We start from the raw sequence: 55,917 nt of genomic DNA on the forward strand, positions 1-55,917 counted from the left end.
GCCCGCCTACTGGACGTAATCGGGCGTTCCGACAACGCCGCGAGGCGCGGTACCAGGCGTCGCGAGCCAGGCGATACTTTCGAAACACGCCCTAGGATGCCGATCGGCGGACCCCCGCTCGGGGTCAGCCGGTGGCGGGGTCCGTCGAGGGCATGACGCGGCCGACCGAGACGACCAGCTGTCGGCGGGTCAGGAGGCGACCGGCGAGGGCCATCAGCCGGTTGAGGCCACCGGGTATGACGCTGGGCGGCGGGTTGCGGCGGTCGAGGGTGCGCAGCGCCGTGCGGACGACCGCTCCGGCGCTCTGGACGCGGGTGCCGCCGCTCACCCCGTCCGTGCCGAGGACGTCGAAGAACTCGGTGCGGGTCGCTCCGGGGCACAGCGCCAGCACGCGCAGCCCGGTGCCCCGGGATTCGTGCCAGAGGGCCTCGGTGAAGCTCAGGACGAAGGCCTTGCTCGCGCCGTACACCGCCATCCCCGGTACGGGCTGGTAGGCGGCCGTGCTCGCGACGTTGACGAGCACGCCCTTGCCGTGGGCGCGCAGCCGGTCGACGAAGGCCCCGCTGATGCCGACCACCGCCGCGACGTTGACCGCGATCTCCCGGCGCAGCCGCTCCGGGTCCCCGCGGTGGAGGGGGCCGAAGGTGCCGAAGCCGGCGTTGTTGATCACGCTGGTGATCGTGAGCCCGCGCCGGTCCAGCTCCTGCGCGAGCAGCTCTCCGGCCCGGTCCACGCCGAGGTCCATGGGGACGGGGACGACCGTGACGCCGTGCGCCGCCGACAGCTCCGCCGCCAGCCGCTCCAGGCGGTCCTCCCGGCGGGCGACCAGCACGAGGTCGGAGCCGCGCTCGGCGAGGCGGCGGGCGAACTCCTCCCCCAGGCCCGAACTCGCCCCGGTGATCAGCGTCGTCTGGCCCCGGTAGTCGACCGCGTTCATGGCGCTCCTCCTGGATGCGTGGTGGCGCTCACCGTACGGGGCGGGGTGCGGCGCCCGACGGCCGGGCCGCCCCGGGGGGGGGGGGGGGAGCGCCCGTGCGTGCGGCGGACTCACCCGACTGCCCCGCCCGGCGCGCGGCCGGCGCCCGCGCGCCCCACAGTGGACGGCACGCACCGCCCCGCTCCGACGCGAAGGAGGCCGCATGGACGAGACCTGCGAGGAAACGGGCGGGGCCCGGATCAAGGGGTTCGTCCAGTCCTTCAACCGCGACCGCGGCTACGGGTTCCTCGTCCCCTACGGGGCCCCGGACGCCGTGTACGTCGAGCGCGCGGACATCGAGTGCGGCGCCCGGACCCTGTCCGAGGAGCAACAGGTCAGCTTCACCGTGGAGTTCGCCGCCGGGCGCTTCGTGGCCAAGCACGTCCGGCCCTGAGCCCGCGGCGCCGGAGCGGGCTACGGACGCCGCAGCGCGTCCGCGATGGTCAGGAAGACCAGCAGGTTGGGCACCTTGGGTGCCTGGGGGGCCGCCCACGCCTTGGTCAGGCCGGTCCGCCAGACGCAGACCATGCCGCCGCGGGCGGCGACCTCGCTGACCTCCGCCCAGGGCAACGTCTCGCGGGACTCGTGCGTGACGCCGGTGCGGGACAGCGCGAGCGGACCGAAGCGGACCGTCCCGCCCTCGCTCACCTTCTGCCACACCTTTTCGGCCTGGGCGCGGGCGACGGCTTCCGCGAGCAGGGGGCCCCAGGTGGCCGAGCCCGCGTAGACGTCCGTGATCCGCACCCGCTCCCCGCCCGGCGCGACCACCACGGAGGCGTGGGAGCGCCCGACGGGTGTCCGCGTGCCCTTGTAGTCGATCACCTCCTGGACGGTCTCCTGGTAGAGCACCGCCCGCTCCCAGCGGACGGCGAAGAGCGCGCCGCGGTTCTTGTCGACGACCAGTCCGTGCTCGTAGAGGTGCAACCGCTTGGCGGCCAGGCCCTTGCGGAACAGCGGGCTGCGGGCGACCGCCACCGCGGCCAGCACGCCGATCCACAGGGGGTACATCGCCCCCACCCAGCTGACCTCCAGCCACAGCAGGACCCCGCCGCCGAACAGCGCGGCGATGCCGGCGAGTGAGCCGATGACGAACCAGATGCGGTACTTCTCCTGGAGGCCGACCTCGCTCTCGGGCCGGAAGGTGTGCTCCAGGGCGCCCAGCCGGTGGCGCGCGGCGAGGGACTCCGCCGCTCGGGAGGACGGCGTCGGGACGGTCATGCGCAGCCTCGGCTCCACGGTCACGGCGAGCCTTCAAGGCCACCTGAGCGGTGCGGAGTTGACCGGCCCCAACGGAACCGGCGCCGCACGGACGACCTCAGCAGCCAACACCACGATCAGGGCCCGGGCAAGCCCTCCCGGCCCCCGGTCCGCGCGCCGCTGGTCAGTGCGCCCGGGCCGTGGTGACCACCAGCGGCGGCGCGGCCCGTTCCGCCGACCACGGGCGGCTGCGCACGAGTTCGGGGTCGGCGACGAGCAACGCCTGTTCCACGGTGGGGTGGTGTTGCGCGACGTCCTCGAACCCGGCGCGTTCGAGCAGCGGCGGGAGGACGTCGACGGGCCACGCGTGGTTGGGCATGTCCTGCCAGGTGCCGTCCGTGCGCAGGAGCCGTACGGTCAGCCGCTCGCCGGGGCCGTAGACCGCGCCGGGCTCCCCGATGCGCAGCGAGGCGTACTCCGTCCCCGCGCGGGCGGGGTCGGTCGCCAGCAGCACGAACAGGCCGCCCGGGCGCAGCAGTCGGCGGACTTCGCCAAACACCGAGAGCAGGGCCTCCTCGGTCGGCAGCGAGGCCAGCACGTGGTTGCACATCACCGCGTCGGCGCAGCCGTCCGCGAGGCCCACCGCCCGGCCGTCCTCGACCAGGTGGTACTCCGCGACCGCGCTCCCCGCGGCCCGGGCCAGCTCCAGCATCTGCGGGGAGGTGTCCACGCCGAGCACCCGGGCCCCGAGCACCCGGGCGGCGTGCGCGGCGACGGTGCCGGGCCCGCAGCCGTAGTCCACCAGGACGTGCCCGGCGCCGATCCGCTCGGCCAGGGCCCGTAGGACGAAGGGGTACCCCAGCAGCCAGTCCGTGGCCGCCACCACCGAGGCGAAGGCGCGCGCCCCCTCGGGACCGGACCACGCGGCGGGTTCTGTGTCGCTCACAGCACCCACTATCGGGCCGCGACCACCGGGCGCGCGGGTTACGACACGGCGGGGCGTGCGCCGGGCGGGGCGTGCGTGATCGTGCGCGCAACCGGCCCGCTTCGAGCACCTATTGACATGAACGCGGCACTGCGCTGCACTTTGCCCGCCACACGCACTCCCCTTCCCACCCACCGTTCGGGGACTTCCATGCGTCTGCTCAGATTCCTGATCGCCGCCGTGCTGGCCCTGGCCGCACTCGCCGTACCCGCGACCGCCACCCCCGCGACCGCGGCTCCGGCCGCTGCGGCCGCCGCCGAGCCGCCCCGGACGATTCCGGCCCTGCGCCAGTGGACGGCCGGCTCCGGCGCCTACACCTTCACCGCCGCCAGCCGGATCGTCGTCGATCCCGCCTCCGCGGACGGGCTCCTCGACGAGGCGCGGACCCTGGCGGAGGACCTGGAGGCCCTCGCGGGGCGTCCGGTGGCCGTCGTCACGGGCGCCGCCGCCACCGGTGACATCGCGCTCGCGCTCGGGGACGCCACGCTGCCCGCCGAGGGCTACCGGATGACCGTCGCGGCCACCCTCTCCCTGCGGGCCGGGACCGACGCCGGCGCCTTCTACGGCACGCGCAGCGTGCTGCAACTGCTGCGCCAGTCCTCCTCGATCCCCGCCGGAACCGCGGTGGACTGGCCGTCCAAGGCCGAGCGCGGCCTGATGATCGACCAGGGCCGCAAGTTCTTCACCGTGGAGTGGGTCGAGCAGCACATCAAGGAGCTGGCCTACCTCAAGCTCAACTACTTCCACTTCCACCTGTCGGACACCTTCGGCTTCCGGCTGGAGAGCGCCACGCACCCCGAGATCGTCTCCGCCGACCACTACTCCAAGCAGGACGTCGCCGACCTGATCGCGCTGGGGCAGAAGTACCACGTCACGATCGTGCCGGAGATCGACACCCCGGGGCACATGAACCCGATCCTGGCGGCCCACCCCGAACTGAAGCTCAAGAGCAGCTCGGGCGCGGTCAGCGCCGACTTCATCGACCTGTCGCTGCCCGCCTCGTACGCCCTGATCAAGGACCTGGTCCAGGAGTACCTGCCGCTCTTCCCGGCCGCCTACTGGCACATCGGCGCCGACGAGTACGTCACCGACTACGCCAAGTACCCGCAGCTGCTCGCCTACGCCCGCGCCCACTACGGCGCGGGCGCGACCGCCAAGGACACCTACTACGGGTTCGTGAACTGGGCCGACGACCTGGTGCGGGCCGGCGGCAGGACCACCCGGATGTGGAACGACGGCATCAAGTCCGGGGACGGCACCATCACGCCGCACCCGGACATCCTCGTCGAGTACTGGTACGGCTACGGGCTGACGCCCCAGCAGTTGGCCGCGGCCGGGCACCAGGTCGCCAACGAGTCCTGGACGCCGACCTACTACGTGCTCGGCGGCGCCAAGCCCGACACCAAGTGGATGTACGAGAGCTGGACCCCCGACCGCTTCGAGGGCGGCGCCACCCTCACCGACCCCGCGAAGAACCCCGGCTCGCTGATCCACGTGTGGTGCGACAACCCGGGCGCCGAGACGCAGGACCAGATCGCCGCGGGCATCGCCAACCCCCTGCGGGTCCTCGCCCAGCAGACCTGGGGGTCGCCGAAGCCGGTGGGCGACTACGCCTCCTTCACCCCGGTCATCGCGACGATCGGGCACAACCCCGCCTGGCCCGGGCTCGCCCAGCCCGGGAACCTGGCCCGCAACCGCCCCACCACCGCCTCCAGCACCGAGACGGCGAACTTCCCGGCGGCCACGGCGACCGACGGCGACCCCGCCAGCCGCTGGTCGAGCGCCTACGCCGACCCGCAGTGGCTCCAGGTCGACCTGGGCTCCACCCGGTCCGTCGACCGCGTGGTGCTGCGCTGGGAGGCGGCGTACGGCAAGTCCTTCCAGATCCAGCTCTCCGACGACGGCGCGACCTGGCGCACCGCGTACACGACGACCAGCGGCGCCGGCGGGGTCCAGGACCTCGTCGGCCTCTCCGGATCGGGCCGCTACATCCGGATGTACGGGACCCAGCGCGGCACGGCCTACGGCTACTCCCTGTACGAGTTCGAGGTGTACGGGGACCGGCTGGGCGGGACCAGGACGCTGACCGCCACCGGGCGGGCCCTCGACGACCCGGCGAGCTCCACCTCCGCCGGCACCAGGCTGATCACCTGGACCCCGCACGGCGGCACCAACCAGCAGTGGCAACTGGCTCCGGGCGGCGACGGGACCTACACGCTGACCAACGTCCTCTCGCACCTGTGCGCGGACGTGGAGGGCGGATCCACCACCGCCGGTGCGGCCGTCGTCCAGGCCGCCTGCACGGGCGGCGACGGCCAGCGCTGGCTGTTCACCGCGCTCGGCGGCGGGGACTACTCGGTGGCCAACCGCAGGAGCGCGCTGCTCCTCACCACCGCTTCCGCCGCGGACGGCTCCCCCGTCACCCAACAACCGTCCGGCGGGACCGGCATCCAGCGGTGGCAGCTCGCCTGACGGCAACCCTACCAACGATCGTTTCCCTGGACGAACCGATTAATCCCCGGTTCCGACCTTGGGGGAAGCACCCCCTCCACTGGTCAAGTACCTGACCAGTGGGGGTTTTAGGGTCCCAAGGCACGACGAATCCACCCGTGCCGGACGCGGGGACTCCGAAAGGTCAAATTCAAGGATCGTTTCGCTTGCACAATCGATCATTGACATGTTCTAGTGGCCACGAAGCCCGGGGAGGAAGTTCTCCCCGGGTCGGAGACGGCTAGCGTTGCGGCACCGGTATATCGGGGGTGTGCCGCAGCGCAGCCGCTTCTCGGAAGGACCGGACGACGTCCGATGACAGCGCGCGGGACATCCGCACCAGACCGGAGGGATCGTCGGGAGAGACGAGTACGGAGCGGTGGTTCTGCCGCAGCGGGTCCGACGCCTCGGGCAGCGGGACGCGACGGGCCCACACCACGACCGCGTCGGCGAGTGCGGCCGCGTCCGCGACGGCCTCGGCCTCCTCGGCGCAGCCTGCCGTTTCGCGCGCGCGGAGCAGGGCGCGGGCGCGCAGTTCCGCGTCCAGGTAGGGGCTGACCGTGAGGATCCCGTCGTGGATGTCGGCCTCGAGCTGGGTGACGCGCAGTTCGATGGAGGCGCGGGGGCCCTCGGCGAGCTCGCGCGTGTGCTGGGTGGCCGCGCTCAGCTCCTTCCAGAGCGGCCGCAGCTGCCGGAACCGGCGCCACTGGTCCCAGTGGGTCGAACAGCGCTGCGAGGCCAGCGGCAGCACGAACCCGCCGCCGATCAGGATCACGGACAGCGAGGCGACGACGGGGGCGACCCCGGCGCTGAGGTAGTCCCGGTCGTGACCGAGCCAGCGGGAGACGATCGCGGTGAACTTCAGCCCGTCGTAGCCCAGGTTGAAGAGGTGCCCGATGCAGATCAGGATCAGTCCGGCGCGCAGCGCGCCGTGCACCTGCCGCGCCCACACCCAGCACAGGGCCGTCACGATGATGCCGTTCGCCGTGTGGGCCAGCAGGTAGAGCAGGAGCATCTCGCGGATGTAGGGCGTGGACGCGTAGTAGGTGTCCATGTCGGTGAGCCGCTCCACCGGAGCGTCGCCCAGCACGAACAGGACGTTGATCGTGACGACGACCGCCGCGGTCACTCGGTAGCAGCGGCGTGTCCACCGGGCCGCCCAGGCGGCCTTCTCGGGCCCCGCGTTCCACCGGATGATCAGGACGATGCTCGCCCCGCAGAACGCGGTCAGCAGCGAGTACACGAGCGGTGCGGCGGCGTTCGGCACACCGGTGAAGCGGTTGATCGCCACGAGCGAGGGCAGGGCGGTGGCGAAGTCCACGCAGACCGCCAGGGCGAGCACGGCGCAGACGGACCGCAGCAGTTCGTTGCGCGGGTCGCGCCACAGCGCGGGGAGCCGGAGCAGCAGGATGACGACCAGGAAGGCGCCCGGTATGTAGAAATCGAGGCCTTGCGAGCGCATCATCGTGCGACCTTCCGTGCGGGTGCGGGGGGCCGGACGGTGGCCACCGTCCGGCGGGAGAGCACCCCATAGTGCCGGGCCACCCGCGCGATTTCGTCGCCGCCCCCTCCCAGAAGGAGGGAGACCGCTTCGAACCCGGCGCCGCGGTCGGCCCCCTCGATGGGGTCCGGTCCCTCCCGTTTGGCCGCGATGGCGGCGGCGATCATGGTAGCGGCTCCGGCGGCCCGGGCCGCCCCGGGCTCCTCCCCCGCGCGCAGGGCCACCGCGCGCCCCCGCGCCATGAGCTCCGGATCGCAGTACGGGGCGAGGGCGATCAACTGGTCGTGGACGTCCGTCTCCCGGTACGCGAGCCGGTCGTCCAGCGACGGACGGCCCAGCGTCAGCGTCAGGTCCGGCTGCCCGGCGACCTCGCGCAGGTCGCGCCAGAGCGGAGCCAACTCCCGGTAGCGCCTCCAGGTGTTCCGGTAGGCGTCGACCCGCTCGCCCTGCGGGAGGAGGAACCCGGCCGCGCAGAGCAGGGAGCCGAGGCCCGCGGCGGGCGGGGCGAGGTCACTGCTCAGGTAGTCGAGGTCGACGCCCGACCAACGGGCACCGAGCGCGACGGCCTTGGCGACCCCGAAGGCGGCGCCGAGCCCGAACCCGGCGACCAGGCAGCTCAGACCGGCCCGGAGCCAGCCCTCGGCCTCGCCCAACCACCGGCGGCAGGTGCGGGTGAGCGTGGCGTAGATCGCGGTGTGCCAGAGCAGGTAGAGGACGATCATTTCGCGGATGCCCGGGGCGGACGCGTAGTAGGTGTCCAGGTCCCGCACCCGCTCGCTCGGCGCGTCCCCCGAGGCGAACAGCGCCGAGAGGGACGCGATGACGAGCGCGCCGCCCCACAACCACCCGCGGACCTGGCGCCGGACCTCCTCGCCGAAGCCGCTGCGCCAGTAGGTCAGGAGCACCATCGCCATGGTGCTGCACGCGGTGAGGAGCGAGTAGACGAGCGGGGCCGAGACGTTGTCGACGCCCGTGGTCCGGTTGACGAAGTGGATGGTGGAGGGAGCCGCGAAGAAGAACCCCGCGCCGATCAGGAAGGTCAGCACGGCGACCCCGCGCACCATGGGGTTGCGCCACCTGCGGGTCAGGTTCGGCAGTTTGGCGAGGAAGACCAGGGCGAGCGCCACGGCCGGGATGTAGTAGTCCGCATCGGCCATCAGTCCTCAGAGCCTCCGAGGGAGGACTGGATCCGCTGCCCGGGGCCGTTGAGCGGGCGCTGGCCGGCGTGGGGCTCCACGTGGCGGCGCAGCCGACTGCCGAACCGGCGTCCGAACGCCTCCGCTTCGGCCTCGTCCCCGGGCACGGCGTGCGTGCGCGCGGCGACGCTGAGGATGGCCTGGTCGAGCGGGCCGGGGCCGAGGACGTCCACCAGCAGCCGGGTCGCGGCCTGCGAACCGTGTTCGTGGGTGCCGCAGTGGCCGCGCACCATGTGCCAGATCTCGTGTCCCAGGATGACCAGGGAGTGGAAGGGGCTGGTGCTGCGCACGACGACGATGACGTCCTCGTGCTCGCGGTCCAGCCACAGCCCGGACAGACCGGGCGGGAAGTTGCGCCGCAGCACCCGCACGGGGCGGCCGCGCATCTCGGTGAGGTAGCCGGCCACCCTCTTGAACAGCTCGTCCACATCGGCCGGGGCCGGCCCGCGCAGCGCGGCGTCCAGCTCGCCGCACAGCTTCGCCATCTCCTCCTCGAGCTGGTGCTGCCGACGCCTGTTGCGGAAGATCCCCACCCGGTAAACCCCTCGAAAAGCACACCGCTCGGGCGCGGTGTGCGGTGCCCTCTCCCCGTGCCCGCGCCGAGTGGCGGAGCCGATACCCACGTACTGCCTGGGCGCGCGATGCCCCGCGCGCCGCGCCTCAGGCGTCGAGCTGGTCCTCTTCGATCGAGTCGATCAGGGCCTGCATCACGGCGCGCGTCTTGGGCGACGTGCCCCGCAGGGCGAATCCGTTGAGCTGGTTCTTGCGCTTGAAGTCCTGGAGCTCGGCCAGCTGGCGCGACTGCTCCTCCTCCAGCTTCTCCCGCAGGGCCCGGTCCAGGGCCTGGGAGGGGGTGGCCGTCAGGAAGCCCCGCGACACCTGGAAGAAGTCCTCGATCCGGGCCGCGTGCTCCAGCGAGGGCGCCTTCTCCCCGCGCAGGAAACGGCCGAACCACTGCGGCGTCAGACCGGCCCCGTGCGCGATCTCGGCCTGCGTGTACGGCCGACCCGCAGGTCCGAGCCGGGTCCGGCGCAGGAATTCGAGCCGCTGGGTGACCTGCTGGAGGAAGTCGCTCTCGGGCAGCGGGCGCCGGTGCAGGCCCGCCACCACCACGGACTCGGGCAAACCGGTGCTCCGGGCCAGCGGCTCCGGGTCGAGGGTCACGGCCCAATCCAGCTCCGCTTCCTCGATCAGCCCCTCGAGAAGCGCCAGGCTCTTCAGATGAGGGCTTTCCTCGTCGGTCACGTTCACTCCTGGCTGGCTTGCTTGTCCCGTACGCGTAGCGGCCGACGGGCAGTGCCCGTACCGCCTCGTCACTGAATCAGATCAGCGATCGGTTCTACAACTGAAACGATCGTTGAATTCACGACCCCACCCCCCCCCATCACTCCCTATCCTCATTCATTTTCCATAAATAGAGTTGTTTGGGGTATGATCCGGCTCCATGGAGAGTGCTGAACGCGAGCTGTATTCGGTGGGCGAGGTCGCCGAGCGCCTCGGGCTCCACGTGCGGACCGTCCGGAACTACGTGCGCGACGGGCGGCTCAAAGCCGTCCGGATCGGCAAGCAGTACCGGATCGCCCGCGAGGACTTCGAGGCGCTGACCCGGCTTCCGCTCACCGACCCGGATCCGGCACCGGCCGCCAAGCCGGTCGCGGCCCCGCGCGGACACCTGGAGGTGTCCAGCATCGTGCTGGTCGAACCGATCGGCCCGGAGGGCGCCGGCCGACTGAGCACCCTGGTCACCGCCGCCGTGCAGGGACCGCGGGACACCCCGGAGGCACTGCGCGTCCAGACCGTCCACGACAAGGAGCGGGCCCGCATGAAGATCGTGATCCTCGGCGGTGCGGTCGACACCGCCGATCTGCTGCACTTGATCGACGGCGCCCTGGAACCGGACAACGGCCTGTTCCTCTCCGGCGCCCGGCAGGGGGCCCACCGTGCCTGACCGCCTCGTGACGCACCACGGCGTGCCGGTCCTCGTCTGCGCCGCCGACGGTCCCCCGATCGCCACCGAGCAGGACGCCCTCGACCACCTCATCGGCGCCGCCTACCACCACGCGCCGGACGTGGTCGCGGTCCCGGCGGAGCGGTTCGACGACGGCTTCTTCGACCTCAGCAGCGGGGTCGCGGGAGCGATCCTGCAGAAGTTCGTCAGCTACCGGCTCCGCCTGGTCGTCGTCGGGGACATCGCGCACCACCTGCGGGCGAGCAAGGCCCTGCCGGACCTGGTCCGCGAGTCGAACCGGGGCACCCACGCCTGGTTCGTCGACGACCTCGACGCGCTGGCGGACCGACTCGCGTGAGTCGCCTCCCCCGGTGTATCCAGGAGCCATGGGTCATCGGCTGCGCCACCCGGGGCGGGGCGGGGGCCGGGAACCGCGCCTGGCGCTGCTGCCGGTTCCCTTCGTCCTGATCGCCCTCGTCACCGTGGTCGACATCCTGGCTCCGCCGGGCGTCCACCTCGGCCCGTTCCTGGCCGCCGCGCCCGCGCTGGCCGCTTCCTTCACCGGGCCCCGGATGACCGGGTTCGTCGGCGCCGTGGCGGTCCTGGCCCAGGCCGTGGTGGCCGTCGTACGGACCAACCTGACGGATCTGAACCACACCATCCAGCTCATCGCGCTGGTGTTGATCTCGGTGATCGTCACCCTCTTCGCCCATCTGCGCGAGGTCCGCGAGCGCCAGCTCACCCAGCTGCGCTCGGTGGCCGAGGCCGCACAGCAGGTCGTCCTGCGGCCCCTGCACGAGCGGATGGGACCGCTCCGGCTCGCCTCCGTGTACCTCGCCGCCGAGGCCGAGGCACAGATCGGCGGGGACCTGTACGCCGCCGCGCGCACCCCCCACGGCACCCGGCTGATCATCGGTGACGTCCGGGGCAAGGGGTTGGCGGCCGTCGGGGACGCCGCCCTGGTCCTCGGCGCCTTCCGGGCCGCCGCCCACCAGGAGGCCGACCTGCCGGGCCTGGTCGCCCATCTGGAGGCCGCCGTCGCCCCGGACCCGTACGACGACGGCAACGGCGGCGCACCCGGGGAGCCCCCCGAGCACGACGGGCACCGCGAGCAGTTCACCACGGCGGCCGTGCTCGACGTCCCGGACCGGGAGACGACCCTGCGCCTCGTCAGCTGCGGGCACCCGCCGCCCCTGCTGCTGCGCGGCGGCACGGTCCGCACGCTGGAGGTGGACCATCCCGCGCCGCCCCTGGGCCTCACCGAGTTCGCGGACGGCGGCTTCGTCGTGCAGTCGTTCTCCTTCGAGCCCGGGGACGTCGTGCTCCTCTACACCGACGGGGTCATCGAGGCCCGGGACGCGCGGGGCGCCTTCTACCCGCTGGCGGACCGCGTCGCCGACCGGGTCGGCGACGGCCCGGAAGCGCTGCTGCGCCACCTGTGCGCGGACCTGCTCGCCCACTCCCCCGGCGGGCACCTGGGCGACGACGCGGCGATGGTGGCCATCGAGCGGCTCGGCTGACGTTTCCGGCCATTTCGGCGCGGCCGCGCAACCCCGCCCCCGGCTCCCCCGTCCTCCCGCACGACATCGACGCCGCGCGCCCCCGGGGCCGCGCACCGCGCCCCCGGGGGGATCACATGCTCAGGTTCGACAGGCGTACCGCAGCGGCCGCGTTCACCGCTTCCGTACTCGCCGCGGCCGCACTCGCGGCCACCGCGGCTCCGGCCGCGGCCGTCCACGGCGGGCAGAACGCGACGGTGACGGACCATCCGTACGCCATGCTCATCGAGACCGCGGACGGGCAGCCCTTCTGCGGCGGCACGCTCGTGGCCCCCACCAAGGTGTTGACGGCGGCGCACTGCGTCAAGGACGCCCCCGCACCCCTGGAGCTGCTGGTCATCGGCGGGCGCACGACGGTCGCGAGCACCAAGGGCACGGTCCGCCACGTCTCTTCGGTGAAGGTCCACCCGAAGTTCGAACAGGGCACGCTGACCTACGACGCGGCGGTCCTCACCCTCTCCGCCCCGATGCCGTACGCCGCCCTGCCGGTGGCGGGCCCGAAGGACTCGGCCCTCTACGCCTTCGGCGCGAGCGCGAAGACGGCGGGCTGGGGCCGCACCGCCACCAACACCCCGGCCACGCGGCTGAAGTCGGCCACCTTGACCCTGGCTCCGCTCACCGGCTGCGCGCCCTTCACCGAACCGGGCGAGTCCGACGCCCTCAAGGTGTGCGCTCTGCCCCGCGCCGGGACGCACGACAGCATCTGCCGCGGCGATTCCGGCGGCCCCCTCGTCGCCGGGGGGAAGGTGATCGGCATCGTCTCCACCGGGAACAAGTACTGCGACGACCAGTACCCGGTGTCCGTCTACACCAAGGTCAGCGCGATCGCGGCGGGCCTGGGCCTGCCCACCTGAGCGCGGACCGCGCGACGGACCGACGGGCCCGCGTCGCGGTGCGGCGGATACCCTTGCCCGCATGCCGATGCCCAAGACCGTCCCCGTGAGCGTCGACGCGATGCTCGAAGACCTCCGGACACTCGTCGAGACCGAATCCCCCTCGCGCGAGCGCGACGCCCTCAGCAGCTCCGCCAAGGTCGTCGCCGCCGTCATCGAGAGCCGCCTCGGCGGGCAGGCCGTCCTCGTCGAGAGCGAGGCCGGGCCGCACGTCCACTGGTCCGCGGGCGGCGATCCCAAGGTGCTGGTCCTCGGTCACCACGACACGGTGTTCCCGCTCGGCACCCTGGAGCGCCGCCCGTTCGCGGTCGCCGACGGCCGCGCGACCGGCCCCGGGGTCTTCGACATGCTCGGCGGACTGGTGCAGGCCGTCCACGGCCTGGCGGCCCTCGACGACCGCTCGGGCGTCGAGATCCTGGTGACCGCGGACGAAGAGGTCGGCTCCCACACCTCCCGGTCCCTCATCGAGGAGCGCGCCCTCGCCTGCGGCGCCGTCCTCGTCTTCGAGGGCGCCGCCGACGGCGGGGCCCTCAAGACCGGTCGCAAGGGGTGCGGCACCTTCCAGGTGGCGATCACGGGCCTCGCCTCGCACGCGGGCCTGGAGCCCGAGGCCGGCGTGAACGCCCTCGTCGAGGCCTCGCACCAGGTCCTGGACATCGCGGCGCTCGGACGCCCCGAACTCGGCACCACCGTCACCCCGACCGTCGCGTCCGCGGGGACCTTGGACAACGTCGTCCCCGCCGGTGCGACCGTGATCGTCGACGTCCGCGTCGAGTCCGCCGAGGAGACCGCGCGCGTGGAGTCCGCCTTCGCGGCGCTGTCCCCGCACCTCGCCGGGGCGCGGATCGAGGTGCGGGGGTCCATCGTCCGTCCCCCGATGCCCGAATCGGCGTCGGCGTCCCTCTTCGCGCTGGCCCGGCGGCTGCGGCCCGGCCTGGAGGGCAGGGCGGTCGGCGGCGGCAGCGACGGCAACTTCACGGCCGCGCTCGGGGTGCCCACCCTCGACGGCCTCGGCGCCGTCGGCGGCGGCGCCCACGCCGACCACGAGTACCTGCTGGTCGACGCCATGACCGAGCGCGCGAACCTGGTCACCGAACTGGTACGGGCGATCCAGCACGCGTAGCCCGGCCGCGGGACCGCGCGGCGGACGGCCCGTAACCCCCTCGCGATCCGCTCGTTGAACGGGCAGGTCAAGCGAAGAGCACGGAGTCCCGGCCCCCAGGGTCCGGGACTTCGTGCTGTCCCGGCCGAAGGGCCGCGGGCCTCGGGGCGCGGCCGTCAGCCCAGGATCCGCCGTTCGTAGCCCACCGCGACCGCCTCCGCGCGGTCCTTGGCGCGCAACTTGCCGTAGATGTGGGTGAGATGGGTCTTCACCGTGGCTTCGCTGATGAACAGGGCGCGGGCGATCTCCCGGTTGGAGGTTCCCCTGGCCACCAGTTCGAGGACCTCGCGCTCGCGGGCCGAGAGCGGCTCGTCGGCCGGGGCGGTCGGCCTGCGCACGGCCGTGACCAGGCGGGAGGCCACCGCCGGGGAGAGGACGGTACGGCCTTCGGCGGCGGCCCGCACCGCGGTGAAGAGCTCCTCGCGCGGGGCGTCCTTGAGCAGGTAGCCGGTGGCCCCGGCCTCGATCGCGGGGAGGGTGTCCGTATCGGTGTCGTAGGTCGTCAGGACGAGGACCTTGGAGCGCAGCCCCCGGCGGGTGAGTTCCGCGATGGCGGCGACTCCCCCACCGCCCGGCATGCGCAGGTCCATCAGGACCACGTCGGGGTCGAGCCGTTCGGCCAGGGCGACGCCCTCGACGCCGTCGGCGGCTTCGGCGAGGACCTCGAAGCCCTCGGCGGAGGCGAACATCCCGCGCAGGCCGTCCCGGACGACCGGGTGGTCGTCACAGATCAGCAGGGTGATGGCGGGCGCGGCGGGCGCGCTGGTGCGGTCAGTGCTCATGGGGGACCAACGGTACGCGGGCGCAGACGGCCGTACCGTGGCCGGGTTCCGATTCGACGGTGACGGTCCCCGCGATGCGCTCCGTACGGGCGCGCATCCCGTCGAGGCCGAAGCCCGCGGTGCCGCTGCGGGGGGCCAGGCACAGCGGGTCGAAGCCGCGGCCGTCGTCGCGGACGTCCAGGGAGACCTCGTCGCCCATGAAGGAGAGGGTGACGCCGACCCGTGAAGCACCCGCGTGGCGGCCCGCGTTGGACAGGGCCTCCTGCGCGACCCGGAGCAAGGTGGCCTCGATCTCGGTGTGGAGCCGGTGCAGCGTGCCGGTGACGGTGAAGTCGGCGCGCACGCCGTGCCGGATGCCCCAGGCGTCGACGGTCCGCGCCAACGCCTCGTGCAGCAGGTCGTGTTCGAGGTCGAGCGGGCTCAGGTTCTGCACGGAGCGGCGCGCCTCGCCGAGGCTGTGGCGGGCCAGGTCCTGCGCCCTGCGCACATGGGCGCGTACGAAATCGGGGTCTTCGCCGACGGTGACGACCTCCAGCTGGGCGATGATCCCGGCCAGGCCCTGGGCGATGGTGTCGTGGATCTCGGCGGCGAGCCGTCGTCGCTCGTCGGCGACCCCGGCCTCCCGCGCCTGGAGGAGGAGTTGGGCGTGCAGGGCGGCGTTCTCGTCGAGGGCCTGGCGCAGTCGGGCGTTGGCTGTCTCCAGCTCCCCGATGGTCTCGTCCTGGATCCGGGTCCGCTCCTCCTCCTGGGCGGCGAAGTGGCTGAACACGCTGAGCATCAGGAGGTTGACGACGAGCACCCCGCCCAGGACGACCCAACCGACGGGCCCCTTGGGCGGCAGGCCGCCCGACTGCGATCCGGACATGACGACGGCGGTGGCGAAGAGACCCGGCTTCACCCAGCGCCGGGGCAGCACCCGCTCGGCGCCGAAGTAGCCGATGGTCGCGTAGAAGGCGAAGAACGGGTTGAGCCAGGTGAGCGCGAAGGCGAGGACCCACCGCAGGAGGTAGTAGACGGCTCCCGCGGCGGACGGACCCGGGCGGCGGTCCCGGACGCGCCCCCAGCCGAGCTGGAGCAGTACGGCGAGAACGACCAGGACCGTCGCGGCCCGGCGGCCGGAGGCGCTCATCAACAGGTCGGCGGTGGCCACCGACACGAGCGAGCCGAGAGTCAGCAGGGCGTAGGGGCCCCAGCGGTGGAACAGGTCCCACCGCGCGTCCGGTGGTGTGCGCCGCGTGCCGTCCGCCCCGTCGTCCATGGCCCCATTCTCGGGGACGCGCCGCTCGTCGCTCACTGCCAGCGGAACCAGCGGGTGGCGCCCGCCGAGAACAGCGCGGCCCACAGGGCGAGCACGCCGAGGTGCGTCCAGCCGGGCCAGTGTCCCGCGGCGGCCTCGCCCAGGGCGCGGGCGGCGGCGCCGAAGGGGGTCATCCCGACGATGCGGGCGAGGGCGGTGGGCATGGCCTGGACCGGCAGCCACACACCGGCGCTGAACATCATCGGGAAGAAGACGGCGGACCCGATGGCGCCGGCGATCTTCGACGTGCGCGAGACGGCGGAGACCAGCGCGCCGAGCGCGAGGGCGGCCAGCACGGCCAGCGCCAACGCCACGACGTAGCCGAAGAGTTGCCCGGGCAGGGCGACTCCGAAGGCGATCCGGCCGACCGCCAGGCAGAGCAGCGCCGAGAACACCGCGGCCGCTCCGTGCAGCCCCATCTGGGCACCGAGCAGGGCGGACGGGCGGACCGGCGTGGTGGACATCCGACGCAGGATCCCCCGCTCCCGGTAGCCGGTGATGACCGGCGGCATCGCCTGGAGCGCCGCCAGGATCATGGCGAGCAGGACGGACACGGGGACGTACGCGTCGACGAACCGGATGCCGCCGAGGGCCGGGTCGGGATGGCGGAAGGCGGGGATCGAACCGAGGATCGCGACGAGGAGGCCCGGGAAGGCGATGATCCAGAAGAGCGGGGCGGGCTCGCGGCGGAACAGCAGGGCCTCGGTCCGCAGCACGGCGAGCGCGGCCGTGCGGGAGGTGCGCGCGCGCCCGGCCCGACGGGGGGTGCGGGCGGTGCGGGGCGGGGTCGGGGTGTCTGCGGCAGGGGTGCGGGCGCCGGTCATGCCTGGGCCTCCGTGAGGTCGAGGAACGCGTCGTCGAGGGTGGCCTCGGACACGCGGAGCTGGTGGGCGGTGACGTGGTGCCGGGCGAGGAGGGTGATCACGGCGTTGACGGTGTCGTCGGTGCCGTGGAGGGTGAACCGGCCGTGCTCCTGGGTCATGGCCGTGGCCTGCGGCGCCGCGGCGAGGGCGGCGAGCACCCGCTCGTCGAGCGGGCTGGAGGGCGTGAAGGAGATGACCGTCGACCCGGCCGCCCGGCGGATCAGCCCGGAGGGGGTGTCGAGGGCGGCGATCCGCCCCTTGTCGATGACGGCGATCCGGTCGCAGAGGCGCTGGGCCTCCTCCATGAAGTGGGTCACGAGCAGCACCGTGACCCCGCCGCGCCGGACGTCCTCGATCAGTTCCCACGTGTCCCTGCGGGCGCGCGGGTCGAGGCCGGTGGTGAGTTCGTCGAGGACGACGACCCGGGGGTTCCCGACGAGGGCGAGCGCGATGAAGAGCCGCTGTTTCTGACCTGCGGACAGGTCCCCGAACCGGGCGCCCAGTTTGCCGGTGAGCCCGAGCCGCTCCGCCAAGGGCCGCCAGTCCGCGGGGGCTTCGTAGCAGGCGCAGTACAGGGCGAGCGCCTCGCGGACGGTCAGCTTGGCCGGGAGTTCGCTCTCCTGGAGCTGCGCGCCGAGGATGCGGGTCACCTCGTCGTGCTGGGCCACCGGGTCGAAACCGGCGACCTCGATCGTCCCCGAGTCGGGGACCCGGAGCCCTTCGACGCACTCGACGAGGGTGGTCTTGCCCGCGCCGTTGGCGCCGAGGATGCCGAAGACCTCGCCTTCCTCGACCGAGAAGCTGATGCCGTCGACGGCCGGTCGGCGGCCGGGGCCCGGGCCCCGGCCGTAGGTCTTGCGGAGCGCGTCGACTTCGATGATTGCCATGCGTCGAGGATGTCGGCGGGCGGGGCCGCGCCACATCGCCCATCGCGCTCGACGCCGCATCGACCGATCGGTTGATCGGGCGCTACGACCGGCCGCCGCCGGTGCCCACCCCTGGGTGGGCGGGAGGCGCTCGGCGGCGGCGCGGACCGCGCGGGACGGGGCCCGGCCGCCGTCAGGCGGGTGCGTCGGCGGGGGCCGCGGCGGCGCAGTCCGCGTGGCCCCAGCGCGCCCCGAGCTTGGCGATCATCTCGCCCGCCGCGTAGGGCTTGCCGCACGGGCAGCTGCCGGGGAACTTCGCCTTGATGGCGCGGCCGCCCTTGCCCGGCGCGGCGGCCGGCGCCGCACCCGGCGCCGCGCTCCGCTTCGCCGGGGCGGCCGACTTCTGCCGCGCCGGTCCGCTGCGGGCCGGGGCCGGCACCGGGACGCTTTCGCTGCCGAGGGCCGTCCCGGCCGCCTGCTGCGTCACGGCGGCGTCGCTGGCGGCCTGGTCGGCGATGGCGTTGAGGTGATCGCCGTCCTCGCGGTGGGCGGGGACGTAGCGGAACTCCACGTCCCGGTCCGTCAGCAGCAGGTCGATGCTCTCGACCAGTTCGCGGTTGGCCACCGGCTTCCCCGCGGCCGTCTTCCAGCCGTTGCGCTTCCAGGCGGGCAGCCACTGCGTCACGGCCTTCATCGCGTACTGCGAGTCCATCCGTACCTCGATGGACGTGCCCGGCGCCACCGCCTCCAGGAGCCGCTGGAGAGCGGTGAGTTCACCGACGTTGTTGGTGGCGCGGCCGAGCGCGCCGGACTCCCAGCGCTGCGGACGGCCCGCGGAGTCCGCGATGACCCAGGCCCACCCGGCAGGCCCGGGATTCCCCTTCGCCGCCCCGTCGCAGGCGGCAATGATGCGATCTGACATCCCCCGATCATGCCCCACCGGTCCCGTTGTCCCGGCATCGGCGGACGGCCCGAGCGGCCCGGGCCCGGCCGCGGGGGTGGCCGTGGGGGTGGCCGCGGGGGTGGCACTACCACCACCTCCAACCCTGGCAGCAGTGGTATCGAAGCCGGGGCGGCCCGCGGGCGAGGATCGGAAGCGACCGAGAACGTCCGACGGGGAGTACCACATGCACCTGTTCAGCAGGAAGAGGAAGACCGCGCGCCGGGCCGGAGCGGCCGCGGCCTGCGCCCTGCTCGCCGCCGCCGCGCTGCCCGCGGCGGCCGCGAACGCGGCCCCCGCAGCGGGCCCGTCCGCCGGGCCCGGCGCCACGGCCCCGCCCGTGCCGGAGCGCTACCGCGCCCAGCGCCTCGACTGGCACCCCTGCGCCTCGGGTCCGCTGGAGTGCGCCACCATGGCCGTGCCGCGCGACTGGTACCACCCGGACGCCGGGCCGAACCTGAGCATCGAGGTGTCCCGGCTCCGCGCGACGGACCCCGCGAAGCGCCGCGGGGTCCTGATGATGGCGGCGGGCGGGCCGGGTTCCTCCGGGCTGGGACGCCCGGCCGGGCTGGCGGCGTACGGGCCGAAGCTGGCGGCGGCGTACGACATCGTCGGCTTCGACCAGCGGGGCGTGGGCGCCAGTACCCGGGTGGTCTGCTCGGACCAGGACGGGGTGGACGCGCTCTTCGCCGACGGCGACCTGCGCGACCGGTCCCCGCGGGCCCTGGCCCGCACCGTGGAGCGCGCCCGCGCCTTCGTCCGGGACTGCGAGCGGAACTCGGGCGGACTGCTCCCCTACATCACCACCGACCAGGCCGTGCACGACATGGACCTGTACCGGGCGCTGCTGGGCGAGGACCGGATCTCCTACTTCGGGCCGTCGTACGCGACCGTCCTCGGGGCGTACTACGCGACGGAGTTCCCCCGCCGGGTGGACCGGGTCGTGCTCGACAGCAACGTCGACTTCACCGGCACCTGGCAGGACTTCCAACTGGGCCAGCCCGCCAGCTTCCAGCGCCGCTACGAGCAGGACTTCCTCCCGTGGCTGGCGGCGAACGACGCCACCTACCACCAGGGGAGCACCCCCGCCGCCGCGCAGGCGTCCTACGAGCGGCTGCGGGCCGCCCTGAGCGAGCACCCGCTCGACATCGAGGGGACGGTGGTCACCGCCAACCACCTCGACGTGGCGGCGAGCGACGCGATGTACAACGCCAACCGCGGCTTCACGTCCTTCGCCTCGCTGCTCGGCGTCCTCGAACACCCGCAGCAGGCACCGGCGCCGGTCCGGACCGCGGTGGCCGCCCGGCTGAAGCACCTCATGGGGGCCCCGTTCGTGGCCGACTACTTCGCCGTGACCTGTGCGGACACCCCGTGGAACCGGGACGGGCGGTTCTGGCTGGCGCGCAGCGGCGCGGCGACCCGCGACGCGCCGCTGGTCGGGGCCCGCGCGCTGACCTTCGCCTCGATCTGTGCGAACTGGCCCCGGACCGCGACGCCGCGGGTCAAGGTGACCGGCGCGGGGCTCGCGCCGGTGTTGATGCTCAACTCGACGAACGACCCGGCGACCTACTACGAGGCGGCCGTGCGCGCCCATCGCGGGCTGGCCGGTTCCCGGCTGGTGACGGTCGACGGGGGTGACCACGGCCAGTACCAGAACGGCAACGCCTGCGTCGACGCGCACGTCGAGGCGTACCTGGTGGACGGCATCCTCCCGGCCGGGGACACCCGCTGCGCGGGCACCCCGCTCCCGAACCCCGCCGCGTCCGCCGCGCGCGACTGATCCCCCGACCGCCGAGCGGCCCGGCCTCCCCCAGGGGTGGCCGGGCCGCTCGGTGTGCTCAGGCGCGCCACCAGTCGTCGAGCGGGGTGACCGGGACGGTCCGCTTGTGCCGGGTCGCCAGGAAGATCGACTCCAGCTTCGCCGCCACCTCGGGCGCGACGTCCGCGCCCTCCAGGTAGTCGTCGATCTGCGCGTACGTGAGGCCGAGCGCCACCTCGTCGGGCAGCGCGGGCCGGTCGTCCTCCAGGTCGGCGGTCGGCACCTTCTCCCAGGAGCTGGGCGGTGCGCCCAGTTCCTGCAACAGGGCCGCTCCCTGACGCTTGGTCAGTCCGGTCAGCGGGGTCACGTCGACACCGCCGTCGCCGAACTTGGTGAAGAAGCCGGTGACCGCCTCGGCCGCGTGGTCGGTGCCCACCACGAGCATGCCCAGCTGTCCGGCGATCGAGTACTGGATCACCATGCGCTCGCGGGCCTTGATGTTGCCGCGCACGAAGTCCCGCAGCGCGGTCTCCTCGCCCAGCAGCTCGCGCAGGCCGGTGGCCGCCTCGACGGCGACGGCGTCCGCGCTCGGCTTGACGTTCACGGCGACCGACCGGTCGGGCCGGACGAAGCCGAGCGCGATCTGCGCGTCGTGCTCGTCCGCCTGGACGCCGTAGGGCAGCCGCACCGCGACGAAGGTGGCCTCGTGCCCCTCCGCGCGCAGCTCCTCGGCCGCCAGCTGGCAGAGCCGACCGGCCAGCGTGCTGTCCTGGCCGCCACTGATCCCGAGGACGAAGCCCTTGGCCGGTGTCGACCTCAGATAGTCCTTGAGGAAGTCGACCCGCTGGCGGATTTCGACTTTCGGCACGACGGCCGCCTTGACACCGAGCTCGACGCGGATCTGCTCCCGTAGGTTCACCATCCACGTACTGTACTGGCCGGAATCGAGCCGGAGGAAACCGGTCGCCCCGGCCCCCTGCGGCGCCCGGCCCGCGCGGGGGCCGGCGGCAGAGCCCGCGTGCAGCGCCGCTCGAGCCGGCCGCCGCACGGCCGGGACTCGTCGGCGTGTCGGCCAAACTCGTTGATTTCGGCTGGAGTTACGCCGGAAGAGCGGAAATCGCCCGCTGCGCGCCGAACACCCCCGGAGCTACGGTTGCGCTCGCCCGTCCCCCACCACGGGACGGGCGGTTACCAGCCAACCCCACCACCCTGGGAGTTCTCATGGCAGACATCAACGCGGCCACCACCTTCGAGGCCACCGACCTGGACCTCGGCGGTATCACCGTCACCACGATGCGCGACACGGCGGGCGTCTCGGCCTTCTCGGCCAACACGTCGACCTCCGGCTGCGGGTTCCCCGGAGCCTCCTCCTGCGCGTGCGTCCAGCATCCGCAGGTGCTCCCCAGCGCCGCCTGAGGCCGTTCCGCCGGCGTCCGACCCGTCCCCGCGCGCACTGCGGGGCCGGGTCGGACCCACCCGCCGAGCCGAAAGGGAATCCGGACCCCATGCCGCCCGCCGCGCCCCTACCGCGCACCGCCCCCTACCTACAGGTGCGCGCGACCGTACTGCACCACCCCGCGCAGTCCCCGGAGGCCGCCGCCTTCCGCGCCGGGACGCACGCGCTGGCGGAGCTCGAGGGCGTGCTCGCGGAGCTCCTCCCCCGACTCACCGACGCCCTCTACCACAGCCGCGGCGGCCACTCCGGGGCGTTCCACCGGGACGTGGTGCTGCCCCTGCGGCGGGCGCTGCACAACCGGCGCGCACCGCGCACCGCGCTCCTGGAGCGGCTCGGCGCACTCCCCGAGCGGGTGCCCGAGCTGCGGGCCTGGCTGGAGCTGCAAGGTCGGCTCGACGGCGCACGCGCCCGGGTCGCCGCCACCACGGCCGCCGCGCTCGCCGCGGAACGGGAGGCGCTCAGTGCCCAGTGCCGGGAACCGGCCTTCGCCCTCGCCGCCTCCTACAGCGGCGCCGACCTGCTGGCCGCGGTGGAGCGCGCCGGGGCGGGGACGAGCGGGCGGCGGGCGCGCAAGGAGGAGCCCGGGGTGCTGCGCCACGCCCTGCGCGCGGGGACCAGGACCAGCCCGTTGTCCTGGTTCACCGCCGTCGGCTGGGGCCCGCCGCACGAGGGGACGCCCGCCCCGCGCCCGCCCGGGGTCGAGTGGGGGGAGCGGGACCTGCTCGGCGCCACCGCCACCTCCGTACGCACCAGCCGGACCCTGGTGGCCGCGCTGTGCGAAGCGCTGCTCTCGGATCCGCGGCGGCGCGCCCGGCTCCCCCACCGGATGTCGGGCCCGGCCCGCTTCGATGACGGCCGGGCCGTCTTCGCGCGCTCCCGCTCCACCTCCTCCTCCTTCGGCCGCTTCGTCCTCACCGACGAGGACGAGGTGGCGGTCGCGGCGAGCGGCCCGCTGGAGCGGGTGACGGAGCTGTGCCGTGCGCCCCGCACGCCCGCCCGGCTCGCGGCCGCCCTGGCCCGACCGCAGGACCTCCCGGCGGCGACGGCGTACGTGGAGCAGCTGGTCGCGGCCGGTCTCCTGGTCCCGGTGCCCCCCGTGGGCCCGCACGCGCCCGATCCGCTGGCGCGGCTGGCCGCCTGGCTGCGCGACGCGGCCGACGGGGCGGACGGGGCGGACGCCGCGCTGGCCGGTCTCGTCGACGAAGTGGCGGACGCCACGGCGAAGTTCGGTGCGGCCGGGCCCGGCGAACGCGCGCGGCTGCTGACGCTGCTGCGCGAGCGGTGGACCACCTTGCTGGAGGCGGCGGGCGGGTCCCTGCCCGGGGGCGGCCGGACGCCCACCCTGCTGACCGAGGACGTGGTGGCCGCCCGCCCGGTGCCCACGGACGGCCTGCTCGACGAGCGCGACCACGCCGCCCTGCGCGAAGTGGCGGCGCTGGCCGAACTGTTCGACCTCGGGCACGTGATGCGCCGCGCCCTGCGGGACCGCTTCGTCGCCCGCTTCGGCCCCGGCGGGGTCTGCCACCCGGTCTGGGACTTCGGCACGGAATCGGTCGCGGCCTGGGACGACACCGCCCGCGCGGCGCTCCTGGGCGCGGACGACGGGTCGGTCGAGCTGCCGTCGGGCGCGGCCGAACTGACCCTGCTGCGGCGGATGTTCACCGAGGCGGTGCGCCAACACGCCGCGGGCGCGGCGGACCCGGACGCCGATGTCGTGCTGCCGCCGGGGCTGGTGGCGGACTTCGGCGCCCGGCTCCCCCGCTCGGCGGCGGTGCGCCCCGTGTCCTACGCGCACTTCCTCCAGTACGACGCCCGGACGCGACTGCTCTGCCTCAACCACGTGTACGGCGGCTGGGGCCGGATCGGCAGCCGCTTCCTGGACCTGGTGGACCCGCGTGCGGGCGAGCTGGTCGCGCGGGAGGCGGAGCGGGCCACGGCCCCGGGCGCCCGGCTCGCGCAGTTCCGTCCCGTACGCGGCTTCAACGCCAATCTGCACCCGCTGTTCCTGCCCGACGAGATCGTCTCGGAGGAGCACGGTCCGCGGCACGCGGGCCGCTCGCGGAGTCCGATCGACGAGGCCGACGTGGAACTCTTCCACGACCGGGCGACCGATCAGGTCCGGCTGCGGATGCGGTCCACCGGCGAGCCGCTGGAGGTCTTCTACCCGGGGCTGCTGGTGCCCAGCCTGCTCACCACGCGCAGCGCGCCCCTGGTCCACGACCACCCCGAAGGCGTCGTCTCCTTCGACGCGCTGGTGCCCGAGGTGGTGAGCGAGGTGCCGGGCGGTCCCTTGGTCCGCACTCCCCGGCTGCGGCACCGCGACATCGTGCTGCGGCGGCGCCGCTGGACGCTGACCGGCGCCACGGTCGCCGCCCTGCGGGCCGCCCTGGCCGCCGACGGGGAGGTGCCCTTCGGCGCCGCGGCCCGCTGGCGCGCCCTGCTCGGCGTCCCGGACCAGGTGTTCCTGCACCCGGCGAAGGGCTCCGCGGTCGGGGACGCGACCGGCGGCGCGGACGAGGGAGGGGACGCCGGGGCGCTGCGGCGCACGATGAGCCGACTGGCCGTCGCCAAACCGCAGTTCGTCGACCTCGGCAACGCCCTGCACCTGAGCTGCCTCGACCGCTGGCTGGCCCGCCATCCCGACGGGGTGGTGCTGGAGGAGGCCCTTCCGCGGCCCGGTGGCCGGGACCGGCCCGCGCGCGCCGTCGAGGTCGTGGTGGAGACCTACCGGGCGGGGTGCGACGCGTGAGCGCCGCGCCGCCCGACGCCTTGGACTCGGTGCGCCGACGACGCCTGCGGCCGGGCGTCACGGCCACCGCGCTCGCGCAGGGCCTGCACCTGCGCGGATGGTCCGCCAGCGTCACGCTGGAGGGCAGCGCCGCGCTTCCCGGGCTGTGGCGGATGCTGGAGGAGGCGCTGCGCGCGGACGGCGCCGCGGACCTCGCCGACCGCACCCCGGTCGGCACGCAGCTGCGCACCGCGCTGTGCACGCTGATCCGGCAACTGGACCTGCACGGGATGCTGGTCGAGGAGGGGGCGCCGCCCACCGGCGGCGCCGCGGACCGCTGGCTGCGGACCGTCGCCGACCGACCCGCCGAGGCAGCCGCCGCCCTGCGCGGGGCCCTCGTCGAGGTCCACGCCCCCGATCCTGGCGCCCCCGTGGCCGCTGCCGCCCTGCGGGCCCTGGCCCGGACCGGGGTCACCGCCGAGGCGGTCCCCCTGGCGGGCGGCGCCCCGGACCGGGTCCTGCTCTCGGCCGCCCGTGCGGACGGGAGGGTGTTCGCGGTCGGGGCGTCGGTGCGCCCGGGCGCCGCCTTCGTCACACCGGTCGGTGGGCTCGGGGCGGCCCGCGCGGACGCCGAGGCGATCGCCGACCGGCTGCGGCCGGACCGTGCCGGGGGCCCGGACCCGGACTCCGGGACCGGGGCGCCGCCGATGCCCGAGGTGGAGCTCGCGGCGCGCGTGGCCGGGGCCGCCGTCCAACGGCTGGTGGCGGCCGTGGCCGACCTGCCCGACCCCGGGGAAGAGGACAGCGGGGCGGAGGACACCGGGGCCGAGGACACGGGGATCGACGCCGCGGCCGACGGCGGCTCCGGGGCCGTGGGCGCCTCCGGGCGGGAGCCGGGGGCCCGGATCCCCGTCGCCCTGGTCGTCGGGGAGCGCGCCGCCCGCGCCGCCCACCACCCCTGGCTGGGCCCGGGCCGCGCCGCCGCCCCGGCGCCGCGGACGCTCGCGCAGGCGCTGGTGGCCGTGGCCGCGCTCGGCGACGAGCGGCTCGGCCCGCTGCCGTCGCCCGAGGCGGGCGCGCTGCCCCAGCTGCCGGTGGCGCTGGTCCACTGCGCGGCGCCGGGCGGCGCGGGGATCACGTCCGGGGGCGTACGGGCGGACCTCGCCCGGATCGACGCCCTGTGCCGCACGGCCGAGCTGCGGGCGGCGGCGGAAGGGCCGGGAGGCTCCGCGCCGGTGGTGGGCGCCGGTCCCGGGCACGCGCGGGGCCGGGCGCTGCGCCGGGCCGCGCTGGCCCCCCGGCTCGCGGCGGATCCGCCCGCGCCCTGGGACCCGTACGGCTCGGACCATCCGCAGGCCCGCCTCTGGTGGCGCACCCTGACCGAGCGGCTCCGCGTGCGGGCGGAGCTGACCGTGACCCCGCTCGTCGCGGGCGGGGGCGCCCACCGGGCCGATGTGCACGGGCGCGTCCACGGGAGGAGCGGGCCCCTGCTCGGGCAGGCCGTCGAGGCCACCGCGGCGGACGCCGCGGCCTTCGCGGTGCTGGCCGCGCTGGTCCGCGTACAAGCGGGGCCGACGCACGGGACGGACCATCAGATCACGGCGCACGGCGGTGAGTTGTGCGTGCTGGCGACGACCGGCGTCGCCTTGGCGCCCTGGGAGGACGAGCGGTGGACGGCGGGCTGGTGGAGCCGGGTCGCCGACCGCGAGGAGGACCTGCGCGCCGTCCTCACCGAGGCCACCGGACTGCGCACCCGCCCGTGGACCCCCGTCGGGCCCGGCGGTCGGGAGCTGCTCACCGCCCTGCGCCAATGCGGATTCACCGCCCTCGACACCGGCATCCACGCCAACGACCCGGAAGGCGGCCGGTGATGGCCACGACCACAGCGCACACGACGACCGCGCACACGGCCGCGGACCGCGCGACCGCGGACCTCGCGGCGGCCCTGGACGCCCTCGCCGTGACCGTGCTCGACGTCCGCGGCGCGCTGGCGCGCACGACGGGCCGGGCCGTCGTCGTGCTGGACGACTGGACGCTGGAGACCGCCGCCGAGCTGTCCCGGCACGCCCTCGCCCACCCCGTCACGCTGGTCCCGGTCCGCTGCGACGGCGCGGTCACCGTGGTGGGGCCCCTGCTGCGGCCCGGCGCGGTGGGCTGCCTCTCCTGCACGGAGTACCGCAGGCTGGCCACCATCGGCGGACGGGTGCCCTGGCACGGCACCGCCCTGCGGCTGGCCGGGGCCCCCTCCCCGGCGATGACCGACGCGGTCGCCGCGTCGGCGGCCGGCATGCTGGGCGCGGACCCGCCGCGCCCGGACGCCGGATCGGGCGCGCTCGTGCGGATCGTGCACAGCGGCCGCACCACCTGGTCGGACCACGTCTTCCGCCCGGTCGGGGGCTGCCCGGTGTGCCTGCCGCTGCCGCCGGACGACGCGGACGCCGCGCGTCCGCCCCGCGCCCCGCGGCCCCTGGCGGACCCGACCGTGCTGCGCGGGCCCAACGACCGTACGGGACGGGAGGATCTGCGGGCCGCGCTGTACGACGAGCGCTTCGGCCCCGTCCACCGGGTGACCCGGACCGAGGACTCGGTGCACAGCCTGACCAGTGCGTACGTGACCTACGGGCGGGACCTGCGCGACGGCGGCTACGGCCGGTCGGGCGACTGGGACACGAGCGAGCGGGTGGCCCTCTTCGAGGCCGTCGAACGCCTCACCGGGATGAGCCCGCAGGGGCGGCGTACCGTACTGCGCGCGACCTACGCCGAGTTGGGGCCGGAGCGGGCGGTGGACCCGGAGCGGCTGGGGCTGCCCGATCCCGCCCACCACGGCCATCCGGCGTCGGGGGGCGTCGCCTACGACCCGGAGCTCGTCCTGGACTGGGTCCACGGCTGGTCGCTCACCCGCGACCGGGTGACCGCCGTGCCCGAGCACGTCGCCTACTGGGACCCGAGCCCGGGGCGGGCGCGGGTGGTCTACGAGTGCTCCAGCGGCTGCGGGCTCGGCAACAGCCCCCAGGAGGCCGCGCTCTACGGCCTGTTCGAGGTCGCCGAGCGGGACGCCTTCCTGATGGCCTGGTACGGGGCCACGCCGCTGCGTCGGATCGCGACTCCCGGTGACGACCCGGAGGTGGTGCACCTGGCGGACCGCGCGGAGTCGGCCGGATACCGGCTCCACCTGTTCGACGCGACGAACGACTTCGGGATTCCGGCGGTCATCGCCGTCGCCGCCCACGAGGACCCGCGGGCGGCCGCCCCCCAGGTGTTCGTGGCGGCGGGAGCGCACCACGATCCCCGGGTGGCCGTGCGCGGGGCGGTGGTGGAGACGGTGACGAACGTCTTCAACGCCCCGCAACGGATGCGGGCGGAGCCCGAGGAGTTCAGCCGGGCCCGGTTGTTGCCGATGTTGGAACGGCCCGAGCTGGTGCGGACCCTGGCCGACCACACCGCGCTGTACACCCTGCCCGAGGCCCGACCGCGGTTGGACTTCCTGCTGGGCCGCGTCGAGGGCGGCGAGCGTCCGCTGCCGTGGCGCGACGCCTGGCCGGGCGCGCCGGAACCGGTCGCGGACCTGGCGGAGTTGCTCGACACCACCGTGCGGCGGCTGGCCGGGGCGGGGTTGGAGGTGATCGTGGTCGGCCAGGACGAGGCGGGCGTGCGCGAGCGCCTCGGACTGTACGGCGCCAAGGCGGTGGTGCCCGGCGCGCTGCCCATGACCTTCGGGCACGTGAACCGGCGCACCCTGGGGCTGCCCCGGCTGCTGGAGGTGCCGTACCGGCTGGGCAGGGCCCCCGCTCCGCTGCGCCACGAGGACCTGGCCCTGCACCCGCACCCCTTCCCCTGACCCCACGCCCCCGCATCCCTGCCCCCGCGCCGTCGCCGAGCACCGAGGAGAACCGCCGTGCCGTCGTCCACATCCGCTCCCGAACAGTCCTGGTCGGGCCTGCACCTCTCCTTGCGGGCCGCGCCGGGAGCCGTCGACGAGTTCCTCGTGCAGGAGGTCGCACCCCTGTTGGACGACCTCGTCCGGACGGGTGCGGCCACGGCCTGGTCCTTCGTCCGCGCGGACGAGGGACCGGGGCGCGGCCACCCGCAGCTGCGGGTACGGCTGCGCGGCGCCCTGCCGGGCGCTGCGGCGGCGTTGGCCCGTTCCCCGAAGGTCGCGCGGGCCACCGAGGTCACGGAGGTCGAAGCGGCGCCGGAGGATCCGGGCGGGGCGCTGGCGGTGTGCGCCTCCCGGATCGCGGTCGAGGTGGTCACGGTGACGGGGCGCGGTAGCGGACGGCTGGCGGCGGCCGTCGATCTGGCGCACGCGACGGCCTGGGCCCTGGGGATGGGCCGCTTCGAGAGCGCGCGGTGGCTGCGCGGGCGGGCGGGCCGGTCCCCCCGGCCGACGGCGGGGGCGGAAGCGGACGAGGCGGTGGCCGGGCTGCCCGGGGCCGTCGTCCACGCGCAGGTGAACGCGGTCCACGCCGCGCAGCGCGAGGGCCTCGCCGGGCGGGCCGCGGCCCTGCGCGAGGACCTGGAGCGCGGCGCCGCCGCGGGCCCGGTGGCGCGCTGGGCGGCGGCGGTGCGGGAGGCGGACGAGCGGGAGGGCGGCGGGAGCGGCGCCGCGCGGGCGCGGGAGGCGGTGTGGGCGGCGCGGCTGCACGAGCTCTTCGGCCGACTGGGCACGGCCCCGGACGAGGAGCGGGCCGTCCGCCTGCTCGCCGCCCACGCGCTGCTCGACGCGGGGCAACCGGCCTCGCACTTCCCCACGGGCCATCTCGCTCCCGATCACCAGTACGTGGAGAGGAGCAAGTTCCGGATCGGCCGGGAGCACGAGATCGTTCCCCGCCACGCACCGCCGGAGGAACTGCCCGCCGGGCCCGAAGTCGACCTCCCCGCCGGGCCGGTGCCCGACGTCACGCTGCGGGCCGCCGTCGCGGGGCGGCGTACCGTGCGGGGTTCGCTCACGGGGCCGCTGACGGCCGCCGGACTCGGCGCGCTGCTGTGGGGCGCCCATGCCGTCAGCCACACGAGCGGTGCCGATCCGCTGGTCGCGCACCGGCCCTACCCGAGCGCGGGGGCCCTGTACACGGCGGGCCTGCGGCTCTTCGCCCTGGGGGTGGAAGGGCTGGCTCCGGGCACCTACCACTGCGTGCCCGACCGGCGTGCGTTGCGGCGCGTGGCGGACGCGCCGTCCCTCGACGAGATCGAGGCGCTGTCGGCGTACACCTCCGCGCCGCCCGACGACCCGCGCGCCGTGATCGTGGACGGGGCACCGGCGGTCCTGGGCCTGTACGTGGACCTGGGCCGCCTGCGGCGGCGGTACGGCCTGCGGGCGCTGCGGATGGGCCTGTTGGAGGCCGGGCACCTCGCGCAGTCGCTGTTGTTGACGGCATCCGCGCTGGGGCTCGCGTCGACCCCGCTGGGCGGCTTCCGCGACGATCTGGCGCACGAGCTGTTCGGCCTGGACGGCCTGGACCAACCCCTCCAGTACCTGCTCCCGATCGGGCGTCCCCCGGCGTGATCCGCCCCCGCGGCCGGATACCCGCTCGCGCCGCGCGCCCCGCGGTGGGTACCGTACGCGGGCCCTCGGGAGGACCGCGGGGAGCACGTCGTCACGTACCGGGGGGACACGCGATGAGCGAGGAAACCAGTGGGGCACCGGAGCCGGTGTGGCTCATTTCGGCGAACGTCGTGTGGTGGCGGCGCTACGGCGCCGGCGGTCGACAACTGCGGCGCGGGACGAAGTCCTTCCGCGGCGGGGCGAAGGTGTACGTGAGCGCCGGCCACTGGGGTCCGGGCGGCGACAAGGTCACCGTCATCGGGCGGGAGCGGCACACCGGGCGGTGGATCGTCATCGACATGGCCTCCCGGAACCTGCACAGCTTCCGGCCCCGCTTCGTGCACGCGCCCAGGGTGTTGGAGCGCTTCCACGCCTCGAGGCGGCTCCACCCCGCCTGGGACCAGGAGCGCGCGACCACGATCGCCGCCGCGCTGGAGAACATCGCGCGCGAGTACCGCGCCGAGGGCTGGCGCGGCTCCGAACATCCGCAGCGCTGCCTGTGCCACGCCTGCCTGACCGGCGAGCCCCGGGTGTTCGTCCCCGGGGCCGCCACGGACGCGCCGCCGGGGGCGACCGGCTGACCCGCGGCGCGGGCGCCCGCCCGGTCAGTGCGCGCCCTCGGCGAAGCGGCGCTCCAACTCCCCCTCGGGCAGGTCCTCCAGGTGGGTCAGGAACACCCACAGGTGGCCGAACGGGTCGCGCAGGATGGCGCTGCGGTCGCCGTGGAACTGGTCCCGCGGCTCCACCACCAGCTCGGCGCCCGCGGCCACGGCGGTCCGGGTGAGCGCGTCCACGTCCGGGACGAAGACGTGCAGCGCGACGGAGGTGCCGCCCAGCTCCGTGGGTGCGCCGAACAGGCCTTCGGAGGTGTCGCCGAGCATCATCACGGCTCCGCCGATGCGTATCTCGGCGTGCAGGATCCCGCCGTCGGCGTGGTCGAGGCGGAACTCCTCGACCGCGCCGAAGGCCTCTTCGTAGAAGGACATCGCGGCCGCCGCGTCCGACACCATGACGTGCGGCACCACGGCGGTGCGGTAGCGCTCGGGTACGGCGGCGTCCGCCGCGGGGACCGTCGGGAGCGTCGGGACTGCTTCGTTGGTGGTCATGTCCTTGACCGTAGGACCTCAAGTGGACTTGAGATCAAGCCCGGTTCGCGATCCGTCCCGCCCGGGGTCAACGGGCGGAACCGGCCACGCCGGACTTCTTGAGCGGTCCACGAGCGGCCGCCGGTACAAAGGGCGCTGTACCTCCCCTTCAGGGCTGGGCCGCACCACACCGGATGCACCGCAGGACCACATCCCAGAACGGAAGCCCCATGGCCACTGACCACATATCCACCGGTTCTGCGCCATCGCGGACGAGAGCTGCGGCTCCCCGCGAGCGCGCGGCCCCGGCCGCCACGGTCGCCGCCGCGCCACCGCGGCCGCGCACTCCCCGGCTGGACTCCCTCACCGGTCTGCGGTTCCCCGCCGCGCTGGCCGTCTTCGCCCACCACGCCTTCCTCCCCATCCCCCCGCTGCGGCTGCTGGGCGACGACGCCACCGAGGAGCGGCTGGCCGGCTGGTTCGCGCAGGCGGGCGGGCTGGGCGTGTCCTTCTTCTTCGTGCTCAGCGGCTTCGTGCTGACCTGGTCGGCCCGGGACAGGGACACCACGACGGCGTTCTGGCGGCGCAGGTTCGTCAAGATCTATCCGACCTACCTGGTCACCTGGGCGCTCGCGCTGTCCCTGTTCGCGATGTACTACACCTCCGCGGGCGTGGCCGTCGCCAACCTGTTCATGGTCCAGGTGTGGTGGCCCGAGTACATGACCAACTTCAGTGTGGACGCACCGAGTTGGTCGCTCGCCGTGGAGGCGGTCTTCTACCTCTGCTTCCCGATGCTGCTGCGCGCCTTCCGGCGGATCGACCCCGCCCACCTGAAGTACTGGATCACCGGGGGGATCGCCGCGGTGGTGGCCACGCCCGCGCTCGCGTACGCCCTCTTCCCGAGCGACCCGCGGATCCCGAGCGGTCACGAGAGCTCGGTCTCCCAGTACTGGTTCAGCTACGTGCTGCCCCCGGTCCGGATGGTCGACTTCGCCCTCGGCATCCTGGTGGCGCTCGCCGTGAAGCACGGGCGTTGGCGCAACATCGGCATGATCTGGTCGAGCGTGCTGCTGGCCGCCGGGTACTGGCTGACCTTCCACGTGCCGTACCTCTACGGCCAGCGCGCCGTGATGATCCTGCCGATCGTGCTGCTGATCGCGGCCACGGCGACCGCGGACATCGAGGGCCGCGCCAGTCTGTTCCGGGGCCGCACGATGGTGTGGCTGGGCGAGATCTCCTTCGCCTTCTACCTGCTGCACTACATCACGATGTGTTCGCTGCGCTGGGCGCTCGGCGAGGACCGGATGTACTCGCTGCCGGTCACCCTCGCGATGCTGGTGGGCGTGGGTGCGGTGACGGTCCTGATGTCCTGGGGGCTCTTCGCCTGGGTCGAGAACCCGCTGGTCCGCCGCTTCGGCCGCGCGCGCCCCGCGAAGACCGGCTGAGGCCGATCTCCCGGTCGGCCCACCGGCCGACCGGGGGGCGCCGGGGAGGCCCGCGGGCCGCTCCGCGTCAGGGCATCTCGTCCGGGTCGCAGCTGGCCCGGCGCAGCCCGATCGTCCGCAGGGCGCGCATCAGTCCGTCGTGGTCCCCCTCGCGGACCACGTGCACGGCGCCCTCCTCGGTCCGCGCCGCCAGCGGCCCGAGCACCGCGCCCGCCGGGGCGCGCAGGACCACTCCGCTCGGCGGGTCCAGGGCGCGCACCCCGTGGAAGACGTCGAGCACGTCGGGGTCGCCCCCGGGACCTCCGGGCAGCGCCAGGACCGTGATGTCGGGGAGCAGGACGCGGGCGTGCGCGAGCGCGACGGCGGGCGCCTGGGCATGGGAGATCACCTGGAAGTGCGGGTTGCTCTGGATCCGCGACCGCAGCCGCTCCAGTTCAGCCCCCTCCGGTACGCCCACCACCAGGACCGTCATCACAGTCCCCATCCTCCGTCCGGTCAGCGCATGGCGCGCGGCAGGCGCAGGCTCAGCAGGCCCGTCACCGCGACCAGGCCCAGCTGCACGAGCAGGGTGACGGCGAGGGCGTCGCGCATCCCCTGGGTCGGGGCCAGGGCGAGGAAGAGGCTGCCGAGGGTGGCCACGCCCAGGGCCAGGGCCGACTGCTGGGTGGTGACCATGACGCCGCCGCCCACCCCGGCCCGGTCGGCGGGTACGTCCGAGAGCATCAGCCGCATCAGCACCGGCAGCTGGAGGCCCTGGCCGAGGCCCGCGACGGCCACGCCGGGGGCGAGTCCGGCGATGCCGAGGTGGGGCCAGTCGCGCAGCACGGCCAGGAGCAGCAGGCCGAGGCCGACGGCCTGGAGCAGGCCTCCCGCGGTGACGACGCGCGTGCCGAACCGGGCGACCAGCCGCGGTCCGGCGAGGGAGGCGGCGAAGAACGAGAGCGCCATCGGCACCAGGGCGAGCCCGGCGGCCACCGGCCCCATCCGCAGGCCCTGCTGGAGGACGACGGCGACCACGAACATGAATCCGCTGAAGCCGATCGAGAAGGGGACGACCATCACCAGCCCCCGGCGCAGCGAGTCCAGCCGCAACAGGCTCGGCGGCACCAGCGGGACCCGGCCGAGCCGGTCCAGTCGGCGCTCGGTGAGGTAGAAGGCGGCGGACGCGAAGGGGAACACCCCGAGCGAGACCCAGGTCCACAGCGGCCAGCCGGTCGCCCGGCCCTCGGTCAGCGGCAGCAGCAGCGACACCAGGGACAGCGCGAGCAGCAGGGTGCCGGACACGTCGACGGAGGCGGGGCGCTCCGAGCGGGTCTCGGGCACCGCGCGGGCCGCGAGCACCAGGCCGACGAGTACGACCGGCACGTTCACCAGGAACACCGAGCGCCATCCGGAGCCGGCCACGTCGGCGGCGACCAGGACGCCGCCGAGGATCTGCCCGGCGACCATGGACAGCCCGGCGGTCGCGCCGTACAGGCTCATCGCCCGGGCCCGGCGGGGTCCCCGGGTGGTGGCCTGGATGGTGGCGAGCACCTGCGGCAGCATCAGCGCGGCCGCGGCGCCCTGGGCCACGCGCGCCCCGACCAGGGTCCAGGCGGTGGGCGCCAGGCCGCAGGCGAGCGAGGTGAGGCCGAAGGCCGCCATGCCGATCAGGAAGAGCCTGCGCCGACCGGCCATGTCGCCCAGGCGGCCGCCGAGGACGAGGAGGACGGCGTAGGTGACGCCGTAGCCGCCGACGACCAGTTCCAGCACGGCGGGACCGGCCGCGAGGTCGGTGTCGATGGCGGGCAGGGCCACATTGACGATGAAGAAGTCGATCAGGGGCAGGGCGGCGCCCAGGAGCACCGTGAACAGCCCGAGCGGGCTCATCGCCGCTGGTCCCGAAGGGTCCGGCGCGGTGGCCCGGGCGGAGGGGCGGGTCGTCGTACGTACGGTCGTGTCGCTCACGACGGAGACGATCCTCCTGCCGGGAGCCTGGTACCAGAGTCTCTTTATCCTGGTACCGGGAGCACCTGGAAACGGGATGGGGGATGCGGCACCCTGGGAGCATGACCACCGTGGCTCCCGATACGGACGTGCGCCGGCACGAGCTGGCCGAATTCCTGCGCAGTCGGCGGGAGCGGATCACCCCGGAGCAGGTGGGGCTGCCGCGCGGCCGCCGTCGGCGCACGCCGGGGCTGCGCCGCGAGGAGGTCGCCCAGCTCTCCGCCGTGGGCGTCACCTGGTACACCTGGCTGGAGCAGGCCCGTGAGATCCAGGTCTCCCAGCAGGTGCTGGACTCCCTGGCCCGGGCCCTGCTGCTGGACGCCAGCGAGCGGACGCACCTGTTCGCGCTGGCCGGGAGCCCGGACCCGGCGCCGCACGCTCCGTGCCCGATCGTCACGCCCGCGCTGCGGGCGCTGCTCGACCAGCTGTGCCCGGTGCCCGCCGTGGTGCAGAACAGCCGCTACGACATCCTGGCGTACAACGCGACGTACGGGCGGCTGCTGTGCGACATGGACCGGGTGCGGCCGGAGGACCGCAACTGCATGTGGCTGGCCTTCACGAACGAGGAGTGGCGGGCGGCGGTGGTCGACCGCGCGGAGGTGAACCGGGTGATGGCGGCCAAGTTCCGGGCCTCGATGGCGGAGCACCTGGCCGAGCCCGCCTGGAAGACGCTGCTGGGGCGGTTGGAGGCGGCCTCGGCGGAGTTCCGCGAGGTGTGGGCGCGGCACGAGGTGGTCGGCCAGGGAGGCAGGGTGAAGCACATCCGCAATCCGCTGGTGGGACTGCTCAGCCTCGAACACACCAACCTGTGGCTCGGTCCGGCGACCGGCGCGCGGCTGATCACCTACACGCCGTTGGACGAGGAGACCCGCGGCCGCCTGGAACTCCTGGAGCGCCTCGCGCCCGCCGTGCCCGCCGCGCCCGCCGTGCCCGCCCTGGCGGGGCGGGGCTGACCGGGCCGGCCCGCGGCGGGCGGCCCGGGCCCGGTCGGTGCGCCGGTGCTCAGCGCGCCTTCGGGTCGTCGGCGTTGCGCCAGACCGTCAGGTCGACGGTGATGTACTTGCTCGGGTCGTTCGGGCCCGACTTGCCCTGATAGGTGGCCACGGCGATGTGCCCGGCCTTGCTCAGCACGCAGATCTGCGTCCCCTTGCCGAGCTGGTCGAGCCCGATCTTCTCGGTGTAGCGGGTCTCGCTGCGGCAGGTCTCCAACGAGCCCTTCTGCGAGTTGTTCAGCACGACCAGCTTCCCGTTGGCGCTGCCGAGCTTGTCGTCCCCGAACAGGCTGTCGCTGTAGTAGTAGAGGTCGCCCTTGCCGTACATCACGCCGCCGCTGTGGTCCTCGGCCGGGGTCGGCGGGTTGTCGCCGAGCATCACCGCGTAGTTCCCCGCCACGTCGATGCCCTCGTACGAGGCGGGCTGCGGGTCGGTCCGCTTCTTCGGCGAGGCCGAGGCGCCGCCCGTGCTCGCGGCGCCGCCGGACTTCGCGCCGCCGGACTTCGCGTCGCCGCCCTTTCCGCCGGTGTCCGGCAGCAGGTAGCCGATGATCGCGAGCCCCACGATCGCGGCCGCGACGGACCCGGCGACGATCAGCCCGGTCCGTCGGGGGCGCGGCGCGACCGGCGGGTAGCCGGGCGGCTGGGTGGGGTGACCCGGCCGGTACGCCTGCGGGTTGTGGTAGCCGGGCGGCGGGGTCTGGTAGCCCGGCGGCGGCCGGTAGCCGGGCGGCAGCCCTGGGGCCGCGGGCATGCCGGGGGCCGCCGGGATGCCCGGCGCGGCCTGCGTCTGCGCGGCGGCCACCGCGTGACCGGTCGGCGCGTACGGGTGCGCGCCGCCCGGGGGCGGGGTGTGCGGGGAGTACTCGGTCGGCGTCGGCGCGACGGGCGGCCGCTGCGGGGGCGGGGTGGGCGCGGGGGCGGGCAGTCGCAGCCGTTCGGTGATCGAGCCGGCGACCTCGCGGGGCAGCCAGTCCTCCCCCTGCCGCAGCGGTTCGGGCGAGATCTGCTGGCACAGCTCGATGATCTCGGTCAGCGCGGGGCGCGCGGCGGGGTCGCGGCTGAGGCACCGGGTCACCAGGGGCCGCAGCTCCTCGGGCAGTCCGCTGAGATCGGGGTCCTCGTGAACGATGCGGTACAGCACGGCGTGTGACGGTCCGTCACCGAAGGCGGGGGCGCCGATCGCGGCGTAGGCCATGATCTGGCCGAGTGCGAAGACGTCGGTCGCGGGGGTGATCGTACCGGCCGAGGCCTGCTCGGGCGCCATGAACGCGGGGGTGCCGACGCTGACGCCGGTGCTGGTCAGGGCGGTCGTGTCGGCGGCCCGGGCGATGCCGAAGTCGATCACGCGGGGGCCGTCGGCGGCGAGGAGCACGTTGGCGGGCTTCAGGTCGCGGTGGACGATCCCGGCGCCGTGGATGACGTGGAGGGCCTCGGCGACCCCGACGGTCAGCAACAGCACGCTGCGCAGCGGCAGTGCCCCGTTCAGGGCGACGGCGTGCGCGAGCGAGGGGCCGGGCACGTAGGCCGTGGCCAGCCAGGGCTGCTCGCCCTCGGTGTCCGAGTCGATGACCGGGGCCGTGTACAGGCCCTGCACCCGCTCGGCGGAGCGCACTTCCTGCTGGAAGCGCCGCCGGAACTCGGGGTCTTCGCCGAACTCCGCCCGGATCACCTTGAGCGCGATGGGGCGACCACCGGGCGTGTACGAGAGGTACACCTTGCCCATGCCGCCCGCGCCCAGCACCGCGGCGAGGCGGTAACCGCCCACCACGACCGGGTCGTCCGCCTTGAGCGGTTGGAAGAACTCTGCCGAAGGCGCACTGCCCATGATCAACCCATCCCCTGCCGGCGGCGCTTCAGCCCCTGCCGAGGCCGCGAAGTCAACCGCGAGCGTACCCAATGCCCGGGCCGCCGAGGGCCACGCGCAGGGCGGGGTCGGCGGACTCGTCGAAGGTGGTGGCGAGATGGCGCAGTTCCTCCCGTCGTTCCCGGTTCCCGCGGCCGGTCAGGGCCGTGGCCCAGGCCACCCGGTCCGCGGCGGCGATGCCGGCCGTTTCGTGGAAGAGCGCGTACAGGGCGTACCAGCGGACGGCCGCGTCGTCGTCCTCGGCGAGTTGGAGCAGGGCCTCGACGACCCGGTCCTGCGTGCGGTCGGGATCGGCCAGCTCGGGCAGGGCCGCGGCGACCCCGAAGCGCACCGCCTGCTCCGCGTGCGACCGGTGACCGAGGACGAGGTCGAGGCTCTCTCGGGCCCCGTGGTAGCCGAGGACGGAGAGCATGTGTCCGAGGACCCAGTAGTCGGGCTCGCTCGCCAGCTCCGCCACGACGACCTCGATGGTCTCCGTGCGAAAGGGCCGGCTGCCGTCGGCGGCGCGGGGGCCCAGCTCGCGCAGCACCCGCGCCCCCAGTTCGCGCCGCGCCGGATCGTCGTGGGCCAATAACCCGGCGGCCCGCTCGAAGACCTCCCGGGTGGGGCGGTCGTGCAGGAGGAGCAGGGCGGGGGCGGGCCCCTCGTCGTCCCGCTCGATCTCGGCCAGGGCGCTCGCGAACAGCTCGTCCGTGGACGCGCCGACCCCTCCGTCGGCCATCACGGCCACGCACCTCTCCCCCGTTTCCCGACGGCCACCGGACGCCGGACGAACGACCAGTATGGGGTGGACCGCCGCCGGTGGCCCGGAATTTCGGTGCGGGGCGGTAACGCCTGGTCCTGCCGGTATCCGACCTGCCCTCCGGGGGCCCCCGCGACCGCCGGAACTGACGGAGCGGCGACACCGCACCGCACTGGCCGGTGATCCGGCGGTTGTAGCGTGGCCTGGTGAGAAGCGACGTCTATCGGGATGTGGGCGAGGCCGCCTGGTCGTGGGTGCTGGACCACGTGCGCGAGGACGAGGGCCCGTGGCTGGTGCAGGCCGTGGTGGAGGGCGGTCCTGAGGCCACGTCACCTGCCCAGGACCGCGACTCGCTGTACGCGGGGATCGCCGGACTGGCCCCGGTGCTGGCCGAGATCGAGCAGTACCGGGCGGTGGGCGTGCGGGAAGCGGCGCTGGCGACCGGCATCGTGACCAGACTGTCGGCACAGGCCGGGCAGCGAACGGAACCCTCGCTGTACGACGGCCTCGCGGGCGACGCGACGGCGCTCAGACTGCTCGCCCCGGGCGAGGAAGCCGTGGCACTGCGGCGGCTGGCCGCCCTGGCGACCCGCGACGGGTGGAAGACCACGCTCGACTTCGAGCCGGGCTCCGACGCGCCCCTCACCGACGTCATCATGGGCACCGCCGGCGTGGTGATGACGGCGGTCTGGGCGAAGAGCGAGTTCACAGACGCGATCGCGACGACGGGAGGCGAGGCCCTGCTGCGGGCGGCGGACCGCACGGAGGCGGGTCTCGACTGGGGCATGACACGGGGGGCGGCGTCGAGGGCGCCGAACTACTCGCACGGAACTGCTGGGGTCGCGGCCGCTTTGGCGGTCGCGGGCGCCGCCCTGGACCGCGAGGACTTCGTCGAGGCAGCGGTCGCGGGCGCCCGGCACGTCCTCTCGGTGGGGTCGTTGAAGGATGCGGGCTTCGTCGTCCCGCACACGATCCCGCCGTCGCGCCGGGAGGTGGAACCGGTGACGTACACGTGGTGCCACGGCCCGGCAGGCACCTCGCACCTGTTCACCGCACTGGCGCACGCAGGGGTCACCGAGGTGGCCGGCCACGACGTCGACGAACTGCGGCACCGCTGTATGACCTCGATCCTCACCTCGGGCCTGCCGCAACGCCTCCGTCCCGGCTTCTGGGACAACGACGGCCGCTGCTGCGGAACGGCAGGCGTCGGAGACGTCCTGCTGGACGCCGCCCAGGACTGCCGGGCGCCGGAGAGGAGACAGACCCTGCTGCGGGCCGCGCACCGGATGGGTGACGCGTTGGTCGACCGGGTCATCAGGGATGACGCGGGCGCCCGTTGGCGCTTTCTGGAACACCGCGAGGACCCGCCGCTGCTGCCGGCCCGGACGACGTGGATGCAGGGCGCGGCAGGCATCGCGGCCTACCTTCTGCGCCTCGCCCGGTACGGCGAGACCGGCCCCGACGCCCCGGTCGTCGACCGCCCGGACCAGTGGTGGGCCGTGCCGGCACACCTGCGCACTACACGTACGGGTGCATGAGCACCCGGTCCCATAGGACACCAGCTTGGAGTCGGCGACCATCAGGAAGTCGCGCTCACCGGCTTCTCCACCACGGACGTCACCGCCGCTTCAAGGCGCTGACGCCGAGACCGTGGCGACCCGCGAAATACGGGCCTAACCGATGGTCACCACACGTGCCCACGTGGGCGGTGCGTCCGGCTCGTAGTCGGGGTTCTCCTCGTCCAGCGACCCGTCGGACGCCTCGCGGGGGAAGAGGCCCACCACCGTCCGGCACGGCGGAGGAGTCGCGGGCCAGGGGGTCTGGCCGTCCGTCAGCACCACGATGACGTCGGGGCGGGGGTGCACCCGCAGGGCCGCCGCGAAGCCCGAGCGCAGATCCGTGCCCCCACCGCCGACCAGCGCGATCCCCTCGGCGCCGCACAGCGCGTGCACGGTACGGGCCGCCGCGTCGCACGACACCACGGTGACCAGATCCCGACGGCCGCCCACCGCGCGGGAGATCGCCGCGACCTCCAGCAGGGCGCCGCCCAGTTCGGCGTCGCTGACCGACCCGGAGGTGTCGATGACCACGCAGACCCGCGGCGGCCTGCGGCGCAGGCTCGGCAGCACCACCCCGGGCAGACCGGCCGAGCGCCGCGCGGGGCGGCCGTAGGTGTAGTCGTCGCCCGCGCCGCAGCCGGTGGCGGCCGAGCGGACCGCCGCCCCCAGCAGCTCCCGCCACGGCTGCGGCGGGTGGAAGACCTCCTCGGCCCAGCGCCGCCAGCTCCTGGGGGCGCTGCCCGGGCGGCCGGTGATGCCCTGGGCCACGCGGAACCGGACCGCGTCCCGTTCGTGCTCGGTGAGGCCGTGCGCGCCGTCCGGCCCCAGGTCCCACGCGCGGTCCGACCCGTCGGCGCCGCTGCCGCAGTCCAGCCAGACCATGTCCTGGGTGAGCGGCCCGAGTCCGAACTGGCGCAGGTAGTCCTCCATCAGTTCCCCCGGCGCGAGCCCCAGGGTGCCGGGCAGGACGGCGCCCTCGGGCCGCACCAACCCGTCCCCGAACACGTCGTCGTTGATCTCGCAGTCGGCGGCGATGTTCATCCGCAGCCGTTCTCCCGGGCCGCTCAGGCCCCGCTCCCGCGCGACCCGGTCGCTGCGCCCGTGGTGGTCGCGCAGCAGGTGCGAGACCTCGTGCACCCAGACTCCGGCCAGTTCCTCCACCGGCGTCCGGTCCACAAAGGCCGGGGAGACGTAGCACCGCCAGTGCCGGTCGACGGCCATGGTCGGCACCCGCCGCGTCTCCACGACGTGCAGGGCGAACAGCGCCGTCGCCAAGTAGGGGCGGACCCGGGTGGCGTGCAGCCGGGCGGCGTAGAGCTTGTCGAGGTCCAGGGCTCCCGGAGTCCCGTACGCGGTCGGGGCGCTCGGGGCGCGCCGCGCGCCGCCGCTCACCAGGACCCGCCGCCGTGCGTCGCGGCAGCGGCCCGGGCCGTCGCGCGGTCCGCCCGACGGGACAGCGACACGGCTCCGGCGAGCCGCTCGATGGAGGCCGGGACGTCCCACTCGTCCCGGCGCAGCGAGGCGAGCGCGGTCGCGGGGACGACCACCAGGTCCGGTGCCCCGGTGTCCAGCGCCTTGACCAGCAGTTCCCACGCGGCGTCCCAGCGGGGCTTGTCGGGGCGCGCCCGTACCGCCTCCACCACGGCGTCGAGGCAGGCCTGGCGCAGGTCGCCGCGTTGCGGGAGGTCGGCGCCGGCCGGGTCGGCGAGCAGGGTCTCGGGGTCCGGCAGGTCCAACCGGTCGATGGCGGCCAGGAGTTCCAGTCCGGGACCGTCGCCCACGGCGCCGCGCACCAGCAGGGAGAGCACCTCGCGGGAGGAGCCGGCCGCGGTCGCGAAGGCGACCAGGGACAGGGTCATGTCCCAGCTGCGCGGGGACGGCCAGGGGCCGCCCCGGCGCGCTTCGCCGCCGGGGAGCCGGTGCACCAGCGCGGGGCGGGCGGCCAGGAGTCCGCACACCGCGCGGCGGGCGAAGTCGACGGCGTGCGGCAGCCGTTCCGGGTCGAGGCGGGGCAGCGTCGCGCGGGGCCAGGTGCCGCCCAGTCCGCGGACCACGACCTCGTGGTCGTGCGTCCACTGGAGGTGGACGAACCGGTTGGCCAGCGGCGGGCTCAGCTCCCACCCGTCGGCCGCCGAGGCGCGCGGGTTGGCGGCGGCCACGATCCGCACTCCGGGCGGCAGGCGCAGTGCGCCGATCCGCCGCTCCAGTACGAGGCGGAGCAGGGCGGCCTGCACCGCGGGCGGCGCGGTGGACAGTTCGTCCAGGAACAGCAGTCCGCGCCCGGCCTCGACCAGGCGCACCGCCCAGTCCGGCGGGGCCATCGGTACGCCGTGTCGCGCGGGATCGTCCCCGATCACGGGCAGGCCGGAGAAGTCGGACGGTTCGTGGACGCTGGCGATCACGGTGGTCAGCGGGAGGTCCAGGGACGCGGCGAGCTGGGTCAGGGCGGCGGTCTTGCCGATCCCCGGCTCGCCCCACAGGAGGACGGGGAGGTCGGCCGCGACGGCCACGGTCAGTGCTTCCAACTGGACGTCCGGGCGCGGCTCGGTGGTCGTGTCGCGCAACAGGGCGAGCAGTTCGGCCGCGACGTCGAGCTGCGCGGCAGCGGGCGCGGCAGCAGGCGTGGCAGCGGGCGCGGTAGAGGGCGCGGGTGCGGGCGTGGCAGCGGGTGCGGAAAGGGGCAGGGAAAGGGTCATCTTCATCACCTGTGCAGCGTCGTGAGGGGGACGGCGGGACGGGGTGGTCCGCCGGTTCAGCGGGTGGTCGCCCGCCGCGGCCGCGTGCGGGCGGCGGGGAGGAGGCGCCCCGGGGGCGGGTCCATCAGGCCCGCCCGGAACAGCCCGTACGTGATCCGCCGGTCGGCGGCCGCTTCGAGTTCGTCGCGCAGGGGTCCGCCGCGCAGCAGCACGTCGGGCCCGAGCAGGCCCTCGACGACGGCCAGTGCGCCGGCGGTGTCCCCGTGGTCGAGGCGCTCGCGGACCCCCGCGAGGCAGTCCGGGCGGCGGTGTGCCAGGTCGATCTCCCGCAGGCAGGGCAGCGGGGTCCCGGTCAGCGCGACCAGCAGTTCCTCCCGCCGGATCTCGGCCGGGTCGTGGTCGAGCGGGGCCAGGACCCCGTCGACCAGACCGATCCGGTGCCGGGCCCCGCGGCATTCCACCAGTCGCGGTCCGGGCTCCGGCGCCGGGGCGCCGGACCCGGCGGGCGCCCGGTGGCCCGGTACGAGCGCCGGGGCGACCAGCGGGTGCAGTCGGTCGGCTCCGATCAGCCCGGCCGCCAGCAGCTCCAGGTCGGGCGGCACCCAGGTCGACGCGTCGGGCAGGAGCGGCGGCTCGGCCGTGCCGCGGGCCGCTCCCGCGTCGCGGTGGCGGTACCCGTGGCGGTGCCGGTCCAGGTCGACGTGCAGGTCCAGTCGCTCCCGCGTCCCGAGCCGGACCGTGACGGTACCGGTGGACCGGCCCTCTGCGCGCAGCAGGATGCCCGCCTCGGCCACCCACCGGTGCGCGGCCCAGGGTTTCCCCGGCGGGAGCGGACCGAAGGGGGCGTGTTCCCCCGCGGTGGCGTCGTCGATGGGCGGACCGACCCCGGAGCGGATCCGGAAGTCGTCGGTGCGCCGCGCGTCCCACAGGTGCCGGTGCAGGTCGAGCCGGAAGCGCGGGTGGGGTCGGGCGTGCGGGTGGCGGCGGACCGCGGCGTCGGAGCCCCGCGGATCCCAGAGCGCGAGGCTGATCCGCTGACCGGCGTCCGCCCAGGCGGGCGGGGTGCGGGCCACCAGGTGCAGCGGGCGGGGACCGTCGGGTCCCGGGGCCTCGTACCGGGCCAGGGCCACGGTCAGTCCCGGGCGCAGCAGTCCGTCGGGGGCGACCCGCGGCAGGTGCCAGCGCAGCAGGTCGGGTGCGAGGTGGCGCAGGTCGGTCCGGATGCGGGCGGCGAGTTCGCCGCCGTGGGCGCGTGCCACCTCGCGCGGCCGGAGGTCGACGTCGACGTTCGCGGCGGCGCAGGCGGCGGCCCAGTCCCCGGCGAGGCGGCGGGCGGTCGCGGTTTCGATCATGGAGGGCGGCACGGCGTACTCGCGCACGCGCAGCCAGCGGGTCAGGCGGGAGTTCCCGGTCGCGGTGTCGGTGGGCATCAGCACTCACCTTGCGCGGACGGGTCCCCCGATCTCTGCGTCGTTTCGGTGATCATCGCGGCGAGCGTACCGCTCTCCCGAGGGCGTCCGCCAGGGATTTGTGCCCGGGATCCGCGGGCCGGGCGCCGTGCGCCGCTCGCCCGCCCCACCCCCGTCCCGGCGGACCGGCCAGCGGCCCGCCGGGACGGGGACCCGTCAGGTGCGGTAGGCGAAGTACACCGCGTTGGGGTACGAGGCGATCAGGCTCGCCAGGGACTTCCGGTAGGTGTTCGTCGAGTGGTACGTGAGGTAGGGCGTTCCCGCACTGCTCCGGTACGTGACGATCATCGAGTGGTCCTTGGACCCGTCCCGGTTGAAGTCCATCTGCAGGATGTCGCCGACATCCATCTGGTAGACGTAAGCCAGGTTCGGAGCACGGTTGTTGGAGTTCGTGAACCATGCCCACTCGTTGGCGCCCGCCCAGGAATCGGTCTGGAGGGAGCCGTCGTACCACCAGTTGCGGTAGTCGTGGGTGGTCCCCGAGACGTTCTTCCAGCCGCCCGCCTTCAGGGACTGGCTGATGAAGTTGGTGCAGTCGCCGCCGGCTCCGTTGAACTGCCGGTACGCCGGGTTGTAGTTCTTCCAGTACTTCTCGGCGTAGGTGGCCATGGCCGCGTAGTCGTACGCGCCACCGGTCTTCGCCTTGGGCTTGGCCGGCGCGGGGTACTTCGTGGACGCCGGGGTGCCGTCGGGGTAGGTCTGGCCGTCGTCCTTGACGACGGCGGCCTTGGCCGGGGTCGGCTCGTTGACCGCGACCGGGCCGTTCTCCTTGGAGGCGATCGAGGTCAGCTCCCAGGCGCCGCCCGGCTTGCCCACGAGGTTCAGCTCGTAGCGCGTACGGAAGCCGGTCGTCGTCGGCTCGTCACCGCGGACCTTCTTGTAGGTGAGGGTGGTCTCCTCGGTGACCTGCACGACCGCCTTGCCCTTGGTGACCGTGGCCTTGTCCACGGCGACCTTGGTGTCGGCGGCGCTGTAGGCCTCGCCCAGCGCCTTGAGGCGCGTCTTGCGGGAGCGCAGCGACGAGAGCGCTTCGGTCTCGTCCTTCTGCAGCTGGGGCGACATGCGCGTCTTCTGGCCCGAGGAGGCGGGGCGGTGGCCCGGCTGTTCCTCGACGAGGGCCTCGGTGCGCTGGGAGAGCACGTCGTCGGCTATGCGGGCGAAGGCCTTCATGTTCGCACTGTTCGCGGCGTGCGTCTGAGGAGCCTCGCTCGCGGAGGAGGAGGGCAGGAATGCGTACGACAGAACTCCGGCCAGAGCCACGACGCCGACGGCGGCGGGTCTGAACGTCTTTGGTATCACAATAGTTCCCCTTGTCACCGGTCCACACGAACCGGCGGGCGGAATCCTCGCACAGCCGACGTCCCCGCAGAATTCCCCCCGCACGACCCCGTCCGGATCGGTGCCCGCCTGTGCCCCCGCTGTGCCCTCACTGTGAGACGGCGCGCGCGGGGGGTCCGGAGTGCGGTAGACATGCAGACAAGTTCTATATTCGTATGAACAATCCATGCGCGGCGGGGGCTGCGGTAACCACGGGGGAAGACAGCTGCCATGCCTGACACCGACGACGCCCCGGACCTCTCCGCGACGGAATCCCGGGCCGCCCTCAAGGCCGCGCGCAGGGCCCGCGAGCGGGCGCGCAACCGCAAGCGCATGGGGGTGGGCGCCGGCGCGGTCGCCCTCTGCGCGGCCACCGCGACCGCCTACGCCCTCACCCTCGGCGGCGGCTCCGCCTCCGGCGGGGACGAGAAGACGGCGGCCGCCGAGCTGTCGGGCGGGCAGAACGGCAAGGCCGCGGCCGCGCGCGAGGAGGACAAGAACTGGGACGGCAAGGTCAAGGTGCTGGGGGACGGCTCCACCTCCTACACCGGGCCGCAGCCGGGCCAGCTCAAGCCCGAGAAGCTCAAGCCCGGCGAGAAGCCCCCGCAGTTCGTGGTCTTCTCCTGGGACGGCGCCCTGGAGGGCGACGACCACCTCTTCTCGCACTTCCGCCAGGTGGCCAAGGAGAGCAAGGCGCACATGACCTTCTTCCTCACGGGCATCTACCTGCTGCCCGAGAGCAAGAAGTCGCTCTACACCCCGCCGCAGCACAGCCCGGGCTCCTCCGCCATCTCCTACCCGACCGTTCCGCACGTGAGGACCACGCTGGAGCAGCTGCGCGGCGCCTGGGGCGACGGCGACGAGATCGGCTCGCACTTCAACGGCCACTTCTGCGGACCCAAGGGCGGCGGGGACTGGAGCCCCGCCGAGTGGAAGAGCGAGATAGACCAGACGTACTCCTTCATCAAGAACTGGAAGACGAACACCGGGTTCACGAACGTGGCCCCGCTGCCCTTCGACCCGGACCGCGAGGTGGTCGGCGGCCGCGCCCCCTGCCTGGAGGGCCAGAAGAACCTCCTGGAGGCCGTCAAGCCGTACGGCTGGCGCTACGACGCGAGCTCCTCGGGGGACTTCCAGCTGTGGCCGTCGAAGATAAACGGCATATGGAACTTTCCGCTCCAACTGGTCCCCTTGCAGAACAAGGAGAAGCAAGTCCTCTCCATGGACTTCAACTTCCTCTACAACCAGTCCGGCGACAGCACCAAGGGCGATCCCACCAAGTATCCGGAATGGCTTGAACAGACCCGTATGTCCTATCTGAACGGCTTCAACCGGGTCTACAACGGCAGCCGGGCACCGATGTACATCGGCAACCACTTCGAGGACTGGAACGGCGGCATCTACATGAAGGCCGTCGAGGACGTCATGAAGGACGTCTGCCCGCGCCAGGAGGTGCGGTGCGTGTCCTTCCGCGAGCTGGCCGACTGGCTCGACGTCCAGGACCCGAAGGTCCTGGCCCAGCTGCGCCTGCTCGACCCCGCACAGGCCCCGGAGTGGCCGACGCTGGTCAAGTAGCCCCGCGCCGCCGCGCTCACGCCTCCCAGGTGACCGGCAGCGACTTCACCCCGTGGATGTCCGCGGCCTCCGGGCGCAGCGGAACCTCCTCGGCGGGTACGGCCAGGCGCAGCGCGGGGAAGCGCGCGATCAGCGCGCCGAGCGCGACCCGCATCTCGATCCGGGCCAGCTGCGCCCCCAGGCACAGGTGGATGCCGTGGCCGAAGGCCAGGTGCCCGCCGTCCTCCCGCGCGAGGTCGAGCGCGTGGGGGTCGGCGAAGCGCTCCGGGTCGCGGTTGGCCGTGTTGTAGGACAGCACCACGGTCGTGCCGGCCTCGATGGTCCGGCCGCCCACCTCGACGTCCACGAGCGCCGTCCGCATGAACGACTTGGCGACGCTCAGGTACCGCAGCAGCTCCTCCACGGCCTTGTCGATCAGGCCGGGATCGGCGCGCAGGGCGGCCAGTTGCTCCGGGTTCCGCAGCAGTGCGAAGGCTCCGAGGGCCAGCATGTTCGCGGTGGTGTCGAAGCCGGCGGCGAGCAGGATCAGGGCGATCCCCCGCAGCTCCTCGTCGCTCAGGTCGCCGGCGGCGAGTTCGCTGAGCACGTCGTCGGTGGGGGCGGCGCGCTTGGCCGCCACCAGCCGCGCGAGGTACTCCTGGGTCGCGGTGTAGGCCGCCATCAGCTCCTCGTCGCCGGTCTCCCCGCTCATGAAGGTGTCGATCTGCTCCTGGAAGGAGTCCCGGTCCTCGTACGGCACCCCCAGCAGCTCGCAGATGACGATGGTGGGGATGGGCTTGGCGAAGGCGGTCACCAGGTCCGCCGTCGGCCCCGCCGCCTCCATCGCGTCCAGGCGCTCGACGGTGATCCGCTCGATGCGTTCGGTGAGCAGGCGCATCCGCCGCGCGGTGAACTTGCCCACCAGGGGCCCCCGGTAGCGGCCGTGCTGCGGCTCGTCCATGAGCAGGAACTCGCCGGGCGGCGCCGGGGGGAGGGTGAAGTCGACCACGTTCAGGAGCTCCTTGCGCGAGCTGAACCGCGGGTCGGCCAGCACGGACCGGACCAGGTCGTACCCGGTGACGAGCCAGCCGGGCGGGCCGCCGGGGTGGGCGTAGCGGCTGATGGGTCCGTGCTCGCGGGCCTCGATCAGCTCGGCCGGCGGATCGAAGGGGCAGCCGGGCCGACGTTCGCCCGCCGGCGCCGTGACGGTGTGGGTGGATCCGCTCATGACCGTTCCTCATCTCTCGACGTCTCATGTTCACGCACACCGAAAGCTACGTTGCGTTCACGAACTCGTCAATCAACAGAGGCCCATAAACTCGGGGATTCGCAGGCCAGTGACGGTGAATTGATGCAATGACCCCTACGTCGAACGCAACGGGGCGTTGCAATGGACTACGGTGAAGGCAACCGTCACCGGCGCAGGTCGAGCATGTGGAAGACCTTGTCGTAGCGGCGCGCGCCGACGGCGACGAAGTCCGGCAGGCGGCCGTATTCGGTGAAGCCCAGCGACCGGTACAGGTGCAGGGCGTTGGCGTTGTCCCCCCGGGCGTCCAGGGTGAGGACCTCGATCCCGGCCCGGCGGGCATCGGCGATCAGGGCCGCGGTCAGGGCCCGGCCGACGCCGTGTCCGTGGGCGGCGGCGGCCACCGCGAGCTTCTCCAGGTCGGCGTGCGGGCGGTGCGTCGCCCGGGCGTAGCGCTGCCAGTACCCCAGGCCGACCAACCGGTGTCCGACGTAGGCGGCGCGCAGGGCCGCGTCGCCGGTGAGCGCGGCGCGGACCACCCCGTCGAGCAGCTCGGCCACTTCGGCCGGGGAGGGCGGGTCGACCCATCCCAGGGCCGCGCCCGCCCGGACCAGCTCCGCCAGGATCCCGTGGGCGGACTCCGCGAAGTGTGCTCCGAGCGCGGGATCGCGGGTCAGCTCCGCCGCGTCGAGGAGAACGGGGCCGCCGGTGCCACCGTCGATCGTCATCGTGTTCATGATCGGCACCCTACGAGGCCCCGCCCACCGCGAGGGGGCCCTGACCACCGGGGAGCGGGGGCACGGCGAAGGCCCCGGTCTCCTTGCGGAGGCCGGGGCCTTGATCGAGCGCTGGGCAGGCCTTGCACCTGCATCCCCCCACAGGAAGTGGGGTGCCTTTCCTTGGACCACCAACGCGTGCCCCACCGCCGGGGATCCCGGCCGCGAGTACAAGATCAATCGTAGCGCATCCCCGAGGGGTCACCGCACCGCCTTGATGTACTCCGCCCACAGCTGGACCGCCCGGTCGCTGCCCGGGGTACCGGGCGCGTCCGCACCCAGGCCGGTCAGCGGCAGCGGGATCAGGTCGGTGAGGGACATCCGGTAGACCACCACGGCGGTGGACTCCTGGCCGGTGTTGGCGACGAACCAGCCCGCGGTGTTCGCCGCGGTCGTCCCGGTCTTGCCCGCCGTGCCCGGGCGCGTCCTGCTCACGGCCTTCGCCGAGCCTTCGGTGACGGCGTCCCGCAGGGCGCTGGTCACCGAAGCGGCCGCCGTCGCCGACATGGCGCGGGTGGGCTTGGGGGCCACGACCGGCAGCGCGCTGCCGTTGCGCGTGATCGAGCGCACCGAATAGGGCTCGGTGTGCATGCCGGCGGCGGCGAAGGTCTCGTAGGCCCCGGCCATCCGGATCGCGCTGGGCGTCGAGTTCTCCCCGAGCGCGAAGCCGGGCACCTGGGGGCCGAGGCTCGCGCCGAGCAGCCCGGCGCGCTGGGCCAGGCCGTCCACCCGGTCGAGTCCGACGTCGAGGCCCAGTTGCAGCATCGGGGTGTTCACGGAGTCGGCGACGGCCTGGCGCAGGGTCACCTGGCCCCAGCTGCGGGAGCCGTCGTTGCGGCCCTTGACGACCTTGCCGCTGCGGTCCCAGTAGGGGCCGTCGGGCGTCTGCACGGTGACCTGGTCGTTGCCGTCGTAGAGGGAGGTCGGGGAGACCTTGGTGCGGGGCTTGCCGCGCGTGCGCATCACCCCGTCGTCCAGCGCGGTGGCGTAGACGAAGGGGGTGAAGGCCGTGCCGACCGGGATGGTCGTCGCGTTCGACTCGTTGAAGCCCTGCTTCAAGTAGTCGGGTCCGCCGTAGACGGCGAGCAACCGCCCGTCGGGGGCGACGCTGGCCGCGCCGATCTTCGCGAAGGTGTCGGTGGTGGGCCGGTGCTCCGCGTCGAAGTCCTTCTGCGTCTTCTGCACGGCCGCGGTGAGCGCGTCCATCCGGGACCGGTCGAAGGTCGTGTAGATCTGGTAGCCGCCGAGGTCGAAGTCGGAGTCCTTGATGTGCCCCGACTTGATCGCGTACGCCTTGGCCAGCTCCACCAGGTAGCCGGACTGGCCGGTGGCGTCGCTGGCGACGGACCGCTCCACGGGGTCGGGGAACTTCGTGTACTTCGCGCGCTCGGCCGCCGTGAGGTTGCCGGTCTCGACCATCCGGTCCAGCGTCCAGCTCCAGCGCTCGACGGCGCGGGCCCGGTTCTCCTTGCTGATCGCCGGGTCGTAGAGGGCGGCGCCCTTGAGGAGCGAGGCGAGGAAGGCGCCCTCGCTGGCGTTCAGCTGGGAGACGTCCTTGCCGTAGTAGGCCTGCGAGGCGCGCTGGATGCCGTAGGTGCCCCGGCCGAACCAGCTGGTGTTGAGGTAGTCCTGCAGGATCTGCTGCTTGGTCTTCTGCCGGTCCAGTTTCACCGCCAGGAGGATCTCGGTGAACTTCCGGGAGACGGTGCGGTCCTGGTTCAGGTAGGCGTTCTTCACGTACTGCTGCGTGATGGTCGAGCCGCCCTGCGTCTCGCCCCCGGTGACGGCCGCCTTCACCGCGCGCAGGAAGCCCGAGGGGGAGACCCCGGGGTCCGAGTAGAAGCTCGCGTTCTCGGCCGAGAGGATGGCGCCCTGGACCGGCTTCGGGACCTTCGCCAGCGGCATCTCCTGGCGGCTGACCCAGCCCGTGCGGGCCATCTTGGAGCCGTCGGACCAGTAGTAGACGTTGTCCTGCTGCTTCGCGAAGGAGTTCAGGTCGTCGGGTATGTCCGTGACCGCGTAGGCGCAGCCGACGAAGGCGAGCGCGGCGAGGAAGCCGTACAGGCACGCGCCGAGCCACTGGCGCCAGGACGGGATCCACCGGCGCCAGTCGGTGCGCCCGGGCCGGGGGTAGTCCGGTTTCAGGCGCCGGGCGAGCGGGCGCGCGCGGGCGAGGAGCGGCGCGAGGGCGGGCGCGAGGGCCTCCCGGCGGGCGGCGACCCATGCGGCCGCGCCGGGGCGCTCGGTGCGGGGCTTGCGCCGACGGCCCGCCGGGGCCTTGCGCCCGATCCCGGCCGTCGCCCGGTCGTCGCCCGGACCCTGCTCTGCTGCCCCGCCGCGTCTGCTCACGCCGAATGTCCCCTCTGCTGCCGTACCCCCTCACCTTAAATCGCTCGTACGAACCGCCAGGACGCCGACCCGGCCGATGGGACTCCCGGCGGTCGGTCGGCGGACCACTGCCCGCCCCGCGCCCCCGCTCCCCCTCCCGCTCCGCCGCCGTTATATGCCGGTGGGTGACTTACGATGCGGACATGAGTGATCGCGCGATGCAGGAACCCACCCTCCTCCTCCTGACCGCGCTCGCGGACGAGCCCCGGCACGGCTACGCCATCGCCCGCGAGGTGGAGAAGATCTCGGACGGCCGGGTCAAGCTGCGCACCGGCACGCTGTACGGCGCCCTGGAGCGCCTGCTCGGGCAGGGGCTGATCGAGGTGCACGAGGAAGAGGTCGTGGACAGCCGCCTGCGCCGTACGTACACGCTCACCCCGGCCGGGCGGGAGGGCCTCGGAGCCGAGGCGAAGCGGATCGCCGCGACGGCGCGCGAGGCGACCCGGCGCCTGGGCGTCACCGGCGAGGCCACCGGCGGGGCCACCGCGTGAGTCTGCCGCTGCTGCGCCTGTACCCGGCGAGGTTCCGCCGCGAGTTCGGCGACGAGATAGCCGAGGCCTACCGCGAGGCCACCGAAGGGGCCGACCGGCGCACCCGTCTGCGGGAGGCCGCCGACATCGCGGCGCACGCGCTGCGGCTGCGCCTGGGCACGGGCTCCGCCCAGCCGGGCGGGCGGCTCTTCGCCGCCGTGTCCCCCTTCGCGCTGGCCGCCACGGCCTCGTACGCCGCCTTCAACCTGATCTCGACGGTCTCCGACTGGCAGATCAGCGACGATCCCGACTTCCTCGTGCCGCTCACCTACGCCACCAGCGGCAGCTACGTGGTGGCCCTGGTCGGCGCGGTCGCGGCGCTGTGCGGTCGCGCCTCGGGCGCCCTGTGGTCCCTGATCGGCATGGTCGCCAACGCCCTCTGCATCCTCGTCGTGCTGCTGCCCGCCGACCGGCCGGTGCCCTGGCAGCTCCCGGCCTTCCTGCTGCTGCCGATGGTGTCCGCCGTCCTCCCGCTGGCCTGCCCGCCGGACCTGCGGCCGCCGCGCCGGATCCTGAGCACCGCCGGGGTGGTGGCCCTGGCCCTGTGGGCCCCGCTCGCGGTCTTCCTCTTCGCCCTGCTCGACTCGAAGGGGATCGGGCTCTTCCTGCACTGGCGGTACGGGGTCCCCGTGCTCGCGGCCCTGGCGCTGGCGGGCCGCTCGGCCCTCTCCGGGCTCCGCACCGCGCCCCAGGTCGCGCTCGCCGCGCTGCCCTTCATGATCACCGCCTACTTCGGCGGCGTGCTGGACGGGGACAGCATCCCCTCCCTCCTCCTGCTGACCGCCCTCACGGGCTACGGCGTACGCCAGTGGCGACGCCGGGACTCGGGGACGCCCACGCCCACCTGAGACCGGCCCGCGCCCACTTGGCAGCGGCGCTCGGGGCCGTCCGCGCCGGGTCAGCGCGCGCTGACCCGGATCTTGGACTGGCCGTGGCCGAGCTCCTCCCAGTCGTCCATGAACCGGGCCGCGAGTCCGTGCCGGGTCGCCAGGGCGATCAGGGTCTCGGTGCGGTAGTAGAAGTCCTCGCGCAGCACCTGGTGCTCGGAACCGGTGGTGCGGTCGAAGGTGAAGTCGAAATGGCCTCCGGGCGCCAGCACCCGGCCGACGTGCGCGAGGCACTCGTCGATGACCTCGATCGGCGAGTGCGAGAACACGCTGTGCGCGTGCACGACGTCGAAGTGGGCGTCGGGCAGGAAGTCCAGCGTCAGGTTCCCCGTGATGGTCAGATGCGGGACCTTGTCCTGGAGCCCCCGCTCGGTCAGGGTCTCCTTCGCGGCGATCAGGATGTCGGGCGAGATGTCGATGCCGTAGTAGTGGCCCGGCTCCAGGTAGTCGATGAAGCGCCAGCCCGCGCGCAGGTTGCCGCAGCCTATGTCCAGCATCCTGGCGCCCGGCGCGAGGTCGTGCCGCAGCAGGTAGTCGAACTGCATCCGGCCGAGCGCGAGCCAGCGTTCGTGCGTCTGACTGCCCACGGCGGCCTCGGGATTGCGCCGCGTGTCCGAGGCCATCACCGCGCGGTAGTAGCTCACGTGGTCGGGGTGCTTGAAGGCCAACCAGCGGTCGCGCGCGGCCCGCTTCAGGTACGGGGCGATGCGGTGCGGGCTGCTCGCGGCGTACCGGACCTTGTGGGCGAGCGACGCCCGGTTGGCGACGAGGTTCTTCTTGCTGGCCATGCCTACTCCATCTCCGTCACACGCCGGGTCCCCGGCGGGCACGGCGGCGCCGACCGCCGCCGGACGACCGGGATTCATGTGGTCACTATATGTCGGTGAACGACATATGTAGTCACGGGGGGATACCTCGGGCTCCGGAGCGTTTCCCAGGGGTTTCCCGCATCCGTCCCCGGGAGGAGACGGCCGCCTCCTCGACGACCGAACCGGGGGGCGCCAGGCTCGGACCCGACCCGCTCCCCCGACGGAAGGGAACTCCCATGCACACCGCTCTCCTCAGGAGCCGCGCCCGAACCCTCGCGAAGACCGGCTCGGCGGTCGCGGTCGCCGCCCTGCTCCTGTCCGCGACCGCGACGGCCACGGCGCACGCCGCACCGGCCGCGCCCACCGGCCCCGAGGCGTACGTGCAGCGCTGCACGGACCTCGGCAACGGCACCCTGTGCATCGACGTCAACGGCCGGGTCGGCGCCCAGGGCGTCATCGGCGTCGGCTACTGGAAGCGCGCCGGGGACGCCGTCCACGTCCGGCTCGGCTGGCAGAACACCACGGGCGGCGGCGCGAACTTCAGCAGGAACGTGCACGGTCCGCTGGTCCCGGGAACCGACACCGGCACCGAGACCTGGCGGACCTACCTGGCCGCCGGCTGCGTGTACCCGCTGATCGAGGTGGTCGGCCAGGGCACCCTCAAGGGCAAGGAGGTCTGCGTTCCCTCCTGATCGGTCGGGGGGCGCCCGAAGGGGCGCTCCGACGGGGCGACCTGACGGGGCGAAACCCCCGTGCGCGGCGCACCGGATTCCAGGACGTCGCATGGGAATCTGTACCTCCCCCGTTCACCCTCCGGTGAGCCGCCCGTCGTCCGTGGAGAGGAGGTTCGCGCCATGGACCTTCCCCGCTTCGGCATCCCCGAGAAGCTCGCCGCCCGCATGAACATGGCCGAGCAGCACGACTACCTGCGCGCGAAGTTCACCCGGCGCGGCGCCCTGCGCGCGGGAGCGGTCACCGCGGCGGTGGCGGGAGCCGGACTGACCACCGGGGCGGCCTCCCCCGCCTACGCGGCCCCCACCGTGGTGACCTCCACGGCGCGGCGCGGCGTCGACGGCTCCCTGGCCGCCCCGTTCGGCCGCCACCTGCAGTTCGGCGCCGACCCCAAGACGCAGATGCGGGTCTCCTGGCAGACCCCCTTCGCGGTGAAGCAGCCGTACCTGCGCGTCGGCACCAGCCCCTGGTCGCTGAGCCGGAAGATCGACGCCGAAGTGCGGCACCTGAGCACCCCGGTCCTGAACGGCGGCAAGATCGCGGCCGCCGAGCAGTTCTACCTGCACGTGGGCCTGGACCGGCTGCGTCCCGGTCAGACGTACTACTACGGCGTCGGCCACGACGGCTTCGATCCGGCCGACCACCGCAACCTGGGCACCCTCGGCACCTTCACCACCGCGCCCGCGCGGGCCGAGAACTTCACCTTCACCGCCTTCGGCGACCAGGGCGTCAGCTACCACGCGCTCGGCAACGACGCGGTGCTGCTGGCCCAGAACCCGGCCTTCCACCTGCACGCCGGTGACATCTGCTACGCCGACTCCTCCGGCGCGGGAGCCCCGGGCGACAGCTACGACGCGCGGACCTGGGACCAGTTCCTGGCGCAGACGGAGACCGTCGCCAAGAGCGTGCCGTGGATGGTGACGACCGGCAACCACGACATGGAGGCCTGGTACTCGCCGCGGGGCTACGGCGGCCAGAACGCCCGCTGGTCCCTGCCGGACAACGGCCCGGACCCGGTCGGCCTGCCCGGCGCCTACTCGTTCGTCCACGGCAACGTCGGCGTCGTCGCGCTCGACGCCAACGACGTCTCGTACGAGATCACCGCCAACTTCGGCATCAGCGGCGGCAAGCAGACCGCCTGGCTCGACCGCCGCCTCGGCGAACTGCGCCACCACCGCGACATCGACTTCATCGTGGTCTTCTTCCACCACTGCGCCTTCTCCACCACCAGCTCGCACGCCTCCGAGGGCGGGGTGCGCGACGCGTGGGTGCCGCTCTTCGAGAAGCACCAGGTGGACCTGGTCATCAACGGGCACAACCACGTCTACGAGCGCACGGACGCCATCAAGGGCAACGCGGTGGGGCGCAAGGTCCCGATCGGCGAGCGCACCGACCCGACGCGGGACGGCATCGTGTACGTCACCGCGGGCGCGGCGGGACGCTCCTTGTACAGCTTCCCGGTGCCCGACTCGTACGAGGGCCACGTCGCGGACCGCGACAGCGTGGACACCTACCACTGGGCCAAGGGCGGGACGAAGGCGACCGAGACCGTCGAGTGGTCCCGGGTGCGCTACACCGACTATTCCTTCCTCGCGGTGGAGGTGGAGACCGGCCGCACCCCGAAGCTGAAGGTCAGCGCCCTCGCCGAAACGGGGCGGCGGATCGACCACTTCGAGATCCAGCGCGGCCGCTGA

General features: G+C 74.0%; 48 protein-coding genes. 22 read left to right on the forward strand and 26 right to left on the reverse strand.

Going from position 1 to position 55,917, the window contains the following annotated elements:
* Positions 1-124: 124 nt before the first annotated feature.
* Positions 125-937, reverse strand: a complete 813-nt coding sequence (locus ACFWAR_RS02265; protein ID WP_385772377.1) for an SDR family NAD(P)-dependent oxidoreductase — start codon at positions 935-937, stop codon at positions 125-127.
* 202 nt (positions 938-1,139) lie between these two features.
* Between ACFWAR_RS02265 and ACFWAR_RS02270 the strand changes: the two genes are divergently transcribed.
* Positions 1,140-1,370, forward strand: coding sequence for a cold-shock protein (locus ACFWAR_RS02270; RefSeq protein ID WP_385772378.1), 231 nt, complete (start codon positions 1,140-1,142; stop codon positions 1,368-1,370).
* 20 nt (positions 1,371-1,390) lie between these two features.
* On the opposite strand, the gene ACFWAR_RS02275 is transcribed toward ACFWAR_RS02270, so the two are convergent.
* Entirely contained in the window at positions 1,391-2,194 is an 804-nt protein-coding gene (locus ACFWAR_RS02275) for a DUF6585 family protein (protein ID WP_385772379.1), read from the reverse strand.
* 163 nt (positions 2,195-2,357) lie between these two features.
* Complete coding sequence (locus ACFWAR_RS02280) at positions 2,358-3,119, reverse strand: class I SAM-dependent methyltransferase (protein WP_385772380.1); 762 nt, start codon at positions 3,117-3,119, stop codon at positions 2,358-2,360.
* Positions 3,120-3,308: 189 nt separating this feature from the next.
* Here ACFWAR_RS02280 and ACFWAR_RS02285 point away from each other — a divergent pair, with 189 nt between their 5' ends.
* The gene (locus ACFWAR_RS02285) at positions 3,309-5,630 is read left to right on the forward strand and encodes a family 20 glycosylhydrolase (protein ID WP_385772381.1); all 2,322 of its coding nucleotides are present in this window, start codon (positions 3,309-3,311) and stop codon (positions 5,628-5,630) included.
* A 259-nt stretch (positions 5,631-5,889) separates the two neighbouring features.
* Here ACFWAR_RS02285 and ACFWAR_RS02290 read toward each other — a convergent pair whose 3' ends face one another.
* From ACFWAR_RS02290 to ACFWAR_RS02305, 4 genes are all read right to left on the reverse strand, one after another.
* On the reverse strand, positions 5,890-7,113 hold the full coding sequence (locus ACFWAR_RS02290; RefSeq protein WP_385772382.1) for an MAB_1171c family putative transporter: 1,224 nt from the start codon (positions 7,111-7,113) through the stop codon (positions 5,890-5,892).
* On the reverse strand, positions 7,110-8,306 hold the full coding sequence (locus ACFWAR_RS02295; RefSeq protein WP_385772383.1) for an MAB_1171c family putative transporter: 1,197 nt from the start codon (positions 8,304-8,306) through the stop codon (positions 7,110-7,112). Before ACFWAR_RS02295 ends, ACFWAR_RS02290 begins: the two co-directional genes overlap by 4 nt.
* Positions 8,306-8,878 carry a toxin-antitoxin system, toxin component gene (locus ACFWAR_RS02300; protein ID WP_385772384.1) on the reverse strand — a complete coding sequence of 191 codons (573 nt, stop codon included), beginning with the start codon at positions 8,876-8,878 and terminating at the stop codon, positions 8,306-8,308. Before ACFWAR_RS02300 ends, ACFWAR_RS02295 begins: the two co-directional genes overlap by 1 nt.
* A 127-nt stretch (positions 8,879-9,005) precedes the next feature.
* Entirely contained in the window at positions 9,006-9,590 is a 585-nt protein-coding gene (locus ACFWAR_RS02305; RefSeq protein WP_385772385.1) for a helix-turn-helix domain-containing protein, read from the reverse strand.
* Positions 9,591-9,789: 199 nt separating this feature from the next.
* On the opposite strand from ACFWAR_RS02305, the gene ACFWAR_RS02310 reads away from it, so the two are divergent.
* The 5 genes from ACFWAR_RS02310 to ACFWAR_RS02330 all read left to right on the forward strand — a co-directional run bounded on the left by ACFWAR_RS02310 (position 9,790) and on the right by ACFWAR_RS02330 (position 13,868).
* Complete coding sequence (locus tag ACFWAR_RS02310) at positions 9,790-10,293, forward strand: helix-turn-helix domain-containing protein (protein WP_385772386.1); 504 nt, start codon at positions 9,790-9,792, stop codon at positions 10,291-10,293.
* Entirely contained in the window at positions 10,286-10,651 is a 366-nt protein-coding gene (locus ACFWAR_RS02315; protein WP_385772387.1) for a DUF4180 domain-containing protein, read from the forward strand. Before ACFWAR_RS02310 ends, ACFWAR_RS02315 begins: the two co-directional genes overlap by 8 nt.
* Positions 10,652-10,679: 28 nt before the next feature.
* Entirely contained in the window at positions 10,680-11,813 is a 1,134-nt protein-coding gene (locus ACFWAR_RS02320; protein WP_385772388.1) for a PP2C family protein-serine/threonine phosphatase, read from the forward strand.
* Positions 11,814-11,929: 116 nt separating this feature from the next.
* Positions 11,930-12,706: a S1 family peptidase gene (locus ACFWAR_RS02325; protein WP_385772389.1), complete on the forward strand. Its 777-nt coding sequence runs from the start codon at positions 11,930-11,932 to the stop codon at positions 12,704-12,706.
* Between the two features lie 61 nt (positions 12,707-12,767).
* Positions 12,768-13,868: a M20 family metallopeptidase gene (locus ACFWAR_RS02330; protein WP_385772390.1), complete on the forward strand. Its 1,101-nt coding sequence runs from the start codon at positions 12,768-12,770 to the stop codon at positions 13,866-13,868.
* Positions 13,869-14,023: 155 nt separating this feature from the next.
* Here the strand turns inward: ACFWAR_RS02330 and ACFWAR_RS02335 are convergent, their stop codons facing one another.
* The 5 genes from ACFWAR_RS02335 to ACFWAR_RS02355 form a co-directional block, all read right to left on the reverse strand.
* Positions 14,024-14,689 (reverse strand): response regulator, encoded by a 666-nt coding sequence (locus tag ACFWAR_RS02335; protein ID WP_385772391.1) that lies wholly within the window; start codon positions 14,687-14,689, stop codon positions 14,024-14,026.
* Complete coding sequence (locus ACFWAR_RS02340; protein ID WP_385772392.1) at positions 14,679-15,947, reverse strand: sensor histidine kinase; 1,269 nt, start codon at positions 15,945-15,947, stop codon at positions 14,679-14,681. Before ACFWAR_RS02340 ends, ACFWAR_RS02335 begins: the two co-directional genes overlap by 11 nt.
* A 32-nt stretch (positions 15,948-15,979) precedes the next feature.
* Positions 15,980-16,810, reverse strand: a complete 831-nt coding sequence (locus tag ACFWAR_RS02345; RefSeq protein WP_385772393.1) for an ABC transporter permease — start codon at positions 16,808-16,810, stop codon at positions 15,980-15,982.
* A complete protein-coding gene (locus ACFWAR_RS02350) occupies positions 16,807-17,736 on the reverse strand; it encodes an ABC transporter ATP-binding protein (protein WP_385772394.1) in 930 nt (309 codons plus the stop codon). The genes ACFWAR_RS02345 and ACFWAR_RS02350 overlap by 4 nt, the downstream gene beginning before the upstream one ends.
* A 172-nt stretch (positions 17,737-17,908) precedes the next feature.
* Positions 17,909-18,637 carry a ribonuclease H gene (locus ACFWAR_RS02355; RefSeq protein ID WP_385772395.1) on the reverse strand — a complete coding sequence of 243 codons (729 nt, stop codon included), beginning with the start codon at positions 18,635-18,637 and terminating at the stop codon, positions 17,909-17,911.
* Positions 18,638-18,842: 205 nt separating this feature from the next.
* On the opposite strand from ACFWAR_RS02355, the gene ACFWAR_RS02360 reads away from it, so the two are divergent.
* The gene (locus ACFWAR_RS02360) at positions 18,843-20,435 is read left to right on the forward strand and encodes an alpha/beta hydrolase (RefSeq protein ID WP_385772396.1); all 1,593 of its coding nucleotides are present in this window, start codon (positions 18,843-18,845) and stop codon (positions 20,433-20,435) included.
* Positions 20,436-20,493: 58 nt separating this feature from the next.
* Here the strand turns inward: ACFWAR_RS02360 and nadE are convergent, their stop codons facing one another.
* Complete coding sequence (gene nadE / locus ACFWAR_RS02365; protein WP_385772397.1) at positions 20,494-21,336, reverse strand: ammonia-dependent NAD(+) synthetase; 843 nt, start codon at positions 21,334-21,336, stop codon at positions 20,494-20,496.
* A 299-nt stretch (positions 21,337-21,635) separates the two neighbouring features.
* Between nadE and ACFWAR_RS02370 the strand changes: the two genes are divergently transcribed.
* The 6 genes from ACFWAR_RS02370 to ACFWAR_RS02395 all read left to right on the forward strand — a co-directional run bounded on the left by ACFWAR_RS02370 (position 21,636) and on the right by ACFWAR_RS02395 (position 30,724).
* On the forward strand, positions 21,636-21,830 hold the full coding sequence (locus tag ACFWAR_RS02370) for a thiazolylpeptide-type bacteriocin (protein WP_385772398.1): 195 nt from the start codon (positions 21,636-21,638) through the stop codon (positions 21,828-21,830).
* An 89-nt stretch (positions 21,831-21,919) separates the two neighbouring features.
* Positions 21,920-24,619, forward strand: coding sequence for a lantibiotic dehydratase (locus ACFWAR_RS02375; protein ID WP_385772399.1), 2,700 nt, complete (start codon positions 21,920-21,922; stop codon positions 24,617-24,619).
* On the forward strand, positions 24,616-26,469 hold the full coding sequence (locus tag ACFWAR_RS02380) for a hypothetical protein (protein WP_385772400.1): 1,854 nt from the start codon (positions 24,616-24,618) through the stop codon (positions 26,467-26,469). The genes ACFWAR_RS02375 and ACFWAR_RS02380 overlap by 4 nt, the downstream gene beginning before the upstream one ends.
* Positions 26,469-28,436, forward strand: a complete 1,968-nt coding sequence (locus ACFWAR_RS02385; protein WP_385772401.1) for a TOMM precursor leader peptide-binding protein — start codon at positions 26,469-26,471, stop codon at positions 28,434-28,436. The genes ACFWAR_RS02380 and ACFWAR_RS02385 overlap by 1 nt, the downstream gene beginning before the upstream one ends.
* A 57-nt stretch (positions 28,437-28,493) precedes the next feature.
* A complete protein-coding gene (locus ACFWAR_RS02390; protein ID WP_385772402.1) occupies positions 28,494-30,104 on the forward strand; it encodes a nitroreductase family protein in 1,611 nt (536 codons plus the stop codon).
* A 113-nt stretch (positions 30,105-30,217) separates the two neighbouring features.
* Positions 30,218-30,724, forward strand: a complete 507-nt coding sequence (locus ACFWAR_RS02395; protein WP_385772403.1) for a hypothetical protein — start codon at positions 30,218-30,220, stop codon at positions 30,722-30,724.
* A gap of 24 nt (positions 30,725-30,748) precedes the next feature.
* On the opposite strand, the gene ACFWAR_RS02400 is transcribed toward ACFWAR_RS02395, so the two are convergent.
* Complete coding sequence (locus ACFWAR_RS02400; protein ID WP_385772404.1) at positions 30,749-31,249, reverse strand: VOC family protein; 501 nt, start codon at positions 31,247-31,249, stop codon at positions 30,749-30,751.
* Between the two features lie 209 nt (positions 31,250-31,458).
* On the opposite strand from ACFWAR_RS02400, the gene ACFWAR_RS02405 reads away from it, so the two are divergent.
* A complete protein-coding gene (locus tag ACFWAR_RS02405; protein WP_385772405.1) occupies positions 31,459-32,673 on the forward strand; it encodes an acyltransferase family protein in 1,215 nt (404 codons plus the stop codon).
* A gap of 67 nt (positions 32,674-32,740) precedes the next feature.
* On the opposite strand, the gene ACFWAR_RS02410 is transcribed toward ACFWAR_RS02405, so the two are convergent.
* Together ACFWAR_RS02410 and ACFWAR_RS02415 are read right to left on the reverse strand one after the other, a co-directional pair.
* Positions 32,741-33,145 (reverse strand): hypothetical protein, encoded by a 405-nt coding sequence (locus ACFWAR_RS02410; RefSeq protein ID WP_385772406.1) that lies wholly within the window; start codon positions 33,143-33,145, stop codon positions 32,741-32,743.
* Positions 33,146-33,168: 23 nt separating this feature from the next.
* Complete coding sequence (locus ACFWAR_RS02415) at positions 33,169-34,620, reverse strand: MFS transporter (protein WP_385772407.1); 1,452 nt, start codon at positions 34,618-34,620, stop codon at positions 33,169-33,171.
* 101 nt (positions 34,621-34,721) lie between these two features.
* Between ACFWAR_RS02415 and ACFWAR_RS02420 the strand changes: the two genes are divergently transcribed.
* Entirely contained in the window at positions 34,722-35,612 is an 891-nt protein-coding gene (locus tag ACFWAR_RS02420) for a helix-turn-helix transcriptional regulator (protein WP_385772408.1), read from the forward strand.
* Between the two features lie 49 nt (positions 35,613-35,661).
* Here ACFWAR_RS02420 and ACFWAR_RS02425 read toward each other — a convergent pair whose 3' ends face one another.
* Entirely contained in the window at positions 35,662-37,479 is a 1,818-nt protein-coding gene (locus ACFWAR_RS02425; protein WP_385772409.1) for a serine/threonine-protein kinase, read from the reverse strand.
* A gap of 52 nt (positions 37,480-37,531) precedes the next feature.
* Positions 37,532-38,239 (reverse strand): HEAT repeat domain-containing protein, encoded by a 708-nt coding sequence (locus tag ACFWAR_RS02430; RefSeq protein WP_385772576.1) that lies wholly within the window; start codon positions 38,237-38,239, stop codon positions 37,532-37,534.
* Positions 38,240-38,466: 227 nt separating this feature from the next.
* Here ACFWAR_RS02430 and ACFWAR_RS02435 point away from each other — a divergent pair, with 227 nt between their 5' ends.
* The gene (locus tag ACFWAR_RS02435) at positions 38,467-39,798 is read left to right on the forward strand and encodes a lanthionine synthetase LanC family protein (RefSeq protein ID WP_385772410.1); all 1,332 of its coding nucleotides are present in this window, start codon (positions 38,467-38,469) and stop codon (positions 39,796-39,798) included.
* A gap of 135 nt (positions 39,799-39,933) precedes the next feature.
* Here the strand turns inward: ACFWAR_RS02435 and ACFWAR_RS02440 are convergent, their stop codons facing one another.
* The 4 genes from ACFWAR_RS02440 to ACFWAR_RS02455 all read right to left on the reverse strand — a co-directional run bounded on the left by ACFWAR_RS02440 (position 39,934) and on the right by ACFWAR_RS02455 (position 45,154).
* Positions 39,934-41,211: a VWA-like domain-containing protein gene (locus ACFWAR_RS02440; protein WP_385772411.1), complete on the reverse strand. Its 1,278-nt coding sequence runs from the start codon at positions 41,209-41,211 to the stop codon at positions 39,934-39,936.
* Positions 41,208-42,515: an AAA family ATPase gene (locus tag ACFWAR_RS02445; protein ID WP_385772412.1), complete on the reverse strand. Its 1,308-nt coding sequence runs from the start codon at positions 42,513-42,515 to the stop codon at positions 41,208-41,210. The genes ACFWAR_RS02440 and ACFWAR_RS02445 overlap by 4 nt, the downstream gene beginning before the upstream one ends.
* A 56-nt stretch (positions 42,516-42,571) precedes the next feature.
* Positions 42,572-43,945 (reverse strand): hypothetical protein, encoded by a 1,374-nt coding sequence (locus tag ACFWAR_RS02450; RefSeq protein ID WP_385772413.1) that lies wholly within the window; start codon positions 43,943-43,945, stop codon positions 42,572-42,574.
* Positions 43,946-44,140: 195 nt separating this feature from the next.
* Positions 44,141-45,154 (reverse strand): amidase domain-containing protein, encoded by a 1,014-nt coding sequence (locus tag ACFWAR_RS02455; protein ID WP_385772414.1) that lies wholly within the window; start codon positions 45,152-45,154, stop codon positions 44,141-44,143.
* Positions 45,155-45,532: 378 nt separating this feature from the next.
* Between ACFWAR_RS02455 and ACFWAR_RS02460 the strand changes: the two genes are divergently transcribed.
* Positions 45,533-46,876 carry a hypothetical protein gene (locus ACFWAR_RS02460; RefSeq protein ID WP_385772415.1) on the forward strand — a complete coding sequence of 448 codons (1,344 nt, stop codon included), beginning with the start codon at positions 45,533-45,535 and terminating at the stop codon, positions 46,874-46,876.
* A 16-nt stretch (positions 46,877-46,892) separates the two neighbouring features.
* On the opposite strand, the gene ACFWAR_RS02465 is transcribed toward ACFWAR_RS02460, so the two are convergent.
* The 3 genes from ACFWAR_RS02465 to ACFWAR_RS02475 form a co-directional block, all read right to left on the reverse strand.
* Positions 46,893-48,083, reverse strand: coding sequence for a cytochrome P450 (locus ACFWAR_RS02465; protein ID WP_385772416.1), 1,191 nt, complete (start codon positions 48,081-48,083; stop codon positions 46,893-46,895).
* 185 nt (positions 48,084-48,268) lie between these two features.
* Entirely contained in the window at positions 48,269-48,838 is a 570-nt protein-coding gene (locus ACFWAR_RS02470; protein WP_385772417.1) for a GNAT family N-acetyltransferase, read from the reverse strand.
* A 240-nt stretch (positions 48,839-49,078) separates the two neighbouring features.
* Complete coding sequence (locus tag ACFWAR_RS02475) at positions 49,079-51,226, reverse strand: transglycosylase domain-containing protein (protein WP_385772418.1); 2,148 nt, start codon at positions 51,224-51,226, stop codon at positions 49,079-49,081.
* Between the two features lie 182 nt (positions 51,227-51,408).
* On the opposite strand from ACFWAR_RS02475, the gene ACFWAR_RS02480 reads away from it, so the two are divergent.
* Together ACFWAR_RS02480 and ACFWAR_RS02485 are read left to right on the forward strand one after the other, a co-directional pair.
* Entirely contained in the window at positions 51,409-51,756 is a 348-nt protein-coding gene (locus tag ACFWAR_RS02480; RefSeq protein ID WP_385772419.1) for a PadR family transcriptional regulator, read from the forward strand.
* The gene (locus ACFWAR_RS02485) at positions 51,753-52,643 is read left to right on the forward strand and encodes a hypothetical protein (protein WP_385772420.1); all 891 of its coding nucleotides are present in this window, start codon (positions 51,753-51,755) and stop codon (positions 52,641-52,643) included. Before ACFWAR_RS02480 ends, ACFWAR_RS02485 begins: the two co-directional genes overlap by 4 nt.
* A gap of 50 nt (positions 52,644-52,693) precedes the next feature.
* Here ACFWAR_RS02485 and ACFWAR_RS02490 read toward each other — a convergent pair whose 3' ends face one another.
* Positions 52,694-53,470 carry a class I SAM-dependent methyltransferase gene (locus ACFWAR_RS02490; RefSeq protein WP_385772421.1) on the reverse strand — a complete coding sequence of 259 codons (777 nt, stop codon included), beginning with the start codon at positions 53,468-53,470 and terminating at the stop codon, positions 52,694-52,696.
* A 257-nt stretch (positions 53,471-53,727) separates the two neighbouring features.
* On the opposite strand from ACFWAR_RS02490, the gene ACFWAR_RS02495 reads away from it, so the two are divergent.
* Together ACFWAR_RS02495 and ACFWAR_RS02500 are read left to right on the forward strand one after the other, a co-directional pair.
* Positions 53,728-54,183, forward strand: a complete 456-nt coding sequence (locus tag ACFWAR_RS02495) for a hypothetical protein (RefSeq protein ID WP_385772422.1) — start codon at positions 53,728-53,730, stop codon at positions 54,181-54,183.
* Between the two features lie 162 nt (positions 54,184-54,345).
* Complete coding sequence (locus ACFWAR_RS02500; RefSeq protein WP_385772423.1) at positions 54,346-55,917, forward strand: purple acid phosphatase family protein; 1,572 nt, start codon at positions 54,346-54,348, stop codon at positions 55,915-55,917.

It is taken from the genome of Streptomyces sp. NPDC059917 (genome assembly GCF_042730635.1).
Classification (GTDB): domain Bacteria; phylum Actinomycetota; class Actinomycetes; order Streptomycetales; family Streptomycetaceae; genus Streptomyces.

What these genes read in the sequence shown, in the direction of transcription:
- ACFWAR_RS02370 (WP_385772398.1), top strand. Translation starts at nt 21,636, where the DNA reads ATGGCAGACATCAACGCGGCCACCACCTTCGAGGCCACCGACCTGGAC.
- ACFWAR_RS02395 (WP_385772403.1), top strand. Translation starts at nt 30,218, where the DNA reads ATGAGCGAGGAAACCAGTGGGGCACCGGAGCCGGTGTGGCTCATTTCG.
- ACFWAR_RS02335 (WP_385772391.1), bottom strand. Translation starts at nt 14,689, where the DNA reads ATGAGCACTGACCGCACCAGCGCGCCCGCCGCGCCCGCCATCACCCTG.
- ACFWAR_RS02355 (WP_385772395.1), bottom strand. Translation starts at nt 18,637, where the DNA reads ATGTCAGATCGCATCATTGCCGCCTGCGACGGGGCGGCGAAGGGGAAT.
- ACFWAR_RS02375 (WP_385772399.1), top strand. Translation starts at nt 21,920, where the DNA reads ATGCCGCCCGCCGCGCCCCTACCGCGCACCGCCCCCTACCTACAGGTG.
- ACFWAR_RS02360 (WP_385772396.1), top strand. Translation starts at nt 18,843, where the DNA reads ATGCACCTGTTCAGCAGGAAGAGGAAGACCGCGCGCCGGGCCGGAGCG.
- ACFWAR_RS02430 (WP_385772576.1), bottom strand. Translation starts at nt 38,239, where the DNA reads ATGGCCGACGGAGGGGTCGGCGCGTCCACGGACGAGCTGTTCGCGAGC.
- ACFWAR_RS02460 (WP_385772415.1), top strand. Translation starts at nt 45,533, where the DNA reads ATGCCTGACACCGACGACGCCCCGGACCTCTCCGCGACGGAATCCCGG.
- ACFWAR_RS02470 (WP_385772417.1), bottom strand. Translation starts at nt 48,838, where the DNA reads ATGAACACGATGACGATCGACGGTGGCACCGGCGGCCCCGTTCTCCTC.
- nadE (WP_385772397.1), bottom strand. Translation starts at nt 21,336, where the DNA reads ATGGTGAACCTACGGGAGCAGATCCGCGTCGAGCTCGGTGTCAAGGCG.
- ACFWAR_RS02490 (WP_385772421.1), bottom strand. Translation starts at nt 53,470, where the DNA reads ATGGCCAGCAAGAAGAACCTCGTCGCCAACCGGGCGTCGCTCGCCCAC.
- ACFWAR_RS02480 (WP_385772419.1), top strand. Translation starts at nt 51,409, where the DNA reads ATGAGTGATCGCGCGATGCAGGAACCCACCCTCCTCCTCCTGACCGCG.
- ACFWAR_RS02420 (WP_385772408.1), top strand. Translation starts at nt 34,722, where the DNA reads ATGACCACCGTGGCTCCCGATACGGACGTGCGCCGGCACGAGCTGGCC.
- ACFWAR_RS02425 (WP_385772409.1), bottom strand. Translation starts at nt 37,479, where the DNA reads ATGGGCAGTGCGCCTTCGGCAGAGTTCTTCCAACCGCTCAAGGCGGAC.
- ACFWAR_RS02325 (WP_385772389.1), top strand. Translation starts at nt 11,930, where the DNA reads ATGCTCAGGTTCGACAGGCGTACCGCAGCGGCCGCGTTCACCGCTTCC.
- ACFWAR_RS02310 (WP_385772386.1), top strand. Translation starts at nt 9,790, where the DNA reads ATGGAGAGTGCTGAACGCGAGCTGTATTCGGTGGGCGAGGTCGCCGAG.
- ACFWAR_RS02350 (WP_385772394.1), bottom strand. Translation starts at nt 17,736, where the DNA reads ATGGCAATCATCGAAGTCGACGCGCTCCGCAAGACCTACGGCCGGGGC.
- ACFWAR_RS02330 (WP_385772390.1), top strand. Translation starts at nt 12,768, where the DNA reads ATGCCGATGCCCAAGACCGTCCCCGTGAGCGTCGACGCGATGCTCGAA.
- ACFWAR_RS02500 (WP_385772423.1), top strand. Translation starts at nt 54,346, where the DNA reads ATGGACCTTCCCCGCTTCGGCATCCCCGAGAAGCTCGCCGCCCGCATG.
- ACFWAR_RS02270 (WP_385772378.1), top strand. Translation starts at nt 1,140, where the DNA reads ATGGACGAGACCTGCGAGGAAACGGGCGGGGCCCGGATCAAGGGGTTC.
- ACFWAR_RS02455 (WP_385772414.1), bottom strand. Translation starts at nt 45,154, where the DNA reads ATGAAGGCCTTCGCCCGCATAGCCGACGACGTGCTCTCCCAGCGCACC.
- ACFWAR_RS02400 (WP_385772404.1), bottom strand. Translation starts at nt 31,249, where the DNA reads ATGACCACCAACGAAGCAGTCCCGACGCTCCCGACGGTCCCCGCGGCG.
- ACFWAR_RS02275 (WP_385772379.1), bottom strand. Translation starts at nt 2,194, where the DNA reads ATGACCGTCCCGACGCCGTCCTCCCGAGCGGCGGAGTCCCTCGCCGCG.
- ACFWAR_RS02410 (WP_385772406.1), bottom strand. Translation starts at nt 33,145, where the DNA reads ATGACGGTCCTGGTGGTGGGCGTACCGGAGGGGGCTGAACTGGAGCGG.
- ACFWAR_RS02265 (WP_385772377.1), bottom strand. Translation starts at nt 937, where the DNA reads ATGAACGCGGTCGACTACCGGGGCCAGACGACGCTGATCACCGGGGCG.
- ACFWAR_RS02320 (WP_385772388.1), top strand. Translation starts at nt 10,680, where the DNA reads ATGGGTCATCGGCTGCGCCACCCGGGGCGGGGCGGGGGCCGGGAACCG.
- ACFWAR_RS02340 (WP_385772392.1), bottom strand. Translation starts at nt 15,947, where the DNA reads ATGGACGACGGGGCGGACGGCACGCGGCGCACACCACCGGACGCGCGG.
- ACFWAR_RS02290 (WP_385772382.1), bottom strand. Translation starts at nt 7,113, where the DNA reads ATGATGCGCTCGCAAGGCCTCGATTTCTACATACCGGGCGCCTTCCTG.
- ACFWAR_RS02465 (WP_385772416.1), bottom strand. Translation starts at nt 48,083, where the DNA reads ATGAGCGGATCCACCCACACCGTCACGGCGCCGGCGGGCGAACGTCGG.
- ACFWAR_RS02385 (WP_385772401.1), top strand. Translation starts at nt 26,469, where the DNA reads ATGGCCACGACCACAGCGCACACGACGACCGCGCACACGGCCGCGGAC.
- ACFWAR_RS02450 (WP_385772413.1), bottom strand. Translation starts at nt 43,945, where the DNA reads ATGCCCACCGACACCGCGACCGGGAACTCCCGCCTGACCCGCTGGCTG.
- ACFWAR_RS02345 (WP_385772393.1), bottom strand. Translation starts at nt 16,810, where the DNA reads ATGACCGGCGCCCGCACCCCTGCCGCAGACACCCCGACCCCGCCCCGC.
- ACFWAR_RS02495 (WP_385772422.1), top strand. Translation starts at nt 53,728, where the DNA reads ATGCACACCGCTCTCCTCAGGAGCCGCGCCCGAACCCTCGCGAAGACC.
- ACFWAR_RS02285 (WP_385772381.1), top strand. Translation starts at nt 3,309, where the DNA reads ATGCGTCTGCTCAGATTCCTGATCGCCGCCGTGCTGGCCCTGGCCGCA.
- ACFWAR_RS02405 (WP_385772405.1), top strand. Translation starts at nt 31,459, where the DNA reads ATGGCCACTGACCACATATCCACCGGTTCTGCGCCATCGCGGACGAGA.
- ACFWAR_RS02445 (WP_385772412.1), bottom strand. Translation starts at nt 42,515, where the DNA reads ATGACCCTTTCCCTGCCCCTTTCCGCACCCGCTGCCACGCCCGCACCC.
- ACFWAR_RS02295 (WP_385772383.1), bottom strand. Translation starts at nt 8,306, where the DNA reads ATGGCCGATGCGGACTACTACATCCCGGCCGTGGCGCTCGCCCTGGTC.